39 protein-coding genes (1 of these 39 only partly in view) are annotated in these 54,962 nt (G+C 72.6%); 29 read left to right on the forward strand and 10 right to left on the reverse strand.

Features of this window, described 5'->3' with window-relative positions; translation table 11 throughout:
* The 5 genes in view from K7472_RS26790 to K7472_RS26810 are tightly spaced (at most 49 nt apart) and all read left to right on the forward strand, a layout consistent with a single transcriptional unit that may run on beyond the window.
* Positions 1 to 615, forward strand: the 3' portion of a protein-coding gene (locus tag K7472_RS26790; RefSeq protein ID WP_222981147.1) for an amidohydrolase. The gene continues 1,041 nt to the left of window position 1, outside the view; 615 of the gene's 1,656 nt are visible here — the last part of the coding sequence; the start codon falls outside the window, past its left edge; the stop codon is at positions 613 to 615.
* Positions 616 to 664: 49 nt separating this feature from the next.
* Positions 665 to 2,320 carry an ABC transporter substrate-binding protein gene (locus K7472_RS26795; protein ID WP_222981148.1) on the forward strand — a complete coding sequence of 552 codons (1,656 nt, stop codon included), beginning with the start codon at positions 665 to 667 and terminating at the stop codon, positions 2,318 to 2,320.
* On the forward strand, positions 2,293 to 3,267 hold the full coding sequence (locus K7472_RS26800) for an ABC transporter permease (protein ID WP_222981149.1): 975 nt from the start codon (positions 2,293 to 2,295) through the stop codon (positions 3,265 to 3,267). The genes K7472_RS26795 and K7472_RS26800 overlap by 28 nt, the downstream gene beginning before the upstream one ends.
* The gene (locus tag K7472_RS26805) at positions 3,264 to 3,656 is read left to right on the forward strand and encodes a hypothetical protein (protein ID WP_222981150.1); all 393 of its coding nucleotides are present in this window, start codon (positions 3,264 to 3,266) and stop codon (positions 3,654 to 3,656) included. Before K7472_RS26800 ends, K7472_RS26805 begins: the two co-directional genes overlap by 4 nt.
* Positions 3,653 to 4,459 (forward strand): ABC transporter ATP-binding protein, encoded by an 807-nt coding sequence (locus tag K7472_RS26810; protein WP_222981151.1) that lies wholly within the window; start codon positions 3,653 to 3,655, stop codon positions 4,457 to 4,459. The genes K7472_RS26805 and K7472_RS26810 overlap by 4 nt, the downstream gene beginning before the upstream one ends.
* Positions 4,460 to 4,523: 64 nt before the next feature.
* On the opposite strand, the gene K7472_RS26815 is transcribed toward K7472_RS26810, so the two are convergent.
* Entirely contained in the window at positions 4,524 to 5,465 is a 942-nt protein-coding gene (locus K7472_RS26815) for an aldo/keto reductase (protein ID WP_222981152.1), read from the reverse strand.
* 97 nt (positions 5,466 to 5,562) lie between these two features.
* On the opposite strand from K7472_RS26815, the gene K7472_RS26820 reads away from it, so the two are divergent.
* Complete coding sequence (locus K7472_RS26820) at positions 5,563 to 6,276, forward strand: TetR/AcrR family transcriptional regulator (RefSeq protein ID WP_222981153.1); 714 nt, start codon at positions 5,563 to 5,565, stop codon at positions 6,274 to 6,276.
* On the opposite strand, the gene K7472_RS26825 is transcribed toward K7472_RS26820, so the two are convergent.
* Both K7472_RS26825 and K7472_RS26830 read right to left on the reverse strand, forming a co-directional pair.
* The gene (locus tag K7472_RS26825) at positions 6,173 to 6,832 is read right to left on the reverse strand and encodes a hypothetical protein (protein ID WP_222981154.1); all 660 of its coding nucleotides are present in this window, start codon (positions 6,830 to 6,832) and stop codon (positions 6,173 to 6,175) included. The two genes, K7472_RS26820 and K7472_RS26825, sit on opposite strands and share 104 nt — an antisense overlap.
* Entirely contained in the window at positions 6,829 to 7,383 is a 555-nt protein-coding gene (locus K7472_RS26830; protein ID WP_222981155.1) for an RNA polymerase sigma factor, read from the reverse strand. Before K7472_RS26830 ends, K7472_RS26825 begins: the two co-directional genes overlap by 4 nt.
* A 325-nt stretch (positions 7,384 to 7,708) precedes the next feature.
* On the opposite strand from K7472_RS26830, the gene K7472_RS26835 reads away from it, so the two are divergent.
* Together K7472_RS26835 and K7472_RS26840 are read left to right on the forward strand one after the other, a co-directional pair.
* Positions 7,709 to 8,512 (forward strand): SAM-dependent methyltransferase, encoded by an 804-nt coding sequence (locus K7472_RS26835; protein ID WP_222981156.1) that lies wholly within the window; start codon positions 7,709 to 7,711, stop codon positions 8,510 to 8,512.
* 132 nt (positions 8,513 to 8,644) lie between these two features.
* Complete coding sequence (locus K7472_RS26840; protein ID WP_222981157.1) at positions 8,645 to 10,552, forward strand: beta-galactosidase; 1,908 nt, start codon at positions 8,645 to 8,647, stop codon at positions 10,550 to 10,552.
* A 38-nt stretch (positions 10,553 to 10,590) separates the two neighbouring features.
* On the opposite strand, the gene K7472_RS26845 is transcribed toward K7472_RS26840, so the two are convergent.
* From K7472_RS26845 to K7472_RS26860, 4 genes are all read right to left on the reverse strand, one after another.
* Positions 10,591 to 11,079: an ATP-binding protein gene (locus K7472_RS26845; protein ID WP_222981158.1), complete on the reverse strand. Its 489-nt coding sequence runs from the start codon at positions 11,077 to 11,079 to the stop codon at positions 10,591 to 10,593.
* A gap of 283 nt (positions 11,080 to 11,362) precedes the next feature.
* Positions 11,363 to 12,130 (reverse strand): enoyl-CoA hydratase/isomerase family protein, encoded by a 768-nt coding sequence (locus K7472_RS26850; RefSeq protein ID WP_222981159.1) that lies wholly within the window; start codon positions 12,128 to 12,130, stop codon positions 11,363 to 11,365.
* A gap of 83 nt (positions 12,131 to 12,213) precedes the next feature.
* Positions 12,214 to 13,464, reverse strand: coding sequence for a L,D-transpeptidase (locus K7472_RS26855; protein ID WP_222981160.1), 1,251 nt, complete (start codon positions 13,462 to 13,464; stop codon positions 12,214 to 12,216).
* Positions 13,465 to 13,570: 106 nt separating this feature from the next.
* The gene (locus K7472_RS26860) at positions 13,571 to 14,599 is read right to left on the reverse strand and encodes a L,D-transpeptidase (RefSeq protein ID WP_308014100.1); all 1,029 of its coding nucleotides are present in this window, start codon (positions 14,597 to 14,599) and stop codon (positions 13,571 to 13,573) included.
* A 216-nt stretch (positions 14,600 to 14,815) separates the two neighbouring features.
* On the opposite strand from K7472_RS26860, the gene glgX reads away from it, so the two are divergent.
* The 3 genes from glgX to K7472_RS26875 are packed head-to-tail and all read left to right on the forward strand — an operon-like array spanning position 14,816 to position 20,935.
* Positions 14,816 to 17,092 (forward strand): glycogen debranching protein GlgX, encoded by a 2,277-nt coding sequence (glgX, locus tag K7472_RS26865; RefSeq protein ID WP_222981161.1) that lies wholly within the window; start codon positions 14,816 to 14,818, stop codon positions 17,090 to 17,092.
* A 49-nt stretch (positions 17,093 to 17,141) separates the two neighbouring features.
* Positions 17,142 to 19,052: an ABC transporter ATP-binding protein gene (locus K7472_RS26870; RefSeq protein WP_222981162.1), complete on the forward strand. Its 1,911-nt coding sequence runs from the start codon at positions 17,142 to 17,144 to the stop codon at positions 19,050 to 19,052.
* Entirely contained in the window at positions 19,049 to 20,935 is a 1,887-nt protein-coding gene (locus K7472_RS26875; RefSeq protein WP_222981163.1) for an ABC transporter ATP-binding protein, read from the forward strand. Before K7472_RS26870 ends, K7472_RS26875 begins: the two co-directional genes overlap by 4 nt.
* Positions 20,936 to 20,999: 64 nt before the next feature.
* On the opposite strand, the gene glgP is transcribed toward K7472_RS26875, so the two are convergent.
* Positions 21,000 to 23,633: an alpha-glucan family phosphorylase gene (glgP, locus tag K7472_RS26880; RefSeq protein WP_222981164.1), complete on the reverse strand. Its 2,634-nt coding sequence runs from the start codon at positions 23,631 to 23,633 to the stop codon at positions 21,000 to 21,002.
* 502 nt (positions 23,634 to 24,135) lie between these two features.
* Between glgP and K7472_RS26885 the strand changes: the two genes are divergently transcribed.
* The 5 genes from K7472_RS26885 (at position 24,136) to K7472_RS26900 (ending at position 32,966) form a co-directional block, all read left to right on the forward strand.
* Positions 24,136 to 26,136: an alpha-1,4-glucan--maltose-1-phosphate maltosyltransferase gene (locus K7472_RS26885; protein ID WP_222981165.1), complete on the forward strand. Its 2,001-nt coding sequence runs from the start codon at positions 24,136 to 24,138 to the stop codon at positions 26,134 to 26,136.
* On the forward strand, positions 26,133 to 27,833 hold the full coding sequence (treS, locus tag K7472_RS26890; protein WP_222981166.1) for a maltose alpha-D-glucosyltransferase: 1,701 nt from the start codon (positions 26,133 to 26,135) through the stop codon (positions 27,831 to 27,833). Before K7472_RS26885 ends, treS begins: the two co-directional genes overlap by 4 nt.
* Positions 27,834 to 28,196: 363 nt before the next feature.
* Positions 28,197 to 29,711: a maltokinase N-terminal cap-like domain-containing protein gene (locus K7472_RS32975; protein ID WP_252396287.1), complete on the forward strand. Its 1,515-nt coding sequence runs from the start codon at positions 28,197 to 28,199 to the stop codon at positions 29,709 to 29,711.
* A gap of 116 nt (positions 29,712 to 29,827) precedes the next feature.
* Positions 29,828 to 32,194 carry a 1,4-alpha-glucan branching enzyme gene (gene glgB / locus K7472_RS26895; protein ID WP_308014101.1) on the forward strand — a complete coding sequence of 789 codons (2,367 nt, stop codon included), beginning with the start codon at positions 29,828 to 29,830 and terminating at the stop codon, positions 32,192 to 32,194.
* Between the two features lie 160 nt (positions 32,195 to 32,354).
* Positions 32,355 to 32,966: an XRE family transcriptional regulator gene (locus K7472_RS26900; protein ID WP_252396288.1), complete on the forward strand. Its 612-nt coding sequence runs from the start codon at positions 32,355 to 32,357 to the stop codon at positions 32,964 to 32,966.
* A gap of 40 nt (positions 32,967 to 33,006) precedes the next feature.
* Here the strand turns inward: K7472_RS26900 and K7472_RS26905 are convergent, their stop codons facing one another.
* Positions 33,007 to 34,032, reverse strand: coding sequence for an ATP-dependent 6-phosphofructokinase (locus tag K7472_RS26905; RefSeq protein WP_222981169.1), 1,026 nt, complete (start codon positions 34,030 to 34,032; stop codon positions 33,007 to 33,009).
* 190 nt (positions 34,033 to 34,222) lie between these two features.
* Between K7472_RS26905 and pta the strand changes: the two genes are divergently transcribed.
* The 13 genes from pta (at position 34,223) to galE (ending at position 53,243) form a co-directional block, all read left to right on the forward strand.
* On the forward strand, positions 34,223 to 36,325 hold the full coding sequence (gene pta, locus K7472_RS26910) for a phosphate acetyltransferase (protein ID WP_222981170.1): 2,103 nt from the start codon (positions 34,223 to 34,225) through the stop codon (positions 36,323 to 36,325).
* A 100-nt stretch (positions 36,326 to 36,425) separates the two neighbouring features.
* Positions 36,426 to 37,616 (forward strand): acetate kinase, encoded by a 1,191-nt coding sequence (locus K7472_RS26915; protein ID WP_222981171.1) that lies wholly within the window; start codon positions 36,426 to 36,428, stop codon positions 37,614 to 37,616.
* An 85-nt stretch (positions 37,617 to 37,701) separates the two neighbouring features.
* Positions 37,702 to 39,132 (forward strand): pyruvate kinase, encoded by a 1,431-nt coding sequence (gene pyk, locus K7472_RS26920; RefSeq protein WP_222981172.1) that lies wholly within the window; start codon positions 37,702 to 37,704, stop codon positions 39,130 to 39,132.
* A gap of 177 nt (positions 39,133 to 39,309) precedes the next feature.
* Positions 39,310 to 40,551, forward strand: coding sequence for a putative hexosyltransferase (locus tag K7472_RS26925; RefSeq protein WP_222981173.1), 1,242 nt, complete (start codon positions 39,310 to 39,312; stop codon positions 40,549 to 40,551).
* A 141-nt stretch (positions 40,552 to 40,692) separates the two neighbouring features.
* Positions 40,693 to 41,772: a mannose-1-phosphate guanylyltransferase gene (gene manB, locus K7472_RS26930; protein WP_222981174.1), complete on the forward strand. Its 1,080-nt coding sequence runs from the start codon at positions 40,693 to 40,695 to the stop codon at positions 41,770 to 41,772.
* 57 nt (positions 41,773 to 41,829) lie between these two features.
* Complete coding sequence (locus K7472_RS26935; RefSeq protein WP_222981175.1) at positions 41,830 to 42,651, forward strand: polyprenol monophosphomannose synthase; 822 nt, start codon at positions 41,830 to 41,832, stop codon at positions 42,649 to 42,651.
* Between the two features lie 499 nt (positions 42,652 to 43,150).
* Complete coding sequence (locus tag K7472_RS26940; protein ID WP_252396310.1) at positions 43,151 to 46,015, forward strand: bifunctional glycosyltransferase/CDP-glycerol:glycerophosphate glycerophosphotransferase; 2,865 nt, start codon at positions 43,151 to 43,153, stop codon at positions 46,013 to 46,015.
* A complete protein-coding gene (locus tag K7472_RS26945; protein ID WP_222981177.1) occupies positions 46,012 to 47,154 on the forward strand; it encodes a glycosyltransferase in 1,143 nt (380 codons plus the stop codon). Before K7472_RS26940 ends, K7472_RS26945 begins: the two co-directional genes overlap by 4 nt.
* Before the next feature lie 169 nt (positions 47,155 to 47,323).
* Entirely contained in the window at positions 47,324 to 48,592 is a 1,269-nt protein-coding gene (locus K7472_RS26950) for a glycoside hydrolase family 27 protein (RefSeq protein WP_308014102.1), read from the forward strand.
* Positions 48,593 to 48,884: 292 nt separating this feature from the next.
* Positions 48,885 to 49,706 carry an ABC transporter permease gene (locus K7472_RS26955; RefSeq protein WP_308014103.1) on the forward strand — a complete coding sequence of 274 codons (822 nt, stop codon included), beginning with the start codon at positions 48,885 to 48,887 and terminating at the stop codon, positions 49,704 to 49,706.
* 64 nt (positions 49,707 to 49,770) lie between these two features.
* Complete coding sequence (locus tag K7472_RS26960; protein ID WP_252396312.1) at positions 49,771 to 50,577, forward strand: ABC transporter ATP-binding protein; 807 nt, start codon at positions 49,771 to 49,773, stop codon at positions 50,575 to 50,577.
* 62 nt (positions 50,578 to 50,639) lie between these two features.
* On the forward strand, positions 50,640 to 52,253 hold the full coding sequence (locus K7472_RS26965; RefSeq protein ID WP_222981181.1) for a glycosyltransferase family protein: 1,614 nt from the start codon (positions 50,640 to 50,642) through the stop codon (positions 52,251 to 52,253).
* A 15-nt stretch (positions 52,254 to 52,268) separates the two neighbouring features.
* Positions 52,269 to 53,243, forward strand: a complete 975-nt coding sequence (gene galE, locus K7472_RS26970; protein WP_222981182.1) for a UDP-glucose 4-epimerase GalE — start codon at positions 52,269 to 52,271, stop codon at positions 53,241 to 53,243.
* A 77-nt stretch (positions 53,244 to 53,320) separates the two neighbouring features.
* Here the strand turns inward: galE and K7472_RS26975 are convergent, their stop codons facing one another.
* The gene (locus tag K7472_RS26975) at positions 53,321 to 54,874 is read right to left on the reverse strand and encodes a glycosyltransferase family 2 protein (protein WP_222981183.1); all 1,554 of its coding nucleotides are present in this window, start codon (positions 54,872 to 54,874) and stop codon (positions 53,321 to 53,323) included.
* Positions 54,875 to 54,962: the final 88 nt, after the last annotated feature.

Here is a 54,962-nt window from a genome sequence, read left to right on the forward strand (position 1 = left end):
CATTTCCACGCCCTCGGCGACCGCGCCGTGCGCGTCGCCCTCGACGCCGTCGAGGAGGCCCTGCGCCGCAACGGCCGTCGCGGCAACCGCCATCACCTGGCGCACCTCCAGGTCGTGCACCCCGACGACATCCCCCGCTTCCGCGCCCTCGGCGCGACCGCCAACATGCAGCCGCTGTGGGCCATGCACGAGCCGCAGATGGACGAGCTCACCATCCCCTTCCTCGGCGAGGACCGGGCCGCCTGGCAGTACCCCTTCGGTTCGCTCGCCCGCTCCGGCGCGATGCTCGCCGCCGGCAGCGACTGGTCCGTGAGCACCCCCGACGTGATGCTCGGCGTCCACGTCGCCGTCAACCGTCGCGGTCCCGGCGGGGACGACGATCGTGTCCTCGGCCCGCAGGAGTGCCTCGACCTCGGCACCGCCCTCGCCGCCTACACGGCCGGTGCCGCGCGGGTGAACCACCTCGACGCCGACACCGGGTCCGTGCAGACCGGCAAGTACGCCGATCTGGTCGTGCTCGACCGCGATCCCTTCGCCGGGCCGAGCGGCGCCATCGGCGAGACGCGGGTGCTGCGTACCTACGTCGAGGGCGCACTCGTCCACGCCGCGCAGTAGCCGGCGTGGAGCAGCCGGCTTCAAACCGCCCACTGTGAAGAGAGGCACCATGGTGCACGCAAGAACCCTGCGCGCCGCACTCCCTTTCGCCGCCGTCGCCCTGCTCGCCGGCGCCTGCGACGCCTCCGGCAGCCCTGTCGCCGCGACCGGGGCCACGAGCAACTTCAGCGGCACCCAGGTCACCACCGCTCCCGGCAGGGGGCAGCTGTCCGGTCTCAACTGGTACGGCGACTACCGTGCCCCCTATTCCGAGGATCCGCTCAAGACCGCCGACTACCCGGAGGAGACCGTCCTCGGCAACGTCTGCGAGCCACTGCTGCGCACCGGTGCCGACTACAGCCTCCACCCCGGGATCGCCGAAAGCTGGTCGCAGCGCGACGCGGAGCACTTGATCCTCGACCTCGACCCGCGTGCCACGTTCAGCGACGGGCATCCCGTCACCACCGCGGACGTCGTCTACAGCCTGCTGCGCAATCAGAACCCGGACGAGGCCAGCAACTACGCCGACTCCTACAACGACGTCGTCTCCGTCAAGGCCACCGGTACCGAACAGGTCACCATCACCTTCAGCAAGCCCGACTACCTGTTCGTACGCAACCTCGGCATCCTCGCCGGGGCAGTCGTCGAGAAGGAGTTCGCGGTCAAGGCGGGCCAGCGTTTCGGCAACGCCGACACCGGCGTGGTCTGCTCCGGCCCGTACACCATCGCGTCGTTCGACGGCACCAACTCCATGGTGCTGAAACGTGATCCGGCCTACTGGGACCACAGCCACGCGGGCAAGGCCGCGACCATCACCTTCAAGTTCCTCTCCGATCCCGCCGCGATAGCCAACGCGCTCACCTCCGGCAGTCTCAACGGCGCCTTCGACCTGCCTCCCTCCACCCTCTCCCGGCTCAGCAAAACCGCCGACGGCAAGCTCTACGTCGGAGCCGCGGGCTCCACCACCCAGAACATCGACCTGATCATCTCCCGGTTCACCGGCGCGTTCGCCGACGTCCGGGTCCGCCAGGCGCTGTCCCTGGCCATAGACCGCGACGGCATCGCACGGACCCTCTTCTACGGCGCGGCCGACCCGCTCTACTCCGTCGCGGGCCCCGGCTTCTGGGAGACCAGCCCCGCCAAGTCCGTCTACGCCGCCGCCTACCAGAAGCTGGTGCGGCCGCCCGACACCGGCGCCGCCACCAAGCTGGTCAAGGAAGCCGGCGCCACCGGGAAGCAGATCACCATCGGCTACGCGGCCGACAGCCCCACGCAGGCACAGATCGCCCAGGTGCTCCAGCAGACCGGCGACTCGATCGGCCTCAAGGTGAGGATCGTCGGCCTGCCGGACCAGCAGTACGGCAACCTCTTCATCACCCCCAAGGCCCGCGCCGCCTACGACTCCTTCCTCACCATCAACTACCTGGAGTATCCCGAGGCCGCGAACATGTACCAGAGCTACGCCGCCAAGACCGGCGCGCAGAACTTCAACGGCTACACCGACCCCACCGTCGAGGCCGACCTGTCCAAGGCCCAAGGCGCCCAGGACCCGCGGCGGCGCGCCCAGTACGTGACCCAGGCCCAGGCGGTCCTCGCCCGTGCCCTGCCCTGGATCCCCATCGTGGCGCCCCGCGCCCTGCTGTTCCAGAACAACGACGTCACCGGCGCCCCCCTCACCTTCTCCTACATGGACAACGCGTGGGCCGCCGCCATGGGTGCGCCCTGATGGGCCGCCTGCTGCTGCACCGCCTCGGCGGACTGGCCGTCACCCTGCTGCTGTCCAGCATGGCGATCTTCGGCAGCCTCTACCTCGCTCCCGGCAGCCCCGAGGACGTCCTGTTCGGCAGCCGCGCTCCCTCCGCCGCGGCCCGCGCCGCGGTGGCTCGCGAACTGCACCTCGACCGGCCCCTGCCGGTGCGCTACTGGGACTGGCTCACCGGCGTGCTCCACGGCGACCTCGGCCGTTCCATGGTCACGGGCCAGCCCGTCACCAGCCGCCTCGGCCACGGACTCGGCGTCACGCTCGCCCTCGTCGCCCTCAGCATGATCCTGGTCCTGCTGTTCGGGCTCGGCCTCGGCACCGCCGCCGCACTCCGACCCGGCGCCGTGGACGCCGCGACCAACGCGCTCACCTCGGTGTCCGTCACCGTGCCCCCGTTCGTCGCCTCCACCCTGCTCATCTCGGTGTTCGCGGTGCGCCTCGACTGGTTCCCGGCCTCCGGCATCGGGACGGGCGCCGGCGGCGAGATCCGCGGCCTGCTCCTGCCCGCGTGCGCGCTCGCGATCACCAACTGCGCGTTCCTCGCCCGCGTCACCCGCAACGCACTGCGCGAACAACTGGAGCGAGAACACGTCCAGACCGCACTCGTCCGCGGCCTGCCCCGGTGGGTGGTGCTCCGCGACCACGTGTTCCGCAACGCCCTGCCCCCCATCCTCACCGCGGTCTCGCTCCTCACCTCCGGGACGTTCGCCACCACCCTGGTCGTCGAGACCGCCTTCGCCGTCCCCGGCATCGGCCAGCTCACCATCACCTCCGTCGCGCAGAAGGACTTCCCGGTGGTGCAGGCCGTCTCGCTTCTCCTGGTCGCCGCCTTCGTCATCTGCAACGCCCTCAGCGACCTCGGCCACGCCCTGATCGACCCGCGGCTGCGCACCGCCGGGAGGACCACATGACCGCCACGCCCACCGACCTCTCCGCCACCGCCACCGCCTCCCCACCGCCCGTGCCGCCCACTCGCCGGGCCCGGCTGCTGACGGCACTCGGGCCGACCGGCATCGCGGCCGCGGTCTTCCTGACCGTGGTGCTGGCCGTCGCCGCGGCCGCACCGCTGCTCGCACCCAGCGCCCCCGACCTCCCGTCCCTGCTCGACGCCTACGCCGGACCCTCGGGCGCTCACCTGCTCGGCACCGACGGCATCGGCCGGGACATCCTGTCCCGGCTGCTCTACGGCCACGTCCGACCCGTGTGCCGCCAGGCCCGCCCCGAGCTGGAACCGGTCCGGGGCGGCCTGGTGCGCTGTCACCGAGCCATCGAGATCGACGTTCAGGAGACGAAGGCATGAGCGTGGACGCCGTGTCAGTGTCCGGCCTCAGCAAGACCTTCAGGGTGCCGGACGGCAAGGGCGGCCACATCCGCCACATGGCCGTCGACCAGGTCACGTTCGCGGTCGAGGCGGGCGGCTCGCTGGGGATCGTCGGGGAGTCCGGCTCGGGCAAGACCACCATCGCCCGGATGCTCGTCGGCCTGGAACGCGCCAGTGGCGGCAGCATGACCGTCCTCGGCCGCGACCGCTCGACCCCGACCCGGCGCGCGGTGGAGCGCAATCGCAGGGCGCGAGAACTGCAGATCGTCTTCCAGGACCCCTACACCTCGCTCGACCCCAGCCAGAGCGCCCGCGCGGCGGTCGACGAAGTACTGCGGCACCATGCGAAGCTGACCGCTGGTCAACGCCCGACCCGTACAGCGGCCTTGATGGAACAGGTCGGCCTGACCGAGCGCCAGGCCGATGCCCGTCCGCGTGACCTGTCCGGCGGCCAGCGACAGCGTGTCGCCATCGCCCGTGCGCTCGCGGCCGAGCCCAGGGTGCTGATCCTGGACGAGGCCGTCTCGGCCCTCGACGTGTCCATCCAGGCGCAGATCGTCAATCTGCTGGCGGACATCCGGGCCGCGACGGGCATGGCCTACCTCCTGATCTCGCACGACCTCGCCGTGGTCAGGCAGTTGTGCGACGCCGTCCTGGTGCTGCGGCGCGGAAAGGTGGTCGAACAGGGGAGCTGTGGGCAGGTCCTTGACGCCCCGGTCGAGGACTACACGAGGAGGCTGCGTGCCGCCGTTCCGGTGCCGGGCTGGCGCCCCGGGTCCTGACGCCACCGTCAGCCTTGTGCCGCGAGTCCACGAAGCGCAGGGATGAGGCACGCCGGGCGGCGGGTCAGTCCAGGACGATGTCGCCGGTGCGGGACTCCACCGCGTCGAGGGAGCGGAGGGTCGCCGCGTCCAGGCGCAGGGAGCCGACGGCGACGTTGGCCTCCAGGTGGGCGGGGTCGGCGGTGCCGGGGATGAGGATCGTGTTCGGGGTGTGGTGGAGCAGCCACGCCAGGCCGATCTGCGCCGGGCTCACGTCCAGGGACTTCGCCGCTTCGAGCACCTCGGGGGTGTCGGTCACCTTGGGCAGGCCGGGGAACGAGCCGCCCAGCGGGAAGAACGGCACCCACGCGATGCCCTGTTCGACGCAGAGCCGCAGCAGTTCCTCGTCCTGCCGGGACACCAGGCTGTAGGAGTTCTGCACGCACACGACGCCGACCGGCAGGGCGCGGCGCACGGTCTCCAGCGAGACGGCGCTCAGGCCGATCGCGCCGATCTTGCCCTCGTCGCGCAGCGCGGTCATCACCGCGAGCTGGTCGTCGAGGCCGACGACCTGGTCGCCCTCGGCGCGCAGTCCGGGGCCGGAGTCGGCGCGGCGCAGGTTGACGACCGGAATGCGGTCGAGGCCGAGGCTGCGGAGGTTGTCCTCGACGCCCGCGCGCAGTTCCTCGGGGCGCTGGGCGAGGCGCAACGGGATACGGCCGCCGGGGTCGGGGGTGGCGCCGACCTTGCTGACGACGGTGACGCCGTCGTCGTCACCGAAGGCGTCGCGGATGACCTCGTTGACGAAGCCGTTGCCGTAGAACTGGGCGGTGTCGACGTGGTTCACGCCCAGCTCGACGGCGCGCCGCAGCAGGGCCACGGCGGCGTCGCGGTCGCCTTCGAGGCGTTCGAGCTGCATCGCGCCGAAGCCGACGCGGGTCAGCGCGAGGCCGCCGACGTCCACGGTGCCGCCGACGCGGGCGGTGGAGGTCCCTTCGGGGGTCCCTGCGGGGGTTTCTTCGGGCATGACAGACGTCCTCCCTCATGAGAGTCATGAGACGATGAGGTAAGCGGAGAAGCCTCCGCATTTCGACTGTAGCAGCTTTACCGGAGGTTCCTCCGCTTTGACTGGCGCCGAATCCTCGTCCACCCCCGGCACCGGCCCCGCGCCGGGGGCGCGCAAGCGTGCCGCCCGGGCCGACGCCCTGCGCAACCGGGACAAGCTCGTCGCGGCCGCCCGCGCCGCCTTCACGGCCTCCGGCGACACGACCCCGCTGGAAGCCGTCGCGCGCGACGCCGGGGTGGGCATCGGCACCCTCTACCGCCACTTCCCCACCCGCGAGGCGCTGGTCGAGGCGGTCTACGCGGCCGAGCTGGACGACGTCACCGGCAGCGTCCCCCGCCTGATCGCCGAGCTGCCGCCGGTGGACGCGCTGCGCGCGTGGATGCGGCGGTACGCGGCGTTCGTCGCCACCAAGCGGGGCATGGCCGACGTCCTGCGCGCGGGCTGGGCCTCCGGCCGCATCGCCACCCCCGACACCCGCCGCCGGATCGGCGAGGCCATCGGCACGCTGCTGGCCCGCGGCGCCGAGGAGGGCACGATCCGCGACGACGTCGCCGCGGACGACGTCACCGTGATGCTGCTGGGCATCTTCCTGACCGCGGCCACCACCGAGGCCCCCGAGCAGACCGAACGCCTGCTGGACCTGGTGATCGACGCACTGCGGCCGCCCCTCAGCGGTCCCCGTCCGGACCCAACGCCCCCCGCAGCAGACGGGGATGGGGCTGGGGGATCTCGCCGAAGTCGGGGTTGTCCTCCGCCACCGGCAGCTGGTTGATCACCACTTCCACCGCGGTCGGCAGCGCGGGGGCCAAGCCGTGGTGACAGCGGGCCAGGATGTCGCGGCGGGTGGCGTCGGACAGCAGCGGGCGGGCCGAGCGCAGCGGGGGCGCGGGGCTGGGCGGGCGGTGGGCGAGTTCGGCCGCCCAGGCGCGCCAGTAGTCCGCGTCGCCCTCCTCACCGAGGTGCAGGTGGTGCAGGTGCAGGCAGTACGCCGAGGTGCGGCAGCCCGAGCCGGCGGCGAACCGCCACCAGAACTCCGCCGCGTCGCGCCGCCCGGTGGCGTACAGCAGGGCGGCGAAGACCTCGGCGCCTTCCGGGTGGATGCACCGGTCGTTGACCAGCAGGTCCAGGCCGCGCGAGGCCTCGGGGGCGTCGAGGGTGAGGGCGACCAGCAGGCCCAGTTCGAAGCGGGCCTGCTCGTTCTCGGTGAGGTGGTTGACGGGGGCCGCGGTGACGCGGTTCTCGCGGGCCTCGGCGATGCGGCGGGCGTGGGCGCGTTCCGGCAGCCGGACCACGACCGTGCCGCCCGCGGTCGCCCCGCGGGCCTTCACCGCTCCTCCCCGCGTCCGGCCACGCCCTCGGCCCCGAGCCGACGGGCCAGCCGCTCGTGGGCGTGCCGCAGGATCAAGTGGACGGCGCCCTCGGACCGGTCGAGGCAGGCGGCGATCGACGCGTCGTCCAGGGCGAGCACGTGGCGCAGGATCACGACGTCGCGCTGCCGGTCGGACAGCTCCATGACGGCCCGGTACAGGGCGGTCCCGTGCGCCTCCGCCTCGCCCGGCCCCGCTCCCGTCAGGTCCTTGAACGCGTCGAGCACGGTGGTGAACGTACGCGCCTCGACGCGCAGTTCGTGTCCGGCGGCCCAGTCGGCGACGTGGTGGTTGAGCAGCCGCCAGGCGTACGCGGCGGGCACGGCCTGTTTCAGGACGTAGCCGAAGGTCGCCTGTAACTCCTGCTCGACCGCGGCGACGACGAGTTCGGCGTCGGCGCGGTTGCCGAGCCTGACGTCGGCCAGGCCGAGCCAGGCGCGTTCGTGAGTGCGGCAGAACGCCTCGAACGTCATCCGCAGCCGCGCGTCGGCCGCCGCCCCGGCGTCCCGCACCGCGGCGCGCCCGCCCGGTGCCGGACCAGGGCAACCGGGGTGACGAGGCCCGCCGCCAAGGCGCCCGCCTTCGTCCGTCCGCACAGGTTCCGCCTCCCGAGGTCGACAGCGCGGCGCACTGGATCCCCCTCCGCCGTCCAAGCGGTCCGGACACCGTCCGGTGCAAGCGAACCACACAACGTGACGGCCTGTTCGGAACATGCGCGGATTGCCGACTCCCGTGCCCGGGAAGGGATGGAAGGGCTCTTCGCCACCCGCGCGATCGGTGGCGCCACCCGGCGCGCCACCGGCGGGCCGACCGCGTCACCACCTTTGGGGGCAGCCGATGACGGACTTCGACGGGGTCAACCTGGAGGTCGACCGCCCGCACTCGGCCCGGATGTACGACTACTACCTGGGCGGGGTCACCAACTTCGCCGCCGACCGCGAGGCGGCGGGCCACGCGATCGCGGTCTTCCCCTGGGCGCCGACCGCCGCCCGGGTCAACCGGGCCTTCATGCACCGCTCGACGAGGATGCTGGCGCGGGCGGGCATCGGCCAGTTCCTGGACGTCGGCACCGGCATCCCCACCTCGCCGAACCTGCACGAGATCGCCCAGGGCGCCGATCCGGCCGCCCGCGTGGTCTACGCGGACAACGACCCCATCGTCCTGGCCCACGCCCGCGCGCTGCTGGTGGGCACCGCGCAGGGCCAGACCGCCTACGTGCAGGCCGACGCGACGGCCCCTCAGTCGGTGCTGTCGGACACCCGGCTGAAGGAGACGCTGGACCTGACGCGGCCGGTGGCGCTCAGCCTCAACGCGCTGCTGCACTTCGTCCCCGACGTGCTGGGCGCGTACGAGATCGTGGAGGAGTTCAAGGACGCCCTCGCGCCGGGCAGCGCGCTCGCGATGACGCACGTCACCCCGGACTTCGCACCGGAGGAGACCGCGCGGCTGGTGCGGGTCTACACCGAGGCGGGCACGCCCGTACAGGCCCGCACCCAGGCGGAGTTCGCCCGGTTCTTCGACGGCTGGCGGATCGCCGCACCCGGCGTCGTCCCCACCCAGCACTGGCGCCCGGACCCCGGCGACGAGACCGCCAGCGACACCGAGGCGGCGAGTTACGCGGCGGTCGCCTTCAAGCCCTGAGCGCTGACGCCTACAACCTCCCCACCGCTGCACAAAATTGATCGGATCAGCACTGAATCCATCATGGACAAACACGCGGCCGCTCAACTAGCGTCCGGTCCGCCGGAATTCCCACCTCCTGGGGAGTCACCCGTGGACAGACGTCGATTCCTGATGGTCAGCGCGCTGAGCCCGGTCGCGGCGATGGCGGTGAGCTCCGGGACCGCCTTCGCCGCGAACACGCCGTCGCCCGGCGGCCACTCGTTCTCCTTCGCCCCGGACGGCAGTGCCTTCCTGCTGGACGGCGAGCCGTTCCAGATCCGCAGCGGCGAGATGCATCCCGCGCGCATCCCCGTGCCGTACTGGCGGCACCGCGTGCGGATGGCGAAGGCGATGGGGATGAACACCGTCTCGCTGTACGTGATGTGGAACTACGTCGAGGAGCGCCCCGGCGTCTTCGACTTCCGCACCGACCGCCGCGACGTCGCCTCCTTCATCCGGATCTGCCAGGAGGAGGGCATGTGGGTGCTGCTGCGCCCGGGCCCGTACGTGTGCGGCGAGTGGGACCTCGGCGGCATCCCGCCGTACCTGCTGCGCTACCCCGACATCAAGCTGCGGGTGCGCGCCGCCGACGACCCGCACTACATGGCCGCCGCCCGCCGCTACATCCGTGAACTCGCCCGTATCGTGCGGCCGTTGCTCGTCGCGAACGGCGGACCGGTCCTCATGGTGCAGGTGGAGAACGAGTACGGCTCCTACGGGAACGACGCCACCTACCTGGCCGAGGTCCGCCAGGCGTGGATCGACGCCGGGGTGGACGGCCCGTTCTACACCGAGGACGGGCTCGGGCAGGTGGAGGCCAATCACACGAACGTCCCCGGCGGGGCCGTCGCGCTCAGCGGGGGCGACGCGCCCTCGGTCGCCCAGGCGCGCACCGCGTTCCCGTCCGTGCCCGCGATGGCCGGCGAGGTGTACCCGGGCTGGCTGACGCACTGGGGCGACGACGGCTTCCAGGGCGCCGACACCGACATCTCCGGAACGCTGAAGGGGCTGATGGACGGCAAGCTGTCGTTCAACCTCTACATGATCCACGGCGGCACCAGCTTCGGCTTCTTCGCGGGCGCCAACGCCGACGACCTGTCCGGCGACTACCAGCCGGACATCACCAGTTACGACTACTGCGCGCCCGTCACCGAGCAGGGCGCCAAGGGCCCGCGGTACGACGCCTACCGCGACCTGATCGGCGGCTACCTGTCCGTGCCGCCGCCCGCCGTGCCCGATCCGGTGCCGACGCTGGCCGGTCCTTCGGTCACGCCGCGGCCGTACGCCTCGCTCTGGGACAACCTGCCGCCCGCGCTGCCCGCCGCCGACACCGTGAACCCGCAGCCGTTCGAGACGTACGGGCAGAACTCCGGCTTCGTGCTGTACCGCAGGCGGCTGGCCGACTACGCGGGCGGCGCGCTCGACATCCGGTGGGTGCACGACTACGCGACGGTCTTCGTGAACGGCGCCTACGCGGGCGGCTTCTCACGGCCGCGGATCCCGGACGCGCTGGCGAGCACGCTGAACGTGACCAACGGCAACGCGCCGCTCACCCTGCCTACCGGCCAGGCCCCGGACCCCGTGCTGGACATCCTGGTCGAGGGCATGGGCCGCACCAACTACGGCCACGCGCTGGTCGACCGCAAGGGCATCCTGGAGTCGGTCACCCTGGCCGGCGGCGACCCGCTGACCGGGTGGGAGACCCGTCTGCTGCCCATGGACGAACGGTTCGTGCGCGGACTTCGCCCGAAGGTGAGCGATCCGCACCGGCCCGGTCTCTTCTTCCGCGCCACGCTCGACCTGAAGGAGCCCGCCGACACCTACCTCGACCTGTCCGGCTGGACCAAGGGCGTGGTCTGGGTCAACGGCACCAACCTGGGCCGCTACTGGCAGCTCGGCCCGCAGCACCGGCTGTACTGCCCGGCGCCGTGGCTGCGGCGCGGAAGCAACGAGATCCTGGTGTTCGACCTGCACCGGACCGAGCCGAAGCCGATCGGCCTGACGAGCACGCTGGGCTGATGCCCGCACCGGACTGATGCCGGTGGCGCGCGAAGCGGTCAGCGTTCCAGGGCCCGCAGTTCGAACCAGGTGGTCTTGCCCCGCGGCAGCAGGTCCACGCCCCAGCGGTCGGAGAGGCGGTCCACCAGCATCAGGCCGCGGCCGCTGACGTCCAGCTCGCGCACCGGCAGCAGGCACGGCAGGGCCCGGGAGGGATCGCGTACCTCGACCCGGACCCAGCCGCGCCGCCGCAGCATCCGCAGGCCGAAGGTCTGGGCACCGGTGTGGCGCACGGCGTTGCCGACGAGTTCGGACACCAGCAGTTCGCAGGTGTCGCCCAGCGGCGCCAACTGCCAGGCGCGCAGCACCGCGAGGGCGAGGCGGCGGGCGGTGGCCGCGGACTCGGGGCGGGAGGTGAGGCAGACCTCGTCCACCGAGGGGTTGCCGAGCAGTTCGAGGGTGCCGGTGTCGTGCGGCACCTCTCCCGCGACCGCCACCGCGGTGGCGACCGAAGCCTGCGACTGCTCGGATCCTCCCTGACCGGCCATGGCTTCATGATGGCCGGTCAGAAAGGTGCCGGGGTCCGAAGCGGAGGAATTCGCCGCCCGGCCGGGACGGTTACCGGCCACCCTCACGGGGGGCCGTACCAGGGGCCCGAGCGGGGCGTTCCCCGTGGTGAGCGCACTGACCTGCTGTGATCACGTGCGGACGGGCGGTGACGAGGTGGCCGGGAAACGGATCTCCTTAAGGCTGTTTTAAGGCCTGTTTAAGGGCATCCGCGACCACTTCGTCACCCCTTCCGTCACCCACACGAGCGTAAGGCGGGCTGGTTCAGGCGAACTTGGCCTTGCCCGGGCCGTCCTCCACGAAGCTGCGCATCCCGGTCTCGCGGTCCCGGGTGGCGAACAGCCCGGCGAACAGGCCGCGTTCGACGGCCAGGCCCGTGTCGAGGTCGGTCTCCAGGCCCGCGTCCACCGCCTCCTTGGCGGCGCGCAGCGCCAGCGCCGGGCCCTTGGCCAGCCGGGCGGCCCAGGCGTGCGCCTCCTCGAAGACCTGCTCCGCCGGGACGACCCGGTCCACCAGGCCGATGGCGAGCGCCTCGTCGGCCTTGACCTGGCGGCCGGTGAAGATCAGGTCCTTGGCCTTCGCCGGGCCGACCAGCCGGGCCAGCCGCTGGGTGCCGCCCGCGCCGGGGATCACCCCGAGGAGGATCTCCGGCTGGCCCAGCTTGGCGTTCTGCGCGGCGACGCGGATGTCGGCGCACAGCGCCAGCTCGCAGCCGCCGCCCAGCGCGTAGCCGGTGACGGCGGCGACGACGGGCTTGGGGATGCGGGCGACGGCGGTGAAGGAGTCCTGGAGCTCCTGGGAGCGCAGGATCATCTCCTCGTAGTCCATCTCCCGCATCTCCTTGATGTCCGCGCCGGCCGCGAACACCTTCTCCCCGCCCCACACGACGACGGCGCGTACGTCGTCGCGTCGGGCGCACTCGGTCGCGGCGTCGCGCAGGGCGTCCTGGGTGGCGGCGTCCAGCGCGTTCATCGGCGGACGGTCAAGGCGGATGACGCCGACCCCGTCGGCGGCCTCAAGGTGAACAGTCATGGGGGTGACGTTAGCGCCCGGGAACGCGGAACGGCCCGCCAGGGCGGGCCGTTCCGGTCGGCGTGGTGCGGTGCTGTCGGGGCCTACTGGCCGGCGGTCCACTGCGACCACGGCATGTTCCAGCCGTTGAAGCCGTTGTCGGGGGCGACGAGGGTGTCGTGGGAGTTGGAGACCACCACGACGTCGCCGACCAGCGAGTGGTCGTAGAACCACGCGGCGGGCGTGCCGTTCTCGCCGCCGCCCTTCTCGTCGCGCAGGCCCACGCAGCCGTGGCTGGTGTTCTCGCTGCCGAAGACCGAGTCGGCGCCCCAGTAGTTGCCGTGGATGAAGGTGCCGGACTGGGTCAGCCGCATCGCGTGCGGCACGTCCGGGATGTCGTACTCGCCGCCGAAGCCGACCGTCGAGCCGTTCATCCGGGTGATCGGGTCCTTCTCGCTGATCACCATCTTGCCGTTGTACGTGGTGTGTTCGGGGCTGCCCGCGGAGATCGGGATGGTCTTGATCGTCTGCCCGTTCTGGGTGACCTTCATCTCGTGCGACGAGGCGTCCACGTAGCTGACCTGGTTGCGGCCGATGGTGAAGTGGACGTCCTTGCTCTGGCTGCCGTAGACGCCGGGGGCGGACTGCACGCCGTCGAGGCGCAGGCTGAGCGTGACCTGGGTGCCGGGCGCCCAGTAGTTCTCCGGGCGGAAGTCGATGCGCTGGTTCCCGAACCAGTGGCCGACGACCGGGACGGACGGCGAGGCGGTCACCTTGATGCCGTCCTCGACCGCCTCGGTGTCCTTGACCGGCCGGTTGAAGCTGAGCGAGACCTCGGTGCCGACGCCGACCGTGGTGCCGTCGTCGGGGGTGAAGAAGCCGATGAACGAGTCCTTCGGCACGACCGTGGTGAACGTGGCGTGCCGGGCCGACTGGCGCCCCTGGTCGTCCTTGGCGATCGCGTCGACCGTGTACTTGGTGGAGACGGCGAGGTGGGAGTCGGGCGTCCAGCCGGTGCCGTCGGGGGTGACCTTCCCCGGCACCTCGGTGCCCTTGCCGTCCTTGACCTCGACCTGGGTGAGCCTGCCGTGCGCGGCGGTCACCTTCAGGGCGCCGGTGGTGGCGACGTCGGTCGCGCCGTCGCGCGGGAGCACGGTGACCACGGCCTGCGACGTCTTCGCGGCCGACCCGCCGGAACCCCCCGGGCCGGCGTCGGCGCTGTGGCCGCCGCACGCGGTGGCCAGCAGCAGTACCGCGCCGACCGCCCCCGCCAGCAGGCCCCGCCGGGCCCCGGCCGCGGCCGTACCTATCCGCTTCACCGTCTGTACTCCCCTCGCGCGAGCCGTCGCCCACATTCCTGCCCGGTCGGCGTCGTGCCGATCCCCCCTGGGATCACGTCACTTGGCCCTCACAGAGTTCTCACACAATCACATGGCCGATGAGCCGACGGCTACGGGATTGTCACCGTTGCGTAGCAAACGTCGCGGCTGCGGGGCGGGTGGGCGCCGGGGCGGGGGCGTGGGCGGACGCGGAGGCGTGGACCCGCGGCGCGGGCGCGCCGGTCCAGCGCTGCCACGGCATGTTCCAGCCGCCGAGGCCGTTGTCCGGCGCGACCGGGGCGCCGTGGCCTCCGGTCACCTCGACGACGTCGCCGACCAGGGAGTTGGCGTACAGCCAGCCCGCCGGGGTGCGCGCGCCGCCGCCCTTGACGTCGCGCAGGCCGACGCAGCCGTGGCTGGTGTTGGCGGCGCCGAAGATCCCGGGCGGTGACCAGTAGTTGCCGTGCAGGAAGGTGCCCGAGTCGGTCAGGCGCATGGCGTGCGGCACGTCCGGGATGTCGTACTCGCCGCCGAACCCGACCGTCGAGCCGTTCATCCGGGTCACCGGGAACTTCTCGCTGATCACCATCAGCCCGTCGTACGTGGCGTGCTGCGGGCCGCCCGCGCTGACCGCGAGGGTGCGCACGACCTGGTCGCCGCGGCGCACGGTCAGGGTGTGGGCGTCGGTGTCCACGGTGTCGGTCTGGGCGCGGCCGATCCGGAAGACGACGTCCTCGTCCTGCGTGCCGTAGGTGTCCGGCGCGCCCCGCACGCCGCGCAGCCGCAGCCGCAGGTCGACCCGGGTGCCGGGGGCCCAGAAGCCTTGCGGCCGCAGGTCGAGGCGCCGGTCGCCGAACCAGTGCCCGGCCACCGGCACGTAGGGGGTGGCCCGGACGGCGATCGCCCGTTGCACGGCGGCGCGGTCGGCGACCGGGTGGTCGAAGTCGATCGAGACGATCATCCCGGTGCCCACGGTGGTCCCGGCGTCGGGGGTGTAGAAGCCGGTGAGGGCGGCGCGGTGTTCCGGCCGGGCGGCGACCGGCCGGGACGCGGGCGGGTGCCCGGTGTCGCCGGCCAGAACGAGGGCGACGAGGGCCGAGAGCGCGGCCAGGGCCACGGCGGCGGCCGTCACTCCGGCCGCGCGGAGGCGGTGCTTCGCTGCGCTGATCACGTAGGGTCAAACGACCGGGCGGCGCGGGCGTGATGGCCGAGGGGCCGCCGCGGGCGGCCGCCCACTCGTTTGCCCGGCGAACACGGTGACGACGAGCGGCCAACAGGGAAAGAACTTGTCGTAGGAACGGGATCCGCCCGCGGCCGGGACGCCGGGGGCGGCCACGCGTCCCACGGGGGCGCGCCCGGGTGCCGTCGAGCCGCGGGAGGCCTGGACGTGTCGAGCACAGCCGAACACCTGCCGAGCCACGCCGGGGCGGTGGTGCTGACCGCCGTGCCGGGGCCACCGGTGTGGCCGGGCGACCCGGAGACGCTGGGCGCGACCCCGCGCACCGGTCCCGACGGCGTGCCGGGCACCAACTTCGCGTTGTGGGCGGGCGGCGCGGAGGCCGTGGAGCTGTGCCTGTTCGCCGCGGACGGCACCGAGACCCGCTGCCCGCTCACCGAGTCCACCCACGAGGTCTGGCACGGTTTCCTGCCGGGCGTCGGCCCCGGCCAGGCGTACGGCTACCGGGTGCACGGCCGCTGGGACCCGTGGACCGGCGCCCGCTGGAACCCGGCGAAGCTGCTGCTCGACCCGTACGCCCGCGCGGTGGACGGCGAGTTCGCGCTCCCGCCGACGGTCTACGGGCACGTGCGGGACTGGCCGGACCAGGCGGTGGCCGACACCGTGCGCGACGGGCGGGACTCGGCGCCGTACGTGCCGAAGGCGGTGGTGGTCGGCGACGAGGACCCGGCGGACGGCGGCTCGTGGCGGCAGGAACGGCCGGGCACGCCGTGGGCCGACTCGGTCGTCTACGAACTGCACGTGCGCGGCTTCACCATGCGCCATCCCGGGATCCCGCCCGAGCTGCGCGGCACCTACGCGGGCCTGGCGCACCCCGCGGCCGTCGGCCACCTGCGGCGGCTCGGGGTGACGGCAGTCGAACTGCTGCCGGTGCAGCAGTTCGCGCACGAGGACCACCTCCTGCGGCGTGGCCTGCGCAACTACTGGGGATACAACCCGATCGGCTACTTCGCGCCGCACGCCGCGTACTGCGCGTCCGGCACCCGGGGGCAGCAGGTCGGCGAGTTCCGGCGGATGGTGCGCGCGCTGCACGCGGCGGGCATCGAGGTGATCCTCGACGTGGTCTACAACCACACCGCCGAGGCGGGCGAGTTCGGGCCCACGCTCTCCCTGCGCGGCATCGACAACCGCGCGTACTACCGGCTGGCGGACGACGCGCGGCGGTACGTGGACCACACCGGCTGCGGCAACACCCTCGGCACCGGGCACCCGCGCACCCTGCGGCTGGTCACCGACTCGCTGCGGTACTGGGTGACCGAGATGGGCGTGGACGGCTTCCGCTTCGACCTGGCGGCGGCGCTCGCCCGCTCCCCCCGCGACGGCGCGCCCGACATGCTCGCGCCGTTCCTCGCCGCGGTCGCCCAGGACCCGGTGCTGCGCGGGGTGAAGCTGATCGCCGAGCCGTGGGACGTGGGCCCCGGCGGCTACCAGGTGGGCGCGTTCCCGCCGCCGTGGTCGGAGTGGAACGACCGCTACCGCGACGCCGTCCGCGACTTCTGGCGCGGCGCGGCCCCCGACCTCGCCGACCTCGGCTACCGGCTGTCGGGCTCCAGCGACCTGTACGCCTGGGGCGGGCGGCGGCCGTCCGCCTCCGTCAACTTCCTGACCGCGCACGACGGTTTCACGCTGCGCGACCTGGTCTCCTACGAGCGCAAGCACAACGAGGCCAACGGCGAGGACAACCGCGACGGCACCGACGACAACCGCTCGTGGAACTGCGGGCTGGAGGGCGAGGCGGCGGAGCCGGAGGCCGGGGGCGCGCAGGCCGCTGACGCGGGGATCGGCGCGCTGCGCAGGCGTCAGCTGCGCAATCTGCTCGTCACCCTGCTGCTGTCCACCGGGGTGCCGATGCTGGTGGCGGGCGACGAGATGGGCCGTACCCAGGGCGGGAACAACAACGCCTACTGCCAGGACAACGAGGTCTCCTGGGTCGACTGGTCGCTCGCCCGCGAGCCCGAGTGGCGGGCGCTGACCGACCTGACGGCGCGGCTGGTCGCCCTGCGGCGCGCCCATCCGGTGCTGCGGCGCGCGGAGTTCTTCTCCGGGCGGCCGACGCCGCGCGGAGTGCGGGACCTGGCGTGGTTCCGGCCGGACGGGCGGGAGATGGCGGAGGGCGACTGGTTCACGCCGAGCACGACGATCGGGATGTACCTGTCCGGCCGCGACCTGCCGGGGCGCGACCCGCGGGGCCGCCGGGTGCGCGACGCGAGCTTCCTGGCCGTCCTGCACGCGGGCGCCGAGCCCGTTCCGTTCACCCTGCCCGGCCCGCCGTGGGCGTCCGCGTACGACGTGGTGGTGGACACCTCCTGGGAGTACGGCACGCCGTCGCTGCGGTACCGGGGCGGGGAGACGGTGACGGTGCGCGAGCGCAGTGTGCTGCTGCTTCAGGCGGTGGACGCCGGACGGGCCGGGCCGAAAACGGGATGAGCGTTGTCAGTGCCCGCCTCTAGTCTCGGACGGTGAAGGGGGCATCGCGATGACCGAGGACGGGCGCGGCGGGCGGGACGACGAGGACGGGCGGGACGACGGCGGGGGTGAGCGGGCGGACGGGGGTTGTCGGGCTGACGGGAGTCATCGGCCGGACGGCGGTGAGCAGGCCGGGAAGCGGTCGGCGGTGCGGTCGCTGCTGCGGCTGTGGCCCTACGTGCGGCCGGTCGCGGCGCGGCTGTTCGGGTCCGCCGGGGTGGCCGTGCTGGCCTCGTGCCTGTCGCTGCTGATCCCGTTGGTCCTCAAGTGGCTGGTGGACGGCCCCGTCGCGCGGCACGACCCGGCGGGCGTGTGGCTCGGCGGCGGACTGGTGCTGCTGCTGGGAGTGCTGGAGGCCGGGCTGTTCGGGGTGCGCCGCTGGCTGGTGGCCCGGCCGATGGCCGGTCTCGAAGCACATCTGCGCCGTGACCTCTACCAGCGGCTGCAACGGCTGCCGGTGGCCTTCCACGACCGCTGGGGCTCCGGGCAGCTGCTCTCGCGCGGCACCAACGACCTCCAGATCCTGCGGATGTTCCTGACCTTCCCGCTGGTCTTCCTCGTGGTCAACTCGACCACCATCGTGGTCGGTTTCGCGATCCTGCTGACGCAGCAGTGGACGCTGGGCCTGATCCTGCTGGTCCCCGTGGTGCCGCTGGTGGTGCTCTGCTCGTACTTCGAGTCCCGCTACTCGCTGGCCACCCGCCGGGCGCAGGACCAGATCGGCGACCTGACCACGCTGGTCGAGGAGTCGGTGCTCGGCATCCGCGTCATCAAGGCGTTCGGCAGGCACCGCAGCCAGGCCCGCGCCTTCCGTGACCAGTCGCACGGCCTGCGCGGCACGGAACTGCGCAAGGCGGCGCTGCTGGGCGACCTGTGGGCGGTCATCACCGGCCTGCCCGACGTCGCGCTGGGCGCCGCCCTGGTCGCCGGGTGCGTCCAGGTCTCCGACGGCTCGGTGTCGGCCGGGACGCTGGTCGCCTTCCTGTCCACCGCGCTGACGCTGCGCTGGCCGGTGGAGTCGCTGGGCTGGCTGCTGTCGCTGAGCAACGAGGCGGCCACGGCGGCCGACCGGTACTTCGAGGTGATGGACACCCCCGAACCCCCCGACGCGCCGCGGCAGGACGCCGAACGGGCGGACGGCGTCGAGCGGCGGGCGGGCGGCGCCGGTACCGCGGACGGCATCCGGTTCGACGGGGTGCGGTTCCGCTACCCGGACGCGCCCGCCGGGACGCTCGATCTGCTCACCGGGATCGACCTGCACATCCGCTCCGGCGAGACGATGGCGCTGGTCGGCGCGACCGGTTCCGGCAAGACGTCGCTGACCACGCTGATACCGCGGCTGTACGAGGTGAGCGCGGGCCGCGTCACGCTGGACGGCGCGGACGCCGCGCTGATGCCGCGCGACCGGCTGCGCTCGCTGGTGGCGACCGCCTTCGAGGACCCCACCCTGTTCTCCGCCAGCGTGCGGGAGAACGTGCTGATGGGCGCCCCGGGGGCGAGCGACGAGGAGTTGCTGCGGGCGCTGGCGATCGCCCAGTGCGGTTTCGTGCACGATCTGCCGGACGGCGTGGAGACGCAGGTCGGCGAGCAGGGCCTGAGTCTGTCGGGCGGGCAGCGGCAACGGCTGGCGCTGGCCCGCGCGGTCGTCGGCAGACCCCGGTTCCTGGTGCTCGACGACCCGCTGTCGGCGCTGGACGTGCACACCGAGGCGCTGGTGGAGGCCGCCCTGCGGCAGGTGCTGGCGACCACCACCGCGCTGGTCGTGGCGCACCGCCCGTCCACCGTCCAGCTCGCCGACCGTGTCGCGCTGTTGTCGCGGGGCCGGATCGCGGCCGTGGGCACCCACCGTGAACTGCTCGCCGGCAGCGCCGAGTACCGGTGGCTGATGTCCGGCGGCACCGACGAGAGGAGCGCCGCGTGACGTCCGCCACGACGACCCCGGCCGACCGCGCCGACGACGAACGGCGCCCGGGCGGCGCGCGGCCGGACACCGGCGAGCCGTCCCCCGCGCGGCGCGACCCGTACGACCGCGACGTGCTGCCCGCCCCGCCGGGGGCGTCGCGGGCGCTGCTGCGCGAACTGGTCGGACCGCACAAGGTGCGCGCCTGGTGCGCCGCGATCATGCTGCTGGTGCAGCAGGCGGCGGTGCAGGCGGGCCCGTTGATCGTGGCGTACGCGATCGACCGCGCGGTGCCCGCGCTGCGCGCCCACGACCGGGGCCCGCTGATCGTCACCGCCGTCGGGTACATCGGCTGCGCGCTGCTCGGCGGCTGGTTGCAGCGCACGTTCATCCGGTCCTCGGCGATCGTCAGCCAGGACGTGCTGCTGGAGCTGCGCGGCCGCATCTTCCGGCAGGCGCAGGCGCTCGGCCTGGACTTCCACGAGCGCTACACCTCCGGCCGGATCATCGCGCGGGCCACCTCCGACGTGGAGGCGATCCGCGAGCTGCTCACCGAGGGCCTCCAGGAGCTGCTGAACGTCGGCCTGTCCGTGCTGTACATCGCGGGCGTGCTGATCTGGCTGGACTGGCGGCTGGGGCTGTTCTCGCTGGCGACGGCGGTGCCGCTGGTGTTCTCCGTACGGCGTTTCCGGCGCCGCTCCAAGCGGGTCTACACCCGGCGGTCGGCGGCGATGGCCTCGGTGATCGTGCGGTTCTCCGAGACGCTGGGCGGCATCCGCCCGGTGCAGGCGTTCCGCCGCGAGCGGGCCAACGACGAGGCGTTCGCCCGGCTCAACAGCGCGCACCGGGCGGCCAACGGCGACGCGATCGTGGAGATGGGCCGGTTCACCGTCAGCTCGTGGCTGATCGCCAACACCTCGGTGGCGCTGGTGGTGCTGTGGGGCGCCTACCGGGTGGCGGCCGGTTCGCTGGAACTGGGCGTGCTGGCCGCGTTCGTGCTCTACCTGCGGCGGCTGTACGCGCCGATCGACCCGCTGGGGATGTTCCTCAACTCCTGGCAGTCGGCGGCCGCTTCGCTGGAGAAGATCGCCGGGCTGCTGGCGCAGAGCCCGTCGGTTCCCGAGCCCGCCGAGCCCAGGGCCCTGCCGGAGCGGGCGAGCGGGCGGCCCGGCCGCGCGGTGGTGTTCGAGGGCGTGCGCTTCGCGTACCGCACGGGTGGCGAGGTGCTGCCGCGCTTCGACCTGGCGGTGCCCGCGGGCCAGACCGTCGCCGTGGTCGGCGCGACCGGCGCGGGCAAGTCCACCCTGGCCAAGCTGCTGGCGAGGTTCTACGACCCGACGTCCGGCCGGGTCACGCTGGACGGCGTGGACCTGCGGGAGCTGGCGGTGCCCGAACTGCGGCGCGGCGTGGTGATGGTGACGCAGGAGGCGTTCCTGTTCTCCGGCACCGTCGCGGAGAACATCGCGCTGGGCGACCCGGACGCCACGCCCGAGCAGATCGAGGCGGCGGCCAAGGCCATCGGCGCCCACGACTTCATCGCCGGGCTGCCGGAGGGGTACGACACCGACGTGCGCAAGCGCGGCGGCCGGATCTCGGCGGGCCAGCGGCAGTTGGTGGCGTTCGCCCGGGCGCTGCTGGCCGACCCGGCGGTGCTGATCCTGGACGAGGCGACCAGTTCGCTGGACGTGCCGGGTGAGCGGGCGGTGCAGCGCGCGATGCACACCGTGCTGCGCGGGCGCACGGCGGTCGTGATCGCGCACCGGCTCTCCACGGTGGAGATCGCCGACCGGGTGCTGGTGATGGCGGACGGCCGCGTGGTCGAGGACGGCCCGCCGTCGGAACTGACGCGTGCCGACGGCGAGTTCGCGGGCCTGCACCGCGCCTGGCGCGACAGCCTGGTCTGAACGGGCGGCGCCTCGCGCCGCCGCGCCCCGGCGACAGTGCTCCGGGGCGCGGCGGTCGGAGGGCTCAGCGCAGGACGCCCGCCGTCATCCCGGTGGTCTCGGGCGGGACGGCGATCAGGCCCGGCTCCGCGGGCGAGGCCAGCAGCGGGTGCGCGGGCAGCACGCGCACCGTGTAGCCGAACGGGCCGCTGCGGTCCAGCGTCAGCGGGCCCTCGTAGAGCCTGCGGCCGTCGAGGTCGGGATGGCCGCCGGCCGGTTTGAGGGAGACCACGACGGGATCGGTGATGCGGTCGGACTCGTCGACCCGCCCGGAGACCGCCTGGACGTCCACCTCGCCGGGTTCCAGATCGCCGAGGGCGACCCTGACCCGCAGGGTGAGCGAGGAGCCCAACTCCGGTGTGCCGCCCGCGGGCTGGGCCTCCACGTGGTCGACGGCGACCTTGGGCCACTGCTCGCGCACCCGGGCCTTCCAGGCGCTCAGCTCACGCGCCACCGGCGCGGTCAGCGCGCGGTGCGCCCGGGCGGCGGGCGCGTACAGCTCGTCCACGTACTCCCGGACCATGCGGCTGGCCAGCACCTTCGGGCCGAGGGTGACCAGGGTGTGCCGGACCATCTCGATCCAGCGGCGCGGCAGTCCGCCCCGGTCGGTGTCGTAGAAGCAGGGGGCGACCCGTGACTCGATCAACTGGTAGAGCGCGGCGGCCTCGATGTCGTCGCGCCGGTCGGTGTCACCGTCGCCACCGGCACCCGCGCCCTCGTCAGCTGTCGGGATCGACCAGCCGTTGTCGCCGTCGAACCACTCGTCCCACCAGCCGTCCAGCACCGACAGGTTGAGGCCGCCGTTGAGCGCGGCCTTCATCCCCGAGGTGCCGCAGGCCTCCAGCGGGCGCAACGGGTTGTTGAGCCAGACGTCGCAGCCCGGCAGCATCGCCTGCGACATCGCCATGTCGTAGTCGGGCAGGAAGACGATGCGGTGGCGGACCCGGTGCTCGTCGGCGAAGCGTACGAGTTCCTGGACCAGCCGCTTGCCGCCGTCGTCCGCCGGGTGCGCCTTGCCCGCCACCACGATCTGGATCGGCCGCTCCGGGTGGAGCAGCAGTCCGGCGAGCCGCTCGGGGTCGCGCAGCATCAGGGTGAGTCGCTTGTAGGACGGGACGCGGCGGGCGAAGCCGATGGTCAGGACGGACGGGTCCAGCACCTGGTCGCACCAGCCGAGTTCGAGGTCGCCCGCGCCGCGCTGCCGCCAGGAGGCGCGCAGCCGCCCGCGTACCTCCTCGACGAGCTTCTCGCGCAGGGTGCGGCGCAACTCCCAGATCGCGGCGTCCGGGATGGACTCGACGGCCTCCCAGCGCTCCGCGCCGCCGACGGTCAGGGCGTCCTCGGTGCGCTGCCCGCCGACCTGGCGGGCGGCCGGCCGCAGCACCTCGGGCGCGATCCAGGTGGGCGCGTGGACGCCGTTGGTGATGGACCGGATCGGCACCTCCTCCGGGTCGAACCCGGGCCACAGCCCCGCGAACATCGCGCGGCTGACGGCGCCGTGCAGGGTGCTGACGCCGTTGGCCCGCTGGGCCAGGCGCAGGCCCATCACGGCCATGTTGAACACGTCCGGGTCGCCGCCGGGGTAGTTCTCGGCGCCCAGCGTGAGCACCCGGTCGACGTCGACGTCGGGCAGTTCGCCGCCGGGCCCGAGGTGGCGGCCGATCAGGCCGCGGTCGAAGCGGTCGATGCCGGCCGGGACGGGGGTGTGCGTGGTGAACACGGTCCCGGCGCGCACCGCTTCGAGGGCGGCGTCGAAGTCGAGTTCCGGGGCGAGTTCGTTGATCCGCTCCAGGCCGAGGAACCCGGCGTGGCCCTCGTTGGTGTGGAACACCTCGGGGGCGGGGTGGCCGGTGATCCGGCAGTAGGCGCGCAGCGCGCGCACCCCGCCGATGCCGAGCAGCATCTCCTGGAGCAGCCGGTGTTCGCTGCCGCCGCCGTACAGGCGGTCGGTGACCTCGCGTTCGCCGAGGCTGTTGTCCTCGACGTCGGAGTCGAGCAGCAGCAGCGGTACGCGGCCGACCTTCGCCTGCCAGACCTGGGCGTGCAGCGTGCGGCCGCCGGGCAGGGCGAGGGTGACGCGGGCCGGGTCGCCGCCGGGCTCGCGCAGCAGCGTCAGCGGCAGCTCGTTGGGGTCGAGCACCGGGTAGTGCTCCTGCTGCCAGCCCTCGCGGGACAGCGACTGGCGGAAGTACCCATGCCGGTAGAGCAGTCCGACGCCGATCAGCGGCAGGCCGAGGTCGGAGGCGGCCTTGAGGTGGTCCCCGGCCAGGATGCCGAGGCCGCCGGAGTACTGCGGCAGGGCCGCGGTGATGCCGTACTCCGGCGAGAAGTAGGCGATGGCGGACGGCAGTTCGCGGTCGTCGGCGCCCTGGTACCAGCGGGGGCCGGTGAGGTAGTCGGTGAGGTCCTCGGCCGCGGCGGTCAGGCGCCGCAGGAACCTGCGGTCCCTGGCGAGGGCGGCGAGCCGGTCGGCGGGCACCGCGCCCAGCAGCCGCACCGGGTCGCCGCCCGCGGCGCGCCAGCCGCCGGGGTCGACGGACTGGAGCAGCTCGCGGGTCTCCGGATGCCAGGACCAGCGCAGGTTCTGCGCCAGCTCCCCCAGCGGGCGCAGGGGTTCGGGGAGGACCGTACGGACAGTGAATCGACGAATAGCCTTCACACCTACGACCGTAGCGGCGTCCGCACCCGTTTCGCCCGACGTCCGGCGTTCCCGGAGGGCTCGTTGACTCTTCCCGGGCGCACGACCAGCGCACCTTTGGCCCTCGATCCGGCCGAACGCGCCCCCGGCGCACCGGCGAGCCGGGACGCCTCGCCGGGGACGGCGGGACGGGCCGAACCCGGGGGTGTTCCCGCAACGCGGCGGGGAAGGCTTTCCGGGGCGGGCGCCGGGTGCGGTCCCGCGGTGTGCGGCCGGTGGTGGTGGCCCGGGCACGGGCCACGACGCGGGCCGGTCCGCCGTGGCCGCGAACCGGTCGGGGGACCCGTGGCGCGCCCGCGCGCGGGGAGCGACCGGTGCGCGATTTTTCCGTTGAAGCCATCCAAATCCAACCGAGTGAACGCGGTGGGGAGCGGTCATGCAGCCGAGTGCGAAGTCGGGCAAGCGGATAGAAAGGGCTTCGGGGGCACCGAGACCACGCGACGACGTAAGCCCAGGTGAGCCAATGATCGGTCGTATCCCGGTACTCGATCCGGGCCCGCTCGTGGACTGCGGGCGCCGCCCGGCGAAAGCCGTGGTGGGCGAGGCGTTCGAGGTGTCCGCCACCGTCTTCCGCGAGGGCCATGACGCCGTCGCCGCCAACGTCGTGCTGCGCGATCCGGCGGGCCGCTGCGGTCCGTGGACACCGCTGCGCGAACTGGCTCCCGGCACCGACCGCTGGGGGGCCGAGGTCACCCCGACGGCCGAAGGCCGCTGGACCTTTACCGTCGAGGCCTGGTCGGACCCGCTCGGCACGTGGCGGCACGCCGCACACGTTAAGATCCCGGCCGGCATCGACACCGACCTGGTGCTGACCGAGGGCGCCGCGCTGCACGAACGGGCGGCGGCGGGCGTGCCGAAGAAGGACGGCCGGGCGGTGGTCCTGGACGTGGTGGACGCGCTGCGCGACCCGGCCAGGAGCGCCGCGGACCGGCTGGCGGCGGCCCTGGAGCCCGAGGTCCTCGCGGTGCTCGGCCGCCACCCGTTGCGCGAACTGGTCAGCGCCACCCGGCCGCTGCCGCTCCAGGTGGAGCGCCGCAGGGCGCTGTTCGGCTCCTGGTACGAGTTCTTCCCGCGCTCCGAGGGCGCTGTCCTCAAGCCCGGCGAGCCGCCGGTGTCGGGGACGCTGCGGACCGCGGCGGAGCGGCTTCCGGCGGTCGCCGCGATGGGCTTCGACGTGGTCTACCTGCCGCCGATTCACCCGATCGGCCGCGCGTACCGCAAGGGCCCCAACAACACGCTGTCGGCGGGCCCGTACGACGTCGGCTCACCGTGGGCGATCGGTTCGCCGGACGGCGGGCACGACGCCGTCCATCCGGACCTGGGCACGCTCGACGACTTCGACGCGTTCGTGGAGCGGGCGCGGGAGCTGCGGATGGAGGTGGCGCTGGACTTCGCGCTCCAGTGCTCCCCGGACCACCCGTGGGTGGCCAAGCACCCGCAGTGGTTCCACCACCGCGCGGACGGCTCGATCGCGTACGCGGAGAACCCGCCCAAGAAGTACCAGGACATCTACCCGCTCGCCTTCGACGCGGACTTCCGCGGTCTGACGAAGGAGACGCTGCGGGTGCTGCGGCACTGGATGGACCACGGGGTGCGGATCTTCCGCGTCGACAACCCGCACACCAAGCCGGTCGTGTTCTGGGAGAAGGTGATCGGCGAGGTCAACCGCACCGATCCCGACGTGATCTTCCTGGCCGAGGCGTTCACCCGCCCGGCGATGATGCGCACACTGGCCGAGGTCGGCTTCCAGCAGTCGTACACCTACTTCACCTGGCGCAACTCCAAGGACGAACTGACCGACTACCTGACGGAGTTGAGCCAGGAGACGGCGCACGTGCTGCGGCCCAACCTGTTCGTCAACACCCCGGACATCCTGCACGCCTACCTCCAGCACGGCGGGCGGGCCGCGTTCGAGGTGCGGGCGGTGCTGGCGGCGACGCTCTCGCCGAGCTGGGGCGTCTACTCCGGCTTCGAGCTGTGCGAGCGCACCCCGTACCGGGAGGGCAGCGAGGAGTACCTCAACTCGGAGAAGTACGAGCTGCGGCCGCGCGACTGGGCGGGCGCGGAGGCCCAGGGCCGCTCGCTGGCCCCGCTGCTGACCACGCTCAACCGGCTGCGCCGCCGTCACCCGGCGCTCCAGCAGCTGCGCAACCTGCGGTTCCACCGCACCGACAACGAGGCCGTCGTCGCGTACTCGAAACGGGCGCGGACGGCCGACGGCGGTCACGACACCGTACTGGTGGTCGTCAACCTCGACCCGCACCACACCCGCGAGGCGACCGTGTCGTTGGACATGCCGGAACTCGGCCTGGAATGGCACGAGTCCACCCCGGTGCGCGACGCGCTCACCGGCGAGACCTACCACTGGGGCAGGGACAACTACGTGCGGCTGGACCCGGCCACGGTGCCCGCGCACGTGTTCTCGCTGCGACCGTCCTCACCGATCGGAGGGTCACCCAATTGATCGTCAACGAGCCCGTCCAGGACACCTTCGAGGACACACCGGCAAAGGACCGTGATCCCGACTGGTTCAAACGCGCCGTCTTCTACGAGGTCCTGGTGCGGTCGTTCCAGGACAGCAACGGCGACGGCGTCGGCGACCTGAAAGGCCTCACCGCCAAGCTGGACTACCTCCAGTGGCTCGGCGTGGACTGCCTGTGGCTGCCGCCGTTCTTCGCCTCGCCGCTGCGCGACGGCGGCTACGACGTCTCGGACTACACCGCGGTGCTGCCGGACTTCGGCGACCTCGCGGACTTCGTGGAGTTCGTGGACGCCGCCCACCAGCGCGGCATGCGGGTGATCATCGACTTCGTGATGAACCACACCAGCGACCAGCACCCGTGGTTCATCGAGTCCCGTACCAACCCGGACGGGCCGTACGGCGACTACTACATGTGGGCCGACGACGACAAGCAGTACGACGACGCCCGCATCATCTTCGTCGACACCGAGACGTCCAACTGGACCTTCGACCCGGTGCGCAAGCAGTACTACTTCCACCGGTTCTTCTCCCACCAGCCGGACCTGAACTACGAGAACCCGCGGGTGCAGGAGGAGATGATCGCGGGCCTGCGGTTCTGGCTGGACCTGGGCATCGACGGCTTCCGGCTGGACGCGGTGCCGTACCTGTACGCGCAGGAGGGCACCAACTGCGAGAACCTGCCCGCCACCCACACGTTCCTCAAGCGGGTGCGGGCCGAGATCGACGCGCAGTACCCGGACACCGTGCTGCTCGCCGAGGCCAACCAGTGGCCCGAGGACGTCGTGGACTACTTCGGCGACTTCCAGCAGGGCGGCGACGAGTGCCACATGGCGTTCCACTTCCCCGTCATGCCGCGCATCTTCATGGCGGTGCGCCGCGAGTCGCGCTACCCGGTCTCGGAGATCCTCGCCAAGACCCCGCAGATCCCGGCGGGCTGCCAGTGGGGCATCTTCCTGCGCAACCACGACGAGTTGACGCTGGAGATGGTCACCGACGAAGAGCGCGACTACATGTACGCGGAGTACGCCAAGGACCCGCGGATGCGCGCCAACATCGGCATCCGGCGGCGGCTCGCCCCGCTGCTGGACAACGACCGCAACCAGATCGAGCTGTTCACCGCGCTGCTGCTGTCGCTGCCCGGCTCGCCGATCCTCTACTACGGCGACGAGATCGGCATGGGCGACAACATCTGGCTGGGCGACCGCGACGCGGTGCGCACCCCGATGCAGTGGACGCCGGACCGCAACGCGGGCTTCTCCTCGTGCGACCCGGGCCGGCTCTTCCTGCCGACGATCATGGACCCGGTCTACGGCTACCAGGTCACCAACGTCGAGGCGGCGATGAGCAGTCCGTCGTCGCTGCTGCACTGGACCCGCCGGATGATCGAGATCCGCAAGCAGAACCCGGCGTTCGGCCTGGGCACGTACACGGAGCTGGCCTCCAGCAACCCGGCGGTCCTGGCCTTCCTGCGCGAGTACAAGGACGACCTGGTCCTGTGCGTGCACAACTTCTCGCGCTTCCCCCAGCCGACCGAACTCGACCTGCAGACCTGGGAGGGACGTCATCCCGTGGAGCTGATCGGCGGGGTGCGCTTCCCGGCGATCGGTGAACTCCCCTACCTGCTGACCCTCGCCGGCCATGGCTTCTACTGGTTCAGGCTGCGGCGGGACGCGCAGTAACGGAAGCGGGCCCGCGCGGTCCGCCCGGAGCGTCCGGGCGGACCGCGGGACCAGCCACGAGCTGCTGACGAAGCGTCAGCAAGCTTGGCGGGCAAAAGCTTGGCGGGCAAGGGTTCCGGCCCCCGGCCCCTCGCGGGCCCGGCGCGAGTCCGGTTTCACCCGCCGGGGCGCGGGCAGGCTCCACCGTGCCGGTCCCGGCGCCGTACGCAACGCACCGGGCCGCCGCGTACACCACTTGCGCCACCTGCACGGATGGTCCTTCGACCCACACGGTTGCACCGCCGGACAGCTGCCACCGCGCGCCCTTTCACTGAGGTCCCCCACCGCATCGGACGGGTGCGCGTATCCCGAGGAAAGGACGTCATGTCGGACACCTCGCGGCTTCGCCCCAGCACGGATACGGATACCGGCCCGATGAACGCCCCGGGCCGTCTCCAGCCCACCACCCCCGCGGCCCGCGCCGCCGGGGACATCGGCGCGGGCACGGCGCTGCTCGGCGCGCTCACGCCGATGCTGCGTGAATGGCTGCCCGGGCAGCGGTGGTTCGCCGGCAAGGGGCGCCCGATCGACGGGCTGGCCCTGCGCAGCGCGGTCGAGGTGCTGCCGTGCGACGGGCGCCTGGGCACCCCGGGCCTGCTCCATCTGCTCCTGGAGGTCCAGCAGCCGGGCGGCACCCCGGACTGCTACCAACTGCTGCTGGGTACCCGCGAGGTGCTGCCGCCGTCGCTGGTGCCCGCGCTGCTGGGCCGGGCGCAGGACGGTCCGCTGGCGGGGCTGACGGTCTACGAGGCGCTGCACGACCAGCGGCTGACCGGGCTACTGCTGGAGCGGCTGCGCTCCCCCGGCCGCACCGGGCCGCTGCGCTTCAGCGCCGAGCCGGGCACCACGCTGCCCGCCGGGCTGGCGCCGAGGCTGTCGACGGCCGAGCAGTCCAACTCCTCGGTGGTGTACGGCGATACGTTCATCCTGAAGCTGTTCCGGCGGGTCTCCCCCGGCGCCAACCCGGACCTGGAGCTGTCACTCGCCCTGGCGCGGTCCGGGTCGCGACGGGTGGCCGAGCCGGTCGCCTGGTTCGAGGCGGTGGGCCTGTACGACGAGCCGGCGACCCTCGGACTGCTCCAGCGCTTCCTGCCCGGCTCGGTCGACGGCTGGACGCTGGCGCTGCGGGCGCTGGACGCGGGCCGAGGCGCCGCCGGGGACGGTCGACCGGCGGACGTGGGCGGCGACTTCACCCCGCACGCGCACGCCCTCGGGCAGGCCACCGCCGAGGTGCACACCGCGCTGGCCGACGCGCTGCCGACGACCGTGCTGACCGGGGCGCGCATCAGCCTGCTGGCGTCCGCGATGGCGGACCGGCTGGACGCGGCCACCCGCGCCGTGCCGCAGCTCGCGCCGTACTCGCGGGGCCTGCGCGGCGCCTTCGAGGACCTGGTCCACCTCGGGGACCGGGGCCTGACGCTGGCCGCCCAGCGCATCCACGGCGACCTGCACCTGGGGCAGGCGCTGCGCACGGCGGGCGGCGACTGGGTGCTGATCGACTTCGAGGGCGAACCGGCCCGCCCGCTGGCCGAGCGGCGCACCCCGCGTCCCGCGGTGCAAGACATCGCGGGCATGCTGCGCTCCTTCGACTACGCGGCCCGCCACCGCGATCCGGCCGACCCGGACGCGGCGGCCTGGGCGGAGGCCAACCGCGCCGCGTTCTGCGCCGGTTACGCCCGGCGCGCGGGCCGCGACCCGCGCGAGTCGGCGGTGCTGCTGCGCGCGTACGAGACCGACAAGGCGGTGTACGAGGTGCTGTACGAGGCCCGGCACCGGCCCGACTGGCTCCCCATCCCGATGGCCGCCGTCGAGCGGCTGGCCACCGCCCCGGCGCCGTGACCTCCCGCCGCCGGCCCACCGGCCCCACCGCCGCCCCGACCACGGCCACAACGACCGCCACGACCGCCACGACGAATGAGGAGGGCCCGACCGTGACACCGCGCGAACACCCGCCCGTGACCAGGACGCAGACCGGCGCCGCGCCGGTGCCCGGCACGCAGCCGGAAGCCGCCGCGCGCGGTCAGGGCTCCGGCCGCCGCAGGCCCGCCTCCGGCACCGCACCGGTGGCGCCCACCACGCGGACGACCGGCTTCGGCGCGGGCTCCGGCGGTCCGGCCTCCGGAGCGGCCGCGCCGCCGCTGCCCGCCCCGCCCGCGCCCCCGCTCGACCAGGGCGACCGGGACCGCCTGCTGCGGGGCGAGCACCACGACCCGCACGGGCTGCTGGGGGCCCATCCGGTCGCGGACGGGATCGCGGTGCGGACGCTGAAGCCGGACGCGCGCGCCGTGGTCGTGGTGGTCGAGGACGGCGCGCGCTTCGCGCTGCGGGACGAGGGCGGCGGGCTGTTCGCCGGTGTCCTGCCGCCGGGTGACATCCCCGCGTACCGCCTGCTGGTCACGTACGACGGGGCACAGCACGAGACCGCGGACCCCTACCGCTTCCTGCCCGCGCTGGGCGAGCTGGACCTGCACCTGATCGGCGAGGGCCGGCACGAGGAGCTGTGGACGGCGCTCGGGGCGCGGGTGATGACCCACCAGGGCGTCACCGGCACCCGGTTCGCCGTCTGGGCGCCCAACGCCCGGGGCGTGCGGGTCACCGGCGACTTCTGCTTCTGGGACGGCACCGGCAACCCGATGCGGTCGCTGGGCTCCTCCGGTGTGTGGGAGCTGTTCCTGCCGGGCGTCGGCGAGGGCACGCTGTACAAGTTCGAGATCACCGGCCCGGACGGCGAGCGGCGGATGAAGGCCGACCCGATGGCCCGGCGCACCGAGGTGCCGCCCGCGACCGCGTCTGTCGTCACCGCCGCGCACCACACCTGGCAGGACGAGGAGTGGATGGCGCACCGCGCCGACACCCCGGTGCACCGGGCGCCGTTCTCGGTCTACGAGGTCCACCTGCCGTCCTGGCGGCCCGGGCTGACCTACCGGGAGCTGGCCGAGCAACTGCCCGCGTACGTCAAGGACCTGGGCTTCACGCACGTGGAGCTGATGCCGGTCGCCGAGCACCCCTTCGGCGGCTCGTGGGGCTACCAGGTCACCTCCTACTACGCGCCGACCGCGCGGCTGGGCACCCCGGACGACTTCCGTCACCTGGTGGACGCGCTGCACCAAGCCGGGATCGGCGTGCTGATGGACTGGGTCCCGGCGCACTTCCCCAAGGACGACTGGGCGCTGGCCCGCTTCGACGGCACCCCGCTGTACGAGCCGGGCGACCCGCGCCGCGCCGAGCACCCCGACTGGGGCACGCTCACCTTCGACGTCGGCCGCAGGGAGGTGCGCAACTTCCTGGTGGCCAACGCGGTCTACTGGTGCGAGGAGTTCCACATCGACGGCCTGCGGGTGGACGCGGTCGCCTCGATGCTCTACCTCGACTACTCGCGCGAGGACGGCCAGTGGTCGCCGAACGTGTACGGCGGCCGGGAGAACCTGGACGCGGTCGCGTTCCTCCAGGAGATGAACGCGACCGTCTACCGCCGCGACCCCGGCGTGGTCACCGTCGCCGAGGAGTCGACGGCGTGGGAGGGAGTCACCCGCGACACCGCCCACGGCGGCCTGGGCTTCGGCCTGAAGTGGAACATGGGCTGGATGCACGACTCGCTCCAGTACGTGGCGCACGAGCCGGTGCACCGCAAGTACCACCACGGCGAGATGACGTTCTCCATGATCTACGCCTACTCGGAGAACTACGTGCTGCCGATCTCGCACGACGAGGTGGTGCACGGCAAGGGGGCGCTGGTCGACAAGATGCCCGGCGACTGGTGGCAGCGGCGCGCGACCCACCGCGCGTACCTGGCCTACATGTGGGCGCACCCGGGCAAGCAACTGCTGTTCATGGGGCAGGAGTTCGCGCAGGGCGCCGAGTGGTCGCACGACCACGGGCCGGACTGGTGGCTGCTGGACGAGACGTACTCGGCGGCCGGCGACCACCGCGGCGTGCGCGACCTGGTGCGCGACCTGAACCGTACGTACACCGGCACCCCGGCGCTGTGGCAGCGCGACACCGACCCGGACGGCTTCTCCTGGATCGACGGGGGCGCGGCCGAGGACAACGTCTTCTCCTTCGTGCGCCACGACACCGAGGGCGGGACGCTGCTGAGCGTCACCAACTTCTCGCCCGTCGTCCGGCCCGGCTACCGGGTCGGCGTGCCGGAGCCGGGCGGGGTGTGGACCGAGGTCCTCAACACCGACGAGGAGCGCTACGGCGGCAGCGGCGTCGGCAACCCCGAGCCGGTCAAGACCGAGCCGGTGGCGTGGAACGGCCGCGCGAACAGCGTCGAGCTGACCCTCCCGCCGCTGACGACCCTGTGGCTGCGGCCCGGGTGAGCGGTAGGTTCCGGTAGGAACCTCCGAACCGGGTGCCGCTGACGGGGCGCCGGTTCGGGGGTTCGCACGGTACGTCACGCGCGGTGGTCGCCCGTACTCTGTCCGAATGCCACCCCCCTTCGATCCTGTGGCCGCGAGACGCCTGCGCGAGCAACTTGGAATGTCACACGCCAACATCTCCCATGGAATGTGGGCCTCTTACGGGCTGCGCATTCACCCCGCCACCGTGCTCGCCTGGGAGCGCGGCGAAGGTGCCCCCGACGAACGCGAACTGACCGCGCTGGCCGGTGCGTTGTGGTGTGCCCCGGCCGATCTGCTGGGACGGCCCACCACGTTGCGCGAGTGGCGCTGGGCGCGCGGGGTGACCTCCCCCGACCTCGCCCACCAACTCGGCATGCGGCGCGGCGACTACGAGCGCATGGAGGAGCGCGGGCGCTGGAGCGGCAACGTGCGGCAGAGCGCGCTGCTGGGCCAGCTGCTCGACATCCCGCTGCCGGACCTGCTGGCGGTCACCGGCCGCGCGGAGAAGCTCGCCGACCACCTGCGCTCGACCGCGAAGGTGCGCTGGCAGGCCTACGCGGGCCCGGTCTGCGCGATGGTGCCGCTGCCGCGCGAACGCGTGGAGGAGGCGCTGCGCCGGATCAACGAGGAGTACCACGCGCTGATGGCGTCCACCCTCAGCTGGAGCGCGTCGGCCCCGGCCGAGGACAAGAGCGGCCCGTACCTGGACGGCGTCCTCGACCGCTTCTGGACCCTGCTCGGCCTGAACTGACGCCGTGCGCACGCGTCTTCGAGGGTGACGGGGCGCGCGCTCAGAAGACCGACTCCGCCTCCCGCATCCGGTCCGGCGGCACCCGCTTGAGCTCCGCGACCGCCTCCGCCAGCGGCACCCTCTCGATGCCGGTGCCGCGCAGCGCCGTCATCGTCCCGAACGCCCCCGCGTGCGCGGCCTCCACCGCGTGCCAGCCGAACCGGGTGGCCAGCACCCTGTCGTACGGCGTCGGCACGCCGCCGCGCTGGACGTGGCCGAGGATGACCGGCCGGGCCTCGGTGCCGAGTCTGCTCTCCAGTTCGGCGGCGAGCCGGTTGCCGATGCCGAAGAACCGCTCGTGGCCGAACTGGTCGACCGCGCCGCGCCCGTAGGCCATCGTGCCCTCGGCCGGGTGCGCGCCCTCGGCCACGCACACCACGGCGAACTTCTTGCGGCGCGAGAAGCGCTCGGTGACCATCGCGACCAGGTCGGCCGGGTCGAAGGGGCGCTCCGGGACGCAGATGCCGTGCGCGCCGCCCGCCATGCCGGACTCCAGCGCGATCCACCCCGCGTGCCGTCCCATCACCTCCACCACCATCACCCGCTGGTGCGACTCGGCGGTGGTCTTCAGCCGGTCGATCGCCTCGGTGGCGACGGTGACGGCGGTGTCGAAGCCGAAGGTGCGGTCGGTGCCGCAGATGTCGTTGTCGATGGTCTTGGGCACCCCGACCACCGGCATGCCCGCGTCCGACAGCATCCTGGCGGCGGTCAGCGTGCCCTCGCCGCCGATCGGGATCAGCGCGTCCAGCCCGTAGGCGGTGGTGAGCTGCCGGGCGCCCTCGACGGCTTCGTGCAGCCGGGCGCGCTCCAGCCGGGAGGAGCCGAGGATGGTGCCGCCGAGCGCGAGGATGCCGCCCACGTCGTCCAGGTCGAGCGGCCGGACGTGGCCTTCGAGCAGCCCCCGGAAACCGTCCTCGAACCCGATGACCTCGTCGCCGTGCGCGGCCACCCCGCGGTGCACCACCGAGCGGATGACCGCGTTCAGTCCGGGGCAGTCGCCGCCCGCGGTGAGGACTCCGATGCGCATCCCGGTCGCCTCCCGCCGGCGTCTGCTCCCAGCCGCTCCCTGCCGATCCCTGCCGTCCGCGGCTGTTCACACCATATGAGAAGTTTGGGGCGGTGACGTGTGCGACGCACCCGCGACCCGGCGCGCGGCGCCCGATCGCGCGCGCTAGCGTCGAAAGGGACGTCAAGCCACGTCGAGGAGGAGAACGCGCGTGACGCGCAGCGTGTACATCACGGGCATCGGCAGAGGGGACGGCCGTCAGGTCGTCGAGCTGGGGGTCATGGAACTGCTGACCCGGCAGGTGGACCGGGTGGGGGTGTTCCGCCCGCTGATGCACGGCGACGGCCCCGACCGCCTCTTCGAGCTGCTGCGCGCCCGCTACCGGCTCTCCCAGGACCCGTCCACGGTCTACGGCATCGACTACGCCGAGGCGGCCGGGCTCCAGGCCGAGCGGGGCACCGACGAGCTGGTCTCCCTGCTGGTCGACCGCTTCCACGCGGTGGCCTCGCGGTACGAGGCGGTACTCGTGCTGGGCTCCGACTACCACGACACCCAGCTGCCGGCCGAGCTGGCGCTCAACTCCCGGCTGGCCAACGAGTTCGGCGCCTCGCTGCTGCCCGTGGTCGGCGGCGTCGGGCAGGACGCCGACTCGATCGCCGCCGAGGTGCGCAACGCCCACCGTGCCTTCACCTCCTCCGGCTGCGACGTGCTGGCCATGATCGCCAACCGGGTGCCGCCGCAGGCCGCGAAGGACGCGGCCCAGCGGCTCACCGGACGCCTGCCGGTGCCGGTCTACGTGCTGCCCGAGGAGCCGTCGCTGTCGGCGCCGACGGTCGCGCAGGTCGTGCAGGCGCTCGGCGCCGACGTCCTGCTGGGCGACGACGCCGGGCTCGCCCGCAACGTGCTCGGCTTCGTCTTCGGCGGCGCGATGCTGCCCGCGTTCCTGCCCGCGCTGACGCCGGGCTGCCTGGTGATCACCCCCGGCGACCGCGCCGACCTGATCGTCGGCTCGCTCGCCGCGCACTCCGCGGGCTCGCCGCAGATCGCCGGGGTCCTGCTCACCCTGGACGAGCGCCCGGGCCCCGACATCATGGCGCTGGCCACCCGGCTCGCCCCCGGCACGCCGCTGATCGCGGTGCCCGGCGGCTCGTTCCCCACCGCCGCCGAGCTGTTCGGCCTGGAGGGCAAGCTGACGGCGGCCACCCCGCGCAAGGCGGAGACCGCGCTCGGCCTGTTCGAGCTGCACGTGGACACCGCCGAGCTGACCGACCGGCTCTCGGTGGCCCGCAGCGGCCGGGTCACCCCGATGATGTTCGAGCACGAGCTGATCGAACGCGCCCGCTCCGACCGCCGCCACGTGGTCCTGCCCGAGGGTACCGAGGAACGCATCCTGCGCGCCGCCGAGGTGCTGCTGCGCCGCAACGTGTGCGACCTGACGCTGCTCGGCGACGAGCAGGTGATCCGCAGGCGGGCCGGGGAACTCGGCGTCAACCTCGGCCTGGACGCCACCGAGCACCACGGCGGCGCGATCGCCCGCGTCGTGGACCCGGTCACCTCGCCGCTGCGGGAGAACTTCGCCGAGCTGTACGCCAAGCTGCGCGCCCACAAGGGCATGACCGTGGAGATGGCGCACGACGTGGTCGCCGACGTCTCCTACTTCGGCACGCTGATGGTCCAGGAGGGCCTGGCCGACGGCATGGTCTCCGGCGCGGTGCACTCCACGGCGGCCACGATCCGCCCCGCGTTCGAGATCATCAAGACCGCGCCGGACGCCTCGATCGTCTCCTCCGTCTTCTTCATGTGCCTGGCCGACCGGGTGCTGGTCTACGGCGACTGCGCGGTCAACCCCGACCCCGACGACCGCCAGCTCGCCGACATCGCGCTGAAGTCCGCGGTCACCGCCGAGCGGTTCGGCGTGCGGCCGCGGGTGGCGATGCTGTCGTACTCCACCGGCACCTCGGGCACCGGCGCGGACGTCGACAAGGTCCGCAGGGCCACCGAGATCGTCCGCGAGCGCCGCCCCGACCTGCTGGTGGAGGGCCCGATCCAGTACGACGCGGCGGTGGACGCGCAGGTGGCGGCCACGAAGCTGCCGGGCTCCGCGGTGGCCGGGCAGGCGACGGTGCTGATCTTCCCCGACCTCAACACCGGCAACAACACCTACAAGGCCGTCCAGCGCTCGGCCGGCGCGATCGCGGTCGGCCCGGTCCTCCAGGGCCTGCGCAAGCCGGTCAACGACCTGTCGAGAGGAGCCCTGGTCCAGGACATCGTGAACACGGTAGCCATCACAGCAATCCAGGCCCAGGGCAAGTGAATCAACCTGAGGTGTGGGCAGTCGTGCCGCAGGGCGGCACGGGTGGGCACACCGACGACCACCGGCCCGCACCCGACAACGAGACCCCAGGACCCCGCCCGTGCCCCCATCCCACGTCCTAGTCCTCAACTCAGGCAGCAGCAGCCTGAAATACCAACTCCTCGACATGACCCGCGGCGAAACCGCCGCCGACCCCAACCCCGACCCCGACGCGGCCCCGGAAAGAAAAGCCACCGGCATCGTCGAGCACATCGGCGAGCCGACAGGCCCCGCCGACAACACCGAGGCCCTCGAGACCGTCGCGGACGAACTCGCCGCGCGGGGCGCGGGCCTGGACTCCCCGGATCTCGCCGCGATCGCCCATCGCGTGGTCCACGGCGGCACCCGCTTCACCCGCCCGACGCTGATCACCGACGAGGTCGTCGCCGAGATCGAGAACCTGATCCCGCTCGCCCCGCTGCACAACCCCGCCAACCTGACCGGCGTGCGCGTGGCGCGGCGGCTGCGCCCCGACCTGCCGCAGGTCGCCGTCTTCGACACCGCGTTCCACTCGACGATGCCGCAGTCCGCCGCCCGGTACGCCATCGACCGCACGGTCGCCGACGAGTACGGCATCCGCCGCTACGGCTTCCACGGCACCTCGCACGCCTACGTCTCCCGCCGCACCGCGCGCCTGCTGGGCAAGGACCCGTCCGAGGTCAACGTGATCGTGCTGCACCTGGGCAACGGCGCCTCCGCCTCCGCGGTGCGCGGCGGGGTGTGCGTGGACACCTCGATGGGCCTGACCCCGCTGGAGGGCCTGGTGATGGGCACCCGCTCCGGTGACCTCGACCCGGCGGTGATCTTCCACCTCACCCGGGTCGCGGGCCTGTCCCCGGACGAGGTGGACATCCTGCTGAACAAGCGCAGCGGCCTGCTCGGGCTGTGCGGGGACAACGACATGCGCGAGATCGGCCGCCGCATCGCGGAGGGCGACGAGGCCGCGCACCTGGCGTTCGACGTCTACACGCACCGGCTGCGCAAGTACGTCGGCGCGTACTGCGCGGTGCTCGGCCGGGTGGACGCGGTCGCGTTCACGGCCGGAGTGGGCGAGAATTCGGCCGCGGTGCGCGGGGCCGCCCTGGACGGCCTCGAACCCCTCGGCATCGAGATCGACGCGGTGCGCAATGCTGTGCGCGGCAGCGCGGAACGGCTGGTGTCCACCGACACCAGCCGGGTCGCGGTGGCCGTCGTCCCCACCGACGAGGAACGGGAGATCGCCCAGCAGGCGTACTCGCTGGTCCGCCCTTAGACGTCCGCTCCCCGACAGCGGCCGGCCCGGAGCCGTTCTCCCCGAATATTCCGGACCGGAACAAAATATCGATAGGATCGTCCACATGCGCCGAGCGAAAATCGTCTGCACCCTGGGTCCCGCCGTCGACTCCTACGACCAGCTGAAGGCCTTGGCCGAGGCAGGGATGAACGTGGCCAGGTTCAACTTCAGCCACGGCACCCACGCCGAGCACGAGGAGCGCTACCACCGGGTGCGCAAGGTCGCCGAGGAGACCGGCCGCGCCATCGGCGTCCTGGCCGACCTCCAGGGCCCCAAGATCCGCCTGGAGACCTTCGCCGACGGGCCCGTGGAGCTGGTGGCGGGCGACGAGTTCACCATCACCACCGACGACGTCGCGGGCGACAAGCACATCTGCGGCACCACCTACAAGGGCCTGCCCGGCGACGTGAGCGCCGGCGACCCGGTGCTGATCAACGACGGCAACGTGGCGCTGCGCGTGGTCGAGGTGCACGGCTCGCAGGTGCGCTGCCTGGTCGTCGAGGGCGGCATCATCTCCGACCACAAGGGCATCAACCTGCCCGGCGCCGCGGTCAACGTCCCCGCCCTGTCCGAGAAGGACATCGAGGACCTGCGCTTCGCCCTGCACATGGGCGCGGACATGGTCGCGCTGTCCTTCGTGCGGGACGCCAAGGACGTGCGCGACGTGCACCGCGTCATGGACGAGGAGGGCCGCCGGGTCCCGGTCATCGCCAAGGTGGAGAAGCCGCAGGCGGTGGAGAACATGCAGGACGTCGTCGCCGCGTTCGACGCGGTGATGGTGGCCCGCGGCGACCTGGCGGTGGAGTACCCGCTGGAGAAGGTCCCGGTGGTGCAGAAGCGGCTGGTCGAGCTGTGCCGCCGCAACGCCAAGCCGGTGATCGTGGCGACCCAGATGATGGAGTCCATGATCCACGCCTCCCGGCCCACCCGCGCCGAGGCGTCCGACGTCGCCAACGCCATCCTGGACGGCGCCGACGCGGTGATGCTGTCGGCCGAGTCGTCGGTCGGCAAGTACCCGATCGAGACCGTCAAGACGATGTCCCGCATCGTCGAGGCGGCCGAGGGCGAGCTGCTGGGGCGCGGTCTGGAGCCGCTGGCACCGGGCAAGAAGCCGCGTACCCAGGGCGGTGCGGTGGCCCGCGCGGCGGCCGAGCTGGCCGACTTCCTGGACGCCAAGACACTGGTGGCGTTCACCAAATCAGGTGACACCGCGCGGCGGCTGGCCCGCTACCGCGTCCCGGTCCCGGTGCTGGCCTTCACCACCGACGCCGCGACCCGCAACCAGCTGGCGCTGACCTGGGGCGTGCAGACCCATCTGGTCGAGCACGTCGACCACACCGACGCCATGGTCGACCTCGTCGACCAGGAGATGCTCAAGCTCAGCGCGTACGGCAAGGGTGACACGGTGATCATCACCGCGGGCTCCCCGCCCGGCGTCCCCGGCACCACCAATCTGGTGCGCGTCCACCACCTGGGCGGCGGCACCTCGGACTGACGGCGCTCCCCCGCCATCCAGCGGACCCCGGGCCGGACGGCCCGGGGTCCGCTGCGTCGTACCGGGCCGGTCCCCGATTCTGTGAATACCGTGAGAGTCGTCACACCGATGAACCGAACGGTGCCGGAAGCACTCTTGGATGCCGCCCCGAGTATGTCCACGCAGGAAAGCCCCTCCATGGTCGATCTCGCGCCGCCGCCCGGCGAACAGCGCGCGCCCCGTCCGTTCCGCCGGCCCCTGGCCGCTGCGGCGAACAGCCTGCGCCGGCTGACGGTCCGGCGCCGACCGGTGACGATCCGCTTCGACAGACGGGACGCCGCCCGGGCGGTCGGCCTGTACCTGGCGGTCGCCGGGCTGGGGTTCGCGGTCCTGCTGCTGCTCTCCCACCACCTGCACTACCCGGCCGAGCACGTGCTGCGCCGCTGGGACAGCGCCAACTACCTGAGCATCGCCGAGCACGGCTACCCGCATCAGCTGCGCTACCGGCCGAACGGCATGCCGGCCTGGTCGACGCTCGCGTTCTTCCCGCTCTACCCGGCGCTGATCTGGCTGGTGCACCTGACCGGGCTGCCGTTCGCCTACGCGGCCGTGCTGGTCTCCTGGGCCGCGGCGGCGGTCGCGGCGGCCGGGGTGTACACCCTGGCCTCGTCGATCAGCGGCCGTCGCGCCGGGTACACGTGCGTGGCGCTGTGGGCCTGCTACCCGTACGCCTTCGCGCTGTGGGTGCCGTACTCCGAGGCGTGCTTCAGCGCGGCCCTGATCTGGGCCCTGGTGGCGCTGCTGGCCCGCCGGTGGCTCGCCGCCGGGACGCTGGCGGCGGTGGCCGGCACGCTGCGGCCGACCGCCTCGGTGGTGGTCGGCGTGGTGATGGTGACCGCGCTGCGGCAGCTGGTGCGCGACCGGCACTGGCAGTGGCAGACCAAGCCGGTGCTCGGCGCGCTGATCGCGCCGCTCGGCCTGGTCTTCAGCTGGCTCTACCTGGGCGCCCAGGTCGGTCGGCTGGACGGCTGGTTCCGGGCGGAGAAGGCGTGGGGGCAGTCCTTCGACTTCGGCCGGGGCACCGCGCACTTCTTCAAGCTGGTGGCGACCTACCGCGAGGTGGACGTCCGCAGCCTCGCCGTGGTGGCGCTGCTGGGGCTGACCGCCGTGGGCATCCTGACGCTGGTGTTGGACCGCACGGTGCCGTGGGTGCTGATCCTGGCGCTCGCCGGGGTGTGGGTGCTGGCCGTGGGCACGCCCGGCTCACCGATGTCCAAGCCCCGGTTCCTGCTGCCCTTCCTGCCCGTCGCGCTGCTGCCGCTGGCGGTGGCCGTGAGCCGGCTGCCACGGCTGGTGCGGGGGGCGCTGTACTGCTCGGGAGCGTTGTTCGCGGGGATGTACGCGGTCGGGCTGCTGCTGAGGTGGCCCACCTCGCCGTAGCCGCCACCCGCCGCCGTGGCCCCCCGTGGGCCGGGCTTCGCCCCGCATGCGGAATGCTGTGAGCACGCACAGCGACTCGCGATAGAACCGAACATCGCCGTACCTACGACGCACAACGTCAGTCAACGAATGAGGTAAGTAGTGGAAGCGATCCTCCTGGTCGGCGGGAAGGGTTCCCGACTGCGCCCGGTTACGGAATTCACGCCGAAGCCGATGGTTCCGACCGCCGGAGTGCCCTTCCTCGCGCACCAGCTCGCCAGGGCGCGGGCCGCGGGTGTCGACCACGTGGTGCTCGCCACGTCCTACCTCGCCGAGGTCTTCGAGCCCTACTTCGGCGACGGCGCCCGGCTGGGCCTGCGGATCACCTACGTCCACGAGACGGAGCCGCTGGGCACCGGCGGCGCGATCCGCAACGCCGCCGACGCGCTGACCTGCCCGCCCGACGCGCCGGTCCTGGTCTTCAACGGCGACATCCTGACCGGCCTGGACATCGCCGCCCTGGTCGACAGCCACCGCGCGGCCGGCGCCGACGTCTCGCTCCACCTGACCCGGGTCGAGGACCCCAGCGCCTTCGGCCTGGTCCCCACCGACGACACCGGCCGGGTGCTGGCCTTCACCGAGAAGCCGGAGCGCCCCGAGGAGATCGTCACCGACCAGGTGAACGCGGGCTGCTACGTCTTCCGCCGCTCGGTCATCGACACCATCCCGGCCGGCCGCCCGGTCTCCGTCGAGCGCGAGACCTTCCCCGGCCTGCTGGCCTCCGGCGCCCACCTGCACGGCGTGGTCGACCGCACCTACTGGATGGACCTGGGCCGCCCGGCCGCGCTCATCCAGGCCTCCGCCGACCTGGTGCGCGGCCTGGTGCCCTCTCCCGCGCTGCCCGGCCGCACCGGTGAGTTCCTGGTGCTGGACGGTGCCCGGGTCGACGAGGGCGCGAAGCTGTCCGGCGGCACGGTCGTCGGCGCGGGCGCCGAGATCGCCGCCGACGCGGTGGTGGACGGCTGCGTGGTGCTGGACGGCGCCCGGATCGAGGCGGGCGCCCAGCTGCGGGCCAGCCTGGTGGGTGCCGGGGCCAGGGTCGGGGCGCGTACCGTGCTGGACGGCACCGTCGTCGGCGACGGCGCCCAGGTGGGCTCCGACAACGAACTGCTCGCCGGAGCGCGGGTGTGGTGCAACACCGCGCTGCCCGACGCGGCGATCCGCTTCTCCCCCAACTGCTGAGCCCCGCCGGCCACAACGGCCGTGCACCGCTGACCGCTGAAGAAAATCCCGGAGCTGATGACTACGACAACGACTCCCGCGACGGCGCAGTCACCCACCGCCGTCCTGCGCCGCCCGGTGGCGCTCCCGCCCGAGTGGGGCCGCACCCCGCTCACCGTGGTGATGCCGACGTACAACGAGGCCGAGAACCTGCCGCTGATGGCCGAGGCGCTGATGGGCCTCGACATGCCGGGCCTGCGGCTGCTCGTGGTGGACGACAACAGCCCCGACGGCACCGGTGAGGTCGCCGAGCGGCTGGCCGAGCGGTACAACACCGGCGGCCGGACGCGGGTCAGCGTGCTGCACCGCACCGCCAAGGACGGGCTGGGCCGCGCCTACGCGGCGGGCATGGACCAGGCGGTGGCCGACGGCGCCGCGTACGTGCTCCAGATGGACGCCGACGGCAGCCACCCGGTGGAGTACGTGCCGCAGATGCTGGGTGCCGCGCTGTCCACCGGCGCCGGGTTCGTGATCGGCAGCCGCTACGTCAGCGGTGGCCGGCTGGCCGAGGAGTGGGGCTGGCACCGCAAGCTGCTGTCGCGCTGGGCCAACGCCTACGTCAGCGCCGTGCTGCGCACCGGGCTGCGGGACGTCACCGCGGGCTTTTGCATGTGGCGCGCGGACACGGTGACCGCGATGCGGCTGCCGGAGGTGCGCAGCAACGGCTACAGCTTCCAGGTGGAGCTGAAGTACCAGGCGGTGCGCGCCGGTTGCACCGGCGTGGAGATCCCGATCCACTTCGAGGAGCGGCAGATCGGCGCCTCGAAGATGACGCTCGCCGTCCAGCTGGAGTCGGCGATCCTGCCCTGGCGGCTGCGGATGGCCGGCAAGCGCCGCTGAAACGATTCGGGCCCGGCGCGGCGGACTGGATCCCGCCGCGCCGGGCCGCTTCGCGCACGCGCCCCCGGCACGACGGAACGTGCCGGGGGCGCTTTCTGATGCCCCGCTGACAAAGCCGGGCCGTGCGCACCGGGCGCGGGTGGCGGAGGTCCCGTACCGCGCTTTCCGTATTTCCTTGAAGCATCCGATCCGGTGGAACGACTCCGGATCGCGCGACATTACCATCCCGTTCCGGCAAAGCCCGGGCAATGGCCTTCGCTTTGCCTTCCCGTCCGTTTCACTACTCCGCGCGCAGCACGAAAAGTCTGCCCGATCGGGTGAACGGGAAAGGAGCGGAAGTTGCGGCAGCATTAGGACTGGCAGCAAGATGCCACCCTCGCCCGCGTCGCGTCACCCGTCCGCGCGGGCCCGCCGCCCGCCGCGGGCAGGCCCCGGCGCGCGGCGCTGGGCGCCCTGCGCAACATGTATCTTTGACCGGGACTGTAAGGAGACCTGCGTGCTGCCCGAGGTAAGTGTTGTCGTCATCGTCTACAACGACGCGGACCGTCTGCCGACCGCGGTCGAGTCGGTCCTGTCCCAGAGCCTCCGCAACGTGGAGGTGGTCATCGTGGACGACTGCAGCACGGACGGCAGTTACGACGTGGCCCGGTCGCTCGCCTCACGCGACCCGCAGCGCGTCGGCGCGCACCAACTCCCGAGCAACAGCGGCGGATGCGGCGGCCCGCGCAACCACGGCATCACCAAAGCCCGTGGCCGCTATGTGATGTTCCTCGACAGCGACGACGTGCTGGAGCACGACGCCTGCCGCAACATGCTGGAGGCGGCCGACCGCACCGGTGCGGACCTGGTGTCCGGTCTGTGCGTGCGCGTCTACACCGACAGCCGCAACGGGAAGACCTCCGAGTGGTACCCGTGGCTGTACGACCGCACCCGCACCGTCGACTCGATCACCGAACTGCCCGATCTGTTCGTGTTCGACACGCTTTCGACGAACAAGTGCTATCGCCGTGAATTCCTGTTGGAGAACAACCTGGAATTCCCGGTCGGTATTCACTACGAAGACCTCCTCTTCTCGGCGCAGGCATATCTCGCGGCGGGCCGCATCACGCTGATCCCCAATTGGGTCTACTCGTGGAACGTCGTCGAGAAGACGGCCAACGCGTCCATCAGCAACCGGCGCAGCGAGATCAACAACTTCGTGCACCGGCTGGAAATCCACCGGCGAATCGACGCGTTGCTCGACGAACGCGGTCTGAGCGCTCTGCGGCACCACAAGCACGTAAAGTTCCTCAAGCACGACCTCATGCTCTACATGCGGGACCTGCCGTTCCTCAACGAGGAGTACCGGGACCACTTCTCGGAGATGGTCCGCGAGTACCTCGACGGCATGCCGCCCGAGCTGTACGACCTGTTGCTGCCCATCCACCGCATCTGCGCGCTGCTGCTGGTGCGGGACGACTGGGCCAACCTGATGCCGGCCATAGACACGCTGCTCAACCGCAACAAGCTCTCCTCGCCCCTGGTGGAGCGCGACGGCCGGGTCTTCTGGTGCTCCGAGCACCTGGACGACCCGCTGGCCCGCAGCATCCTCGACGTGACCGACGAGGGCTACCACAGCAAGGCGCTGACCAAGCTGTTCCTGCGCAACACCCTGACCCGCTACGAGCACCGCGACGGCGTGCTGCTGCTCGGCGGGCGCATCGTCAACCCGCTGGGCCGCATCAGCCCCGACGCGCAGCTGTCGGCGCGGATCGAGCTGGGTGCGCGCCGCCGCAGCCTGCAGACCTTCCGCTTCCCGGTGCGCCAGGTCCGGGTGGACGGGGACGGCATCGAGTGGCAGGCCGTGGTCGACCTGCGCCGCCGCTTCCACCCGGTCGGCGTGGTCGACAACGTCTGGGACATCGCCGTCCTGCTGACCGTGGACGGCGAGGAGACCAGGACCCGGCTGTCCACCGGCGGCATGCAGCTGGAGGACTCCCTGCCGGTGCTGCCGCGGCTCACCCGCTTCACCGCCGACCGGCTGCGCCCCGAGGTCTCGGTCAAGGGCCACCTCGCGTTCGTGGTCACCGCCGAACGGCCCGCCGCACGACGCACCCAGGAGCTGGTCGGCAAGGGCATCAAGACACCGGCCGGCCGGGTGGCGATCTCCACGATCCGTGCCGCCCGCAAGGCCAAGCGGGAGCTGTCGTCGCACGAGAGCAAGGTGCGGCTCTACCACGAGATGACCCGCCGCCTGCCGGTCCGCAAGGGCACCGTGGTCTTCGAGTCGCACATGGGCAAGCAGTACAGCGACAGCCCCCGCGCGATCTACGAGGAGCTGCGCCGCCGCAACGTGCCGATCACGCCGATCTGGGTCTACTCGCAGTCGACCGCGGGGTTCCCGAAGGACGTGGAGCTGGTCAAGCGCTGGTCGTGGCAGTACCTGCGGGCGCTCGCCCAGGCCGAGTACTGGGTGGACAACCAGGGCTTCCCGCTGGACTTCGGCAAGCGCCCGGAGACCACGTACGTGCAGACCTGGCACGGCACCGCACTCAAGCGGATGGGCTTCGACGAGCCCAACCAGAAGCTGCTGGACGCCGCGGGCCGCAAGAAGTTCCAGAACGCCATCGACCGCTTCGACCACTTCCTGGTCCGCGGCGACCACGACATGCGCACGCTGGTGCGGGCGTTCAACGTCCCCGCCGCCAAGGTGCTGCGCAGCGGCTACCCGCGCAACGACGCCCTGGTCCACCAGGCCCAGGAGGACGAGCGGTTCGGCGCGCCGCAGCGGGACGCCCAGATCCAGGCGCTGGCCGAGCGGCTGGGCGTGCCGGAGGGCCGCAAGGTCCTGCTCTACGCGCCGACGTTCCGCGCCGCCCCGGACGGCGAGGTCAAGCGCTTCGAGTTCCCCTTCGACGTGGACCGCTTCGCCGACCGCTTCGGCGACCGGTACACCCTGCTGATCCGCACGCACTACCTCAACAACGTGGTGCTGCCGCCGTCGGTGCGCGGCCGGGTGATCGACGTCAGCGACGAGCACGACGTGACCCCGCTCTACCGGCTGGCGGACGGACTGATCACGGACTACTCGTCGGTGATGTTCGACTACTCCCTGCTGAACCGCCCGATGGTGTTCTACGCGTACGACTGGCACGAGTACGCCGAGGACCTGCGCGGCACCTACTTCGATCTGCGGGAGCAGGCGCCGGGCCCCTTCGTGGAGTCCGAGGGGGAGTTGTTCGACACGCTGGAGGACCTGGCGACGGTGGCCACGGAGTGGGCCGGGGTGCGCCAGCGGTTCGCCAAGGAATTCGGTGAGTGCGACACCGGCAGCGCGGCCGAGCAGGTCGTGGACGCGGTGTTCGGCCAGGAGGGCACGCGATGAGTCGGCTGCGGGACATCTTCTTCGTGGCTAACGAGGTGGACGAGACCGGTGGTGTGGCCAGCTGGCAGCACCAGATGGCGGGGCTCTTCCACGAACGCGGCCACCGGGTGCACGTCATCGGCATCGCCCCGGCGCACTTCCCGATGCGCAGGCCGGCCCCGCCGTACCGGACCACCACGCTCTACGGTGTGCGTCCGCCCTCCCCGGTCCGGCTGACCGGCCGCAACCGGGTCAACGTCACCGTGCGCCGTCAGGAGGCGGCCCGCGAGCAGGAGCGGCGGCGGCAGGCGGAGCGGCTGTCGCGGATGTTCCGTGACGCGGCGCCCGGAGCGGTCATCATCGTGCCGCAGGTGTGGGCGATGGAGTGGGTCGGCCTGGCCGACACCGCCGGCCACCTGGTGATCGGCATGAGCCACGAGTCGTTCGAGGCGAGTGAGAACTCCTCGCGGCTGCGGCGTGGCTTGGAGCACTGGGCGGGCGTCGACCGGCTGCTGGCGCTGACCGCGGAGGACGCGGACCAGTGGATCCGCGAGGGCATGAACAACGTGGGCTTCATGCCCAACCCGCTGCCGCTGACCACCGACACCCCGTCGACGCGCGACGCCAAGGTGGTCGTCAGCATCGGCCGCCTCTCCCCGGAGAAGGGCGTCGACATGCTGCTGGAGGCGTGGGCCGAGGCGGCGCCGTCCCACCCCGACTGGCTGCTGCGGATCTACGGCACCGGTGACGAGGAGGCCGCGTTGCACAAGCAGTGCGCCGACCTCGGGCTCAACGGCTCGGTGGAGTGGGCCGGGCACACCGCCGACGTGCCGAGCGCGCTGCGCGGGGCGTCGGTGTTCGTGCAGTCCTCGCGCTCCGAGGGCTTCCCGCTCACCGTCCTGGAGGCCATGTCCTTCGCGGTGCCCCCGGTCGCCTTCGACTGCGCTCCCGGTGTGCACGAGATCATCGACGACGGGGTGGACGGCCTGCTGGTCCGGCCCGGCAACACCGGTGAACTCGCTCGCCAGCTCGGCCGCCTGATGGATGATCAGGAACTGCGGGACGGGATGGGCGAGAAGGCCAGGGTCGACGTCGAGCGGTACGCGCCGCAGCGGATCGCCGACCGCTGGGAAGAGCTCTTCGCGTTCCTCGAGCGCTGACGGCACCGCCCGCGCCGACGGTTCCGGGGCCCTGACGGCCCGTCGGCCGGAAAGCGACGCGGCACCCGGCGCTCGCGCGCCGGGTGCTGGGCCGCGCCCCGATCACCTGCCACAATCGTCCGGAATGGTCCGAAGCCTGATCAGGTGCGGCGATTTCCCGAGGTGGCCCGTGCGGCGTCCAGTGTTCTCGCGTGTCCGATCCGTCCTGGTGGCGGCCGTCCTGGTGGGCGGCTCCGTGCTCGCCGCGCCGGGGGCCACGGTGCCACGGGCCGCGGCCGACCCCGCCGGGGAGTACCCGGACCTGGCACCCGTCCCCCCGATGGGATGGAACGACTGGTCGTACTACACCTGCGGTGTCACCGAGCAGGACGTGCTCGCCAACGCGGCGGCGCTGGTGCGCACGGGCCTGGCGGCCAAGGGGTACCGCACGGTCACCACCGACGACTGCTGGATGGCGCCCCAGCGCGACGCCCACGGCGACCTGACCGCCGATCCGGCCAAGTTCCCGCACGGCATGGCCTGGCTGGGCCGGCAGTTGCACGGGATGGGGCTGCGCTTCGGGATCTACGAGGACGCCGGGACGAAGACCTGCGAGGGCTTCCCCGGCAGCATGGACCACTACGCGCAGGACGCGGCGCTGTTCGCCCGGTGGGGCGTGGACTACGTCAAGCTCGACGGCTGCAACGTGCCGACGGCGGCCGGGCGGACCAAGGAGCAGACCTACCGCTCGGTCTACCAGCGGATGAGCGACGCCCTGATGGCCACCGGCCGCCCGATGGTCTTCTCGGTGTCGGCGCCCGCCTACTTCCAGTACGACGGCGACGCCGTCTGGCACCAGGTCATCGGCTGGTCGGGGCAGGTGGGAAACCTGTGGCGGGAGGGCCGCGACATCGCGCTGGGCAGCTTCCCCGCGGACAAGAAGTGGGCGTCGATCACCTACAACTACGCGTACAACGCCGCCCTCGCCGGTCTTCAGCGCCCGGGCCGCTGGAACGACCCCGACTTCCTGCTCGCCGGTGACTCCGGCCTGACCACCGACGAGATGAACAGCCAGATGTGCCTGTGGGCGGTGATGGCCGCGCCGTTGATCTCCAGCACCGACCTGACCGCGCTGAGCCCGGCCGCGCTGGGCGTGCTGGGCAACCGCGCGGTGATCGCGGTGGACCAGGACCCGCTGGGGGTGCAGGGGCGGGTGGTCGACCAGGGCCAGGACTACGCGGTGCTGGTCAAGCCGCTGGTGCACGGAGCCAGGGCGGTGGCGCTGTTCAACCCGGGCAGCACACCGCGCGAGATCACGACGACGGTCACGAAGGCGGGTCTGCCGGCCGGGTCCTACGAGGTGCGGGACCTGCTGACCGGCCACCGGAGCAGGACGTCGGGGGTGATCTCCGCGACGGTGGCGCCGCACGCCACGGCGCTGCTGCGGGTCGGTGGGTGACGGACCCCACACGCGCGAACCTCGCCGGTCCGGGGGGTGCGACGGTACGGTCGCCGGGCCCCGGTCACGGCTTGACGACCCCGGAGTCCGGGCACAGGAAGGCACGGTATCGTTTCAACGTCGTCGCCGCGTACGCCCCGCTCCGATGGAGCACTGCGGGCTCATACGTACCGGATATGTCCTCGAACGAAAGCACCCCCGCGTGAATCGACTAGTCGAGTCCCCGGCAGCGGCGGTCAGTCCGGATGCGGGACTGAGCCCCAAGGAACTGGCTGCCAAGTACGGCCTTGCGGTGAGCAACGCACGCCCGCCGCTGCGCGAGTACACCCGCCAGCTGTGGGCTCGTCGACACTTCATCACGGCGTTCGCCACCGCGCGACTGACCGCGATGTACACCACGGCCCGGCTCGGCCAGGCCTGGCAGGTCATGACGCCGCTGCTGAACGCGGCCGTCTACTACCTGATCTTCGGCATCCTTCTCGGCACCAGCCGCGGCACCCCGAACTTCATCCCGTACCTGTGCACGGGCATCTTCGTCTTCACCTTCACCCAGAGCGCGGTGCTCAGCGGCACCCGGTCGATCGCCGACAACCTCGGCCTGATCCGCGCGCTGTACTTCCCGCGCGCCTGCCTGCCGATCGCCTTCACCGTGATCCAGCTCCAGCAGCTGGTGTTCTCCATGGGCGTGCTCGGCGCGATCGTGCTGCTGACCGGTGTGCCGTTCACCGTGAACTGGTTCCTGATCCTGCCCGCGCTGCTGCTGCAGTCCGTGTTCAACGCCGGACTCGCGATGACCATGGCGCGGATCGGCTCCAAGGCGACCGACACCGCGCAGCTGATGCCGTTCATCCTGCGCACCTGGATGTACGTCTCCGGGGTGTTCTACAACCTGAGCGTCTTCACCGCTCACGCGCCGCACTGGGTGGCGCGGATCCTGAACTGCAACCCGGCGCTCATCTACATCGAGCTGATGCGTCACGCGCTGATCGACACCGTGACCTCGGCGAGCCTGCCTCCGCACGTGTGGCCGCTCGCCGCCTTCTGGGCCGTTTTCGCCGGTATCGCCGGGTATGTCTTCTTCTGGAAGGCGGAGGAGGAATACGGACGTGGCTGACGTCACCAACGCCACCGAGACCGTGGTGGCCGACGGCGCGCCGACCACCGAGTCGGGGACCTCGCTGGTAACCGAGCCGGGTCAGGCCACCCCTGTACTGGAGCCGGGCAAGGTGCCGACCGTCGTCGTCGACGACGTGCACATCGTGTACAAGATCCACGGCGCCGGGTCCGGCAAGGGCAGCGCGACCGGCGCCCTGAGCCGGCTGGTCTCGCGCAAGACCTCCCCGACCATCCGCGAGGTGCACGCCGTCAAGGGCGTGACCTTCGTCGCCTACAAGGGCGAGGCGGTCGGCCTGATCGGCTCCAACGGCTCCGGCAAGTCGACCATCCTGCGGGCCATCGCCGGCCTCCTGCCGCCGGAGAAGGGCTGCGTCTACACCCAGGGCCAGCCGTCGCTGCTGGGCGTCAACGCCGCCATGATGAACGACCTGACCGGCGAGAAGAACGTCGTCCTGGGCTGCCTGGCCATGGGCATGCCCTACGCCGAGGTCCGCGAGCGGTACGAGGGCATCGTCGACTTCTCCGGCATCAACGAGCGCGGCGACTTCATCTCGCTGCCGATGCGGACGTACTCCTCCGGTATGGCGGCGCGGCTGCGGTTCTCCATCGCGGCGGCCAAGAGCCACGACGTGCTGCTCATCGACGAGGCCCTGGCCACCGGTGACGCCCGCTTCCAGCGGCGCAGCGAGGACCGCATCCGTGAGCTGCGCGAGGAGGCGGGAACGGTCTTCCTCGTCAGCCACAACAACACGGCGATCCGCGACACCTGCGAGCGCACGATCTGGCTGGAGTCCGGGATCATCCGTATGGACGGCCCGACCGAAGAGGTCGTGGACGCGTACGAGGAGTACATGGGCAAGAAGAAGTAGCCTGCCCGCGGGCACCGCCCACCCCTGACCGTCCGACCGCCGTCCAGCAGAGGTACCCACGCATGGAAGCCGTAGCGCCCGAGGAAGTCGGCGAGGCGTCGCCGGTCACCACACCGGCGGGGGACGAGGACAGCGGCTTCCCGGCCGCGGTGCGCCGCGCCGTGGCCGGGTGGCGCAGCGGCGGGGTGGGCCACCGGGCCGCCGTGGCAGCCGCCGCGGTGTCGGTGCTGCTGCTCCTGCTGCTGGCGGTCCGGCTGCCGTGGGCGGGCGACCTGGGCATCCACGCCGCGACCGTGGACCGGCTGCGGACCGACCTGACCGATCCGGGTGACCCGCTGGTCAAGGCGGACGTCGACAGCCCGTACTTCTCGCCGTGGATGCTGACGCTGGCCGTGCTGGCCCGGGTCACCGGGCTCGCCACCTTCACCGTGCTGCGCTTCGCCGCCCTCGTCGGCCTGGTGCTCGTGGTGACGGGTGTCGGCCACTTCACGCGGACCTTCACCCGGCACCGCGCGGCGGTACCGCTCGCGGTGCTCAGCGTGCTGTTCCTCCAGGGCTGGACCGCGTTCGCCTGGAGCGGCTTCCCCGGACTGCTCTCCCTCGGGCTCTGCCTGGCCTACCCCAGCACCCTGGCCATCGGCATCGCCTTCCACCTGTGGGCGCTGCTGCGCAAGGGCCTGGAGCGGCGCTGGGGCTGGGGACCGTTCCTCTGGCTGGGCCTGCTGCTGGGCGCGCAGATGCTCATCCACCAGTTCACCGGGCTCGTCACGGTCCTGGGGCTGCTGTCGATCCTGCTGGGGGCGCGGCCCTGGCCGGACCGCACGACGTGGCTGCGGGTGGGGGCGGGCTGCGCGGTGGCCCTGGCCCTGGTGCTGGCCTGGCCGTACTACTCGTTCTTCTCCCTGCTGAGCGCGGGGAACCTCAACCCCATCCACCGCGCCCTGTACCAGCACCTGTGGAGCCATTACGGCCTGGTGCTGCTCGGGGTGGCGGCGCTGGCGCTGCGGCTGCGGCGGGACCGCAGGGACCCGCTGGTGCTGTTCTTCGTGCTGGGGGCGGTGCCGTTCGCGCTGGGCGGGCTGACCCACCAGTGGGCCTGGGCCCGGGTCCTGCCCGCGGTGATGCTGCCGGCGCAGATCGCCCTGGCCGTCGAGGTCACCCGCGTCCGCGGCACGCGGTGGGCCCGGGCGTCCTTCGCCGCGGTGACGGCCGTCGTCCTGCTGGCCGGTGCCTGGGCGCAGGCCGGGACGCTCAACTACGTCCTGCGGCCGCAGGCCCTGCCCTCCTCGCTGGCGGACCGGCCCTATCCGAAGCCGTGGCCCTCGGTGACCTGGGCGACGCACTACGTGCGGCCCGGGCAGGTCGTGATGACCGGGGACTACTACGTGCTGCGGATGCTCCCGGCGTACGGCCCGTACACCGTGGAGTCGGCCTACCCGGACTTCTTCCTCCCGGACGAGCAGCAGCGCGCCGACGCCACCAAGCGGTACTTCGCGGCGCACACCACGCCCGCGCAGCGCGCCGCCGTCCTCGCCCACTACGGCGTGCGCTGGGTGGTGGCCCCGGTCGGGTACCACGGGCTGGCCACCGACCCGTCGCTGGTGGCGAAGGCCACCGATCCCGCGCACCGCCTGCGGCTGTACGAAGTCCGCAGCACCGCCGCCGCGCGGGGCTGAGTAAGCTTGCTCCCCATGACGTGGTTGATCACAGGCGGTGCGGGGTACATCGGGGCGCACGTCGCCCTCACCATGGCGGGTGCCGGGGAGCGGGTCGTCGTCCTCGACGACCTCTCGACGGGCCTGCCGGAGCGGTTGCCCCAGCAGATCCCGCTGGTCGAGGGCTCCACGCTGGACCGTGCGGCGCTGGACAAGGTGATCGCCGAGCACGGGGTGACCGGCGTGGTGCACCTGGCGGCCAAGAAGCAGGTCCCCGAGTCGGTCGCCGACCCGCTGAAGTACTACCGGGAGAACGTGCAGGGCCTGGAGACGCTGCTGGGCGCCTGCGCGGACGGCGGGGTGAAGCGGTTCGTCTTCTCCTCCTCCGCGGCCGTCTACGGCATGCCGGACGTCGACCTGGTCACCGAGGACACCCCCTGCCTGCCGATCAACCCGTACGGCGAGACCAAGCTCGCCGGTGAGTGGCTGGTGCGCGCGGCGGGCAAGGCGCACGGCATCGGCACGGTCTGCCTGCGGTACTTCAACGTGGCGGGCGCGGCGGCCCCGGAGCTGGCCGACGTCGGCGTGTTCAACCTGGTGCCGATGGTGTTCGAGAAGCTGGACGAGGGTCAGGCGCCGCGGATCTTCGGCGACGACTACCCGACGCCGGACGGCACCTGCGTGCGCGACTTCATCCACGTCCAGGACATCGCCTCGGCCCACCTGGCCGCCGCGCGGCGGCTGGCGGACGGCGCCACCGGCGACCTGACCGTCAACATCGGCCGTGGCGAAGGGGTTTCGGTCGCCGAGATGGTCGAGCGCATCGGCCGGCACACCGGCCGCACCGACGCGGCGCCGCTGGTCGAGCCGCGCCGCGCGGGCGACCCGGCCCGGGTGGTGGCCTCCGCCGAGCGGATCGAGAAGGAGCTGGGCTGGTCGGCCCGGTACGACGTGGACGAGATGATCGCCTCGGCGTGGGCGGGCTGGCGCCTGCGGCACGACCGCGGCTGAACTCCCGTACAGGACAACGGCGAAGGGCGGCGCACCGCGAGGTGCGCCGCCCTTGCGCGTGCCGGGCGGGAAGGCCGCTAGCGGCGCTTCAGGCGGCGCCGTACGACGTCCAGGGCCCCGCGGACGCCGGGGGCGAGCCGGAGCGCCAGGGCGCCGTCCACGGTCGCGTACGGCTGCGCCAGCAGCGCCCCGCCGCGCACGCTGGGCACGACGGTGCGGCGCAGGCCCCGGCGCACCGCCTGCGGGGTGGTCTCCAGGCGTTCGCCGCCCGCGCAGCGCAGGGTCAACTTCAGGTCGCGCACGGCGAGTTCGCCGGTGGCGAGCGCGGCCAGGTCGAGCGGCGCCTCGGCGGTCCAGCCCTCCCCCGCCGGGTACGCGGCCAGGTCGGCGGTGCGGGTCTGCACCACCTCGCCGGCGACCCGGTCGTGGACGCGGACCTCGACGGCGAGCGGGCGGGCCGCGGCGAGCCGCCCGTACAGGTCGTGGACGCGCAGGCGCAGCCGGGTGCGCAGCGCGCCGGGTTCGAGCAACGCCTCGACGGTGAACGGCAGTTCGTCCAGCGGGCAGTCCGCCAGGTCGTCCAGGCCGACCTGCGGCAGGTCGGCGCTCCAGCCCTTGGCCGCGTACGGCGGCAGCAGGCGCGGCGGGCGGGCGGCGAGCGCGGCGAGCCTCGGCAGGTCGCGCGGCTGCTCGGAGGCGAGCAGGACGCCCGCGATCAGCCGGGCGGGCAGCGGCGCCGCCGCGATGTCGGCGGGGTCGAAGCCGCCCACGTAGTCGCGGGCCAGCCGCCACCACTCGCGGCGGTACTCCTCGCCGCGTCCGCCGAGTTCGCGCACGTACATGCGCACGGAGCGGTCCAGGAAGCTCGCGCGGGCGGCACGCGCCAGCGCTGCCTCGCCCGCGGCGGTGTGGACGGCGACGACCTGGCGGTGCGCCTCGACGCGCGCGCGCCAGTTGTCGACGCCCGCGCGGTCCAGCGAGATCGACAGCCGCTCGGCGCCGCGGCGCACGTGCCAGACGTAGACGGTCGCGGGGATGAGGGCGACCCGGGGACCTGCGGCCAGCACGCGGGCGGTGAAGACGAAGTCCTCGTAGGTGAACCTGCCGTCGGGGAAGCGCAGTTCGCGCTCCCGGAGGAAGTCCGTGCGGTAGAGCTTGTTGACGCACAGGGTGTCGTCGGCGAGCCGGGGGTCGTCGGCGGGGCGGTCGATCACCCGTGCCCCGGTGTGCAGTTCGGGCCGCCAGGGCGTCTCGCGGCCGTCGGGCAGCTCGCGGCGCACGCACGATCCGGCGGTGACGTCGGCGTCGTTGGCGCGGGCGGCGGTCAGCAGCGCGTCCACCGCGCCGGGCGGCAGCACGTCGTCGCTGTCGAGGAACATCACGTACGGGGAGGCGGCCGCCGCGATCCCGTCGTTGCGCGGGGTGCCGCAGCCCCCGCTGTTGGTCTCCCTGCGCAGCACCCGCACCCGGGGGTCCTCGGCCGCGAGGCGGTCCATGACGTCCGCGGTGCCGTCGCCGGAGTGGTCGTCGACCGCGACGACCTCGGCCACCGCCGGGCCCTGGCCGAGCGCGGAGCGGATGGCGTCGCCGACGAGCGCGGCGTCGTCGTAGGCGATCACGACGACCGTCACGGCGGGGGCGGCGGGGGCCGCGGGACCCGCGGGGGGGGGGGGGGTTATCGCGGGCAAACCAAAAACGGCCGGGGCGCCCCCCCCCCCC

Origin of the sequence: Streptantibioticus parmotrematis, assembly GCF_019890615.1 — a bacterium.
GTDB classification, from domain to species: Bacteria; Actinomycetota; Actinomycetes; order Streptomycetales; family Streptomycetaceae; genus Streptantibioticus_D; species Streptantibioticus_D parmotrematis.

Excerpts from the sequence above, each read along its gene's own strand:
- K7472_RS26815 (WP_222981152.1), bottom strand. The coding sequence starts at position 5,465 with ATGCCCGAAGAAACCCCCGCAGGGACCCCCGAAGGGACCTCCACCGCC.
- K7472_RS26935 (WP_222981175.1), top strand. The coding sequence starts at position 41,830 with ATGACTACGACAACGACTCCCGCGACGGCGCAGTCACCCACCGCCGTC.
- K7472_RS26965 (WP_222981181.1), top strand. The coding sequence starts at position 50,640 with ATGGAAGCCGTAGCGCCCGAGGAAGTCGGCGAGGCGTCGCCGGTCACC.
- K7472_RS26900 (WP_252396288.1), top strand. The coding sequence starts at position 32,355 with ATGTCACACGCCAACATCTCCCATGGAATGTGGGCCTCTTACGGGCTG.
- K7472_RS26870 (WP_222981162.1), top strand. The coding sequence starts at position 17,142 with ATGACCGAGGACGGGCGCGGCGGGCGGGACGACGAGGACGGGCGGGAC.
- K7472_RS26795 (WP_222981148.1), top strand. The coding sequence starts at position 665 with ATGGTGCACGCAAGAACCCTGCGCGCCGCACTCCCTTTCGCCGCCGTC.
- K7472_RS26905 (WP_222981169.1), bottom strand. The coding sequence starts at position 34,032 with ATGCGCATCGGAGTCCTCACCGCGGGCGGCGACTGCCCCGGACTGAAC.
- K7472_RS26805 (WP_222981150.1), top strand. The coding sequence starts at position 3,264 with ATGACCGCCACGCCCACCGACCTCTCCGCCACCGCCACCGCCTCCCCA.
- K7472_RS26945 (WP_222981177.1), top strand. The coding sequence starts at position 46,012 with ATGAGTCGGCTGCGGGACATCTTCTTCGTGGCTAACGAGGTGGACGAG.
- K7472_RS26835 (WP_222981156.1), top strand. The coding sequence starts at position 7,709 with ATGACGGACTTCGACGGGGTCAACCTGGAGGTCGACCGCCCGCACTCG.
- K7472_RS26925 (WP_222981173.1), top strand. The coding sequence starts at position 39,310 with ATGGTCGATCTCGCGCCGCCGCCCGGCGAACAGCGCGCGCCCCGTCCG.
- K7472_RS26850 (WP_222981159.1), bottom strand. The coding sequence starts at position 12,130 with ATGACTGTTCACCTTGAGGCCGCCGACGGGGTCGGCGTCATCCGCCTT.
- K7472_RS26845 (WP_222981158.1), bottom strand. The coding sequence starts at position 11,079 with ATGGCCGGTCAGGGAGGATCCGAGCAGTCGCAGGCTTCGGTCGCCACC.
- galE (WP_222981182.1), top strand. The coding sequence starts at position 52,269 with ATGACGTGGTTGATCACAGGCGGTGCGGGGTACATCGGGGCGCACGTC.
- pyk (WP_222981172.1), top strand. The coding sequence starts at position 37,702 with ATGCGCCGAGCGAAAATCGTCTGCACCCTGGGTCCCGCCGTCGACTCC.
- K7472_RS26855 (WP_222981160.1), bottom strand. The coding sequence starts at position 13,464 with ATGTGGGCGACGGCTCGCGCGAGGGGAGTACAGACGGTGAAGCGGATA.
- K7472_RS26810 (WP_222981151.1), top strand. The coding sequence starts at position 3,653 with ATGAGCGTGGACGCCGTGTCAGTGTCCGGCCTCAGCAAGACCTTCAGG.
- K7472_RS26885 (WP_222981165.1), top strand. The coding sequence starts at position 24,136 with ATGATCGGTCGTATCCCGGTACTCGATCCGGGCCCGCTCGTGGACTGC.
- K7472_RS32975 (WP_252396287.1), top strand. The coding sequence starts at position 28,197 with ATGTCGGACACCTCGCGGCTTCGCCCCAGCACGGATACGGATACCGGC.